Source organism: Streptomyces sp. PTY087I2, assembly GCF_001687325.1.
GTDB lineage: Bacteria > Actinomycetota > Actinomycetes > Streptomycetales > Streptomycetaceae > Streptomyces.
In genome coordinates this window covers 1-57,671 of sequence record NZ_LZRD01000018.1, presented here as the reverse complement: position 1 = coordinate 57,671, position 57,671 = coordinate 1, and the positions used below count along the sequence as shown (strand labels likewise).

The 57,671-nt window shown below is 70.9% G+C and carries 49 protein-coding genes, 1 rRNA gene and 2 pseudogenes (1 of these 52 running past the window's edge); 34 read left to right on the top strand and 18 right to left on the bottom strand.

The genetic code is table 11. The features are described 5' to 3' along the window. Positions 1-48, top strand: the final stretch of a protein-coding gene (locus A3Q37_RS20380) for an ATP-binding protein (RefSeq protein ID WP_065486714.1). The gene continues 1,218 nt to the left of window position 1, outside the view; only the last 48 of its 1,266 coding nucleotides appear in the window; the start codon falls outside the window, past its left edge; its stop codon occupies positions 46-48. A 50-nt stretch (positions 49-98) separates the two neighbouring features. Here A3Q37_RS20380 and A3Q37_RS20375 read toward each other — a convergent pair whose 3' ends face one another. Beyond that, complete coding sequence (locus A3Q37_RS20375) at positions 99-647, bottom strand: GtrA family protein (RefSeq protein ID WP_065486712.1); 549 nt, start codon at positions 645-647, stop codon at positions 99-101. Between the two features lie 165 nt (positions 648-812). Here A3Q37_RS20375 and A3Q37_RS20370 point away from each other — a divergent pair, with 165 nt between their 5' ends. From A3Q37_RS20370 to A3Q37_RS20360, 3 genes are read left to right on the top strand one after another with little or no spacing between them, the layout of a single operon-like run. After that, positions 813-1,952, top strand: a complete 1,140-nt coding sequence (locus tag A3Q37_RS20370; RefSeq protein WP_079137893.1) for a 5-(carboxyamino)imidazole ribonucleotide synthase — start codon at positions 813-815, stop codon at positions 1,950-1,952. Beyond that, a complete protein-coding gene (gene purE / locus A3Q37_RS20365) occupies positions 1,949-2,485 on the top strand; it encodes a 5-(carboxyamino)imidazole ribonucleotide mutase (protein ID WP_065486708.1) in 537 nt (178 codons plus the stop codon). Before A3Q37_RS20370 ends, purE begins: the two co-directional genes overlap by 4 nt. A 12-nt stretch (positions 2,486-2,497) precedes the next feature. Beyond that, positions 2,498-3,691, top strand: coding sequence for a dipeptidase (locus A3Q37_RS20360; protein WP_065486706.1), 1,194 nt, complete (start codon positions 2,498-2,500; stop codon positions 3,689-3,691). Positions 3,692-3,694: 3 nt separating this feature from the next. Here A3Q37_RS20360 and A3Q37_RS20355 read toward each other — a convergent pair. Continuing rightward, positions 3,695-4,878: pseudogene (locus A3Q37_RS20355) on the bottom strand (GDSL-type esterase/lipase family protein). 54 nt (positions 4,879-4,932) lie between these two features. Then, on the bottom strand, positions 4,933-6,276 hold the full coding sequence (locus tag A3Q37_RS20350) for a UDP-glucose/GDP-mannose dehydrogenase family protein (RefSeq protein ID WP_065486704.1): 1,344 nt from the start codon (positions 6,274-6,276) through the stop codon (positions 4,933-4,935). A 207-nt stretch (positions 6,277-6,483) separates the two neighbouring features. Between A3Q37_RS20350 and A3Q37_RS20345 the strand changes: the two genes are divergently transcribed. Continuing rightward, the gene (locus A3Q37_RS20345; protein ID WP_065486702.1) at positions 6,484-7,641 is read left to right on the top strand and encodes an acyl-CoA dehydrogenase; all 1,158 of its coding nucleotides are present in this window, start codon (positions 6,484-6,486) and stop codon (positions 7,639-7,641) included. 72 nt (positions 7,642-7,713) lie between these two features. Here the strand turns inward: A3Q37_RS20345 and A3Q37_RS20340 are convergent, their stop codons facing one another. After that, positions 7,714-8,292: a maltokinase N-terminal cap-like domain-containing protein gene (locus A3Q37_RS20340; RefSeq protein ID WP_065486700.1), complete on the bottom strand. Its 579-nt coding sequence runs from the start codon at positions 8,290-8,292 to the stop codon at positions 7,714-7,716. Between the two features lie 105 nt (positions 8,293-8,397). Between A3Q37_RS20340 and A3Q37_RS35830 the strand changes: the two are divergent. Continuing rightward, positions 8,398-9,042, top strand: a pseudogene (locus A3Q37_RS35830) (class I SAM-dependent methyltransferase); the annotation flags it as partial. Positions 9,043-9,079: 37 nt separating this feature from the next. Further along, positions 9,080-9,604: an AAA family ATPase gene (locus A3Q37_RS20335; RefSeq protein WP_065486698.1), complete on the top strand. Its 525-nt coding sequence runs from the start codon at positions 9,080-9,082 to the stop codon at positions 9,602-9,604. A 13-nt stretch (positions 9,605-9,617) separates the two neighbouring features. On the opposite strand, the gene A3Q37_RS20330 is transcribed toward A3Q37_RS20335, so the two are convergent. Then, complete coding sequence (locus A3Q37_RS20330) at positions 9,618-10,190, bottom strand: dihydrofolate reductase family protein (protein ID WP_065486696.1); 573 nt, start codon at positions 10,188-10,190, stop codon at positions 9,618-9,620. Positions 10,191-10,393: 203 nt separating this feature from the next. On the opposite strand from A3Q37_RS20330, the gene A3Q37_RS20325 reads away from it, so the two are divergent. The 6 genes from A3Q37_RS20325 (at position 10,394) to A3Q37_RS37885 (ending at position 15,755) form a co-directional block, all read left to right on the top strand. After that, positions 10,394-10,873 (top strand): hypothetical protein, encoded by a 480-nt coding sequence (locus tag A3Q37_RS20325; RefSeq protein ID WP_065486694.1) that lies wholly within the window; start codon positions 10,394-10,396, stop codon positions 10,871-10,873. Next, complete coding sequence (locus A3Q37_RS20320) at positions 10,870-11,718, top strand: class I SAM-dependent methyltransferase (protein ID WP_065486692.1); 849 nt, start codon at positions 10,870-10,872, stop codon at positions 11,716-11,718. The genes A3Q37_RS20325 and A3Q37_RS20320 overlap by 4 nt, the downstream gene beginning before the upstream one ends. A gap of 107 nt (positions 11,719-11,825) precedes the next feature. Beyond that, complete coding sequence (locus A3Q37_RS20315) at positions 11,826-12,284, top strand: hypothetical protein (protein ID WP_065486690.1); 459 nt, start codon at positions 11,826-11,828, stop codon at positions 12,282-12,284. Positions 12,285-12,298: 14 nt separating this feature from the next. After that, complete coding sequence (locus A3Q37_RS20310; protein WP_065486685.1) at positions 12,299-14,542, top strand: DUF6571 family protein; 2,244 nt, start codon at positions 12,299-12,301, stop codon at positions 14,540-14,542. A gap of 2 nt (positions 14,543-14,544) precedes the next feature. Then, on the top strand, positions 14,545-15,138 hold the full coding sequence (locus A3Q37_RS20305) for a hypothetical protein (RefSeq protein ID WP_065486683.1): 594 nt from the start codon (positions 14,545-14,547) through the stop codon (positions 15,136-15,138). A gap of 260 nt (positions 15,139-15,398) precedes the next feature. Continuing rightward, a complete protein-coding gene (locus A3Q37_RS37885; RefSeq protein WP_255311877.1) occupies positions 15,399-15,755 on the top strand; it encodes a hypothetical protein in 357 nt (118 codons plus the stop codon). A 3-nt stretch (positions 15,756-15,758) separates the two neighbouring features. On the opposite strand, the gene A3Q37_RS20295 is transcribed toward A3Q37_RS37885, so the two are convergent. Then, positions 15,759-16,346 (bottom strand): Uma2 family endonuclease, encoded by a 588-nt coding sequence (locus tag A3Q37_RS20295; RefSeq protein WP_065486681.1) that lies wholly within the window; start codon positions 16,344-16,346, stop codon positions 15,759-15,761. Between the two features lie 55 nt (positions 16,347-16,401). Beyond that, positions 16,402-17,388, bottom strand: coding sequence for a hypothetical protein (locus A3Q37_RS20290; RefSeq protein WP_065486679.1), 987 nt, complete (start codon positions 17,386-17,388; stop codon positions 16,402-16,404). 392 nt (positions 17,389-17,780) lie between these two features. On the opposite strand from A3Q37_RS20290, the gene A3Q37_RS20285 reads away from it, so the two are divergent. The 3 genes from A3Q37_RS20285 to A3Q37_RS20275 all read left to right on the top strand — a co-directional run bounded on the left by A3Q37_RS20285 (position 17,781) and on the right by A3Q37_RS20275 (position 19,957). Then, complete coding sequence (locus A3Q37_RS20285) at positions 17,781-18,638, top strand: helix-turn-helix transcriptional regulator (protein WP_065486906.1); 858 nt, start codon at positions 17,781-17,783, stop codon at positions 18,636-18,638. Then, entirely contained in the window at positions 18,635-18,841 is a 207-nt protein-coding gene (locus tag A3Q37_RS20280) for a DUF397 domain-containing protein (RefSeq protein ID WP_225679959.1), read from the top strand. The genes A3Q37_RS20285 and A3Q37_RS20280 overlap by 4 nt, the downstream gene beginning before the upstream one ends. A gap of 69 nt (positions 18,842-18,910) precedes the next feature. Further along, entirely contained in the window at positions 18,911-19,957 is a 1,047-nt protein-coding gene (locus A3Q37_RS20275; protein ID WP_065486678.1) for a DUF5954 family protein, read from the top strand. A gap of 50 nt (positions 19,958-20,007) precedes the next feature. Here A3Q37_RS20275 and A3Q37_RS20270 read toward each other — a convergent pair whose 3' ends face one another. Beyond that, a complete protein-coding gene (locus A3Q37_RS20270) occupies positions 20,008-21,321 on the bottom strand; it encodes an LCP family protein (protein ID WP_079137892.1) in 1,314 nt (437 codons plus the stop codon). Positions 21,322-21,438: 117 nt separating this feature from the next. On the opposite strand from A3Q37_RS20270, the gene A3Q37_RS20265 reads away from it, so the two are divergent. Beyond that, entirely contained in the window at positions 21,439-22,008 is a 570-nt protein-coding gene (locus A3Q37_RS20265) for an acyl-CoA thioesterase (protein ID WP_065486673.1), read from the top strand. 39 nt (positions 22,009-22,047) lie between these two features. Here the strand turns inward: A3Q37_RS20265 and A3Q37_RS20260 are convergent, their stop codons facing one another. Beyond that, positions 22,048-23,436, bottom strand: coding sequence for an LCP family protein (locus tag A3Q37_RS20260; RefSeq protein ID WP_065486671.1), 1,389 nt, complete (start codon positions 23,434-23,436; stop codon positions 22,048-22,050). A gap of 341 nt (positions 23,437-23,777) precedes the next feature. Here A3Q37_RS20260 and A3Q37_RS20255 point away from each other — a divergent pair, with 341 nt between their 5' ends. Further along, complete coding sequence (locus A3Q37_RS20255) at positions 23,778-24,806, top strand: glycosyltransferase family 2 protein (protein WP_065486668.1); 1,029 nt, start codon at positions 23,778-23,780, stop codon at positions 24,804-24,806. 67 nt (positions 24,807-24,873) lie between these two features. Here the strand turns inward: A3Q37_RS20255 and A3Q37_RS20250 are convergent, their stop codons facing one another. From A3Q37_RS20250 to A3Q37_RS20235, 4 genes are all read right to left on the bottom strand, one after another. Continuing rightward, positions 24,874-26,592, bottom strand: coding sequence for an LCP family protein (locus A3Q37_RS20250; RefSeq protein WP_176711470.1), 1,719 nt, complete (start codon positions 26,590-26,592; stop codon positions 24,874-24,876). A gap of 37 nt (positions 26,593-26,629) precedes the next feature. Next, positions 26,630-28,159, bottom strand: coding sequence for an LCP family protein (locus tag A3Q37_RS20245; protein ID WP_065486664.1), 1,530 nt, complete (start codon positions 28,157-28,159; stop codon positions 26,630-26,632). Positions 28,160-28,650: 491 nt separating this feature from the next. Beyond that, the gene (locus A3Q37_RS20240; RefSeq protein ID WP_065486660.1) at positions 28,651-30,219 is read right to left on the bottom strand and encodes an LCP family protein; all 1,569 of its coding nucleotides are present in this window, start codon (positions 30,217-30,219) and stop codon (positions 28,651-28,653) included. Between the two features lie 177 nt (positions 30,220-30,396). Next, positions 30,397-31,149: a TIGR03089 family protein gene (locus A3Q37_RS20235; protein ID WP_065486657.1), complete on the bottom strand. Its 753-nt coding sequence runs from the start codon at positions 31,147-31,149 to the stop codon at positions 30,397-30,399. A 137-nt stretch (positions 31,150-31,286) separates the two neighbouring features. Here A3Q37_RS20235 and A3Q37_RS20230 point away from each other — a divergent pair, with 137 nt between their 5' ends. From A3Q37_RS20230 to A3Q37_RS20220, 3 genes are all read left to right on the top strand, one after another. Continuing rightward, positions 31,287-32,816: a peptidoglycan recognition protein gene (locus A3Q37_RS20230; protein WP_065486655.1), complete on the top strand. Its 1,530-nt coding sequence runs from the start codon at positions 31,287-31,289 to the stop codon at positions 32,814-32,816. Between the two features lie 80 nt (positions 32,817-32,896). Further along, positions 32,897-33,988, top strand: a complete 1,092-nt coding sequence (locus tag A3Q37_RS20225) for an NDP-sugar synthase (protein ID WP_065486653.1) — start codon at positions 32,897-32,899, stop codon at positions 33,986-33,988. An 85-nt stretch (positions 33,989-34,073) separates the two neighbouring features. Further along, complete coding sequence (locus A3Q37_RS20220) at positions 34,074-35,066, top strand: DNA-3-methyladenine glycosylase (RefSeq protein WP_065486651.1); 993 nt, start codon at positions 34,074-34,076, stop codon at positions 35,064-35,066. 356 nt (positions 35,067-35,422) lie between these two features. Here A3Q37_RS20220 and A3Q37_RS20215 read toward each other — a convergent pair whose 3' ends face one another. Genes A3Q37_RS20215 through A3Q37_RS20205 form a run of 3 tightly spaced genes read right to left on the bottom strand, consistent with a single transcriptional unit; the run spans position 35,423 to position 38,215 of the window. Continuing rightward, entirely contained in the window at positions 35,423-36,748 is a 1,326-nt protein-coding gene (locus A3Q37_RS20215) for a coenzyme F420-0:L-glutamate ligase (RefSeq protein WP_369691462.1), read from the bottom strand. Beyond that, positions 36,745-37,701 (bottom strand): 2-phospho-L-lactate transferase, encoded by a 957-nt coding sequence (cofD, locus tag A3Q37_RS20210; protein WP_065486649.1) that lies wholly within the window; start codon positions 37,699-37,701, stop codon positions 36,745-36,747. Before cofD ends, A3Q37_RS20215 begins: the two co-directional genes overlap by 4 nt. Positions 37,702-37,714: 13 nt before the next feature. Continuing rightward, on the bottom strand, positions 37,715-38,215 hold the full coding sequence (locus A3Q37_RS20205; RefSeq protein WP_065486647.1) for a cysteine dioxygenase family protein: 501 nt from the start codon (positions 38,213-38,215) through the stop codon (positions 37,715-37,717). A 675-nt stretch (positions 38,216-38,890) separates the two neighbouring features. On the opposite strand from A3Q37_RS20205, the gene A3Q37_RS20200 reads away from it, so the two are divergent. From A3Q37_RS20200 to A3Q37_RS20190, 3 genes are all read left to right on the top strand, one after another. Continuing rightward, positions 38,891-39,154, top strand: a complete 264-nt coding sequence (locus tag A3Q37_RS20200) for a WhiB family transcriptional regulator (protein WP_003968728.1) — start codon at positions 38,891-38,893, stop codon at positions 39,152-39,154. Between the two features lie 457 nt (positions 39,155-39,611). Next, entirely contained in the window at positions 39,612-43,424 is a 3,813-nt protein-coding gene (locus A3Q37_RS20195; protein ID WP_065486645.1) for a glycosyltransferase family 2 protein, read from the top strand. Next, complete coding sequence (locus tag A3Q37_RS20190) at positions 43,421-44,959, top strand: DUF5719 family protein (RefSeq protein ID WP_065486643.1); 1,539 nt, start codon at positions 43,421-43,423, stop codon at positions 44,957-44,959. Before A3Q37_RS20195 ends, A3Q37_RS20190 begins: the two co-directional genes overlap by 4 nt. 27 nt (positions 44,960-44,986) lie before the next feature. Here the strand turns inward: A3Q37_RS20190 and A3Q37_RS20185 are convergent, their stop codons facing one another. Continuing rightward, the gene (locus A3Q37_RS20185; protein ID WP_075265990.1) at positions 44,987-45,415 is read right to left on the bottom strand and encodes a metallopeptidase family protein; all 429 of its coding nucleotides are present in this window, start codon (positions 45,413-45,415) and stop codon (positions 44,987-44,989) included. Positions 45,416-45,802: 387 nt separating this feature from the next. Between A3Q37_RS20185 and A3Q37_RS20180 the strand changes: the two genes are divergently transcribed. The 8 genes from A3Q37_RS20180 to A3Q37_RS20145 all read left to right on the top strand — a co-directional run bounded on the left by A3Q37_RS20180 (position 45,803) and on the right by A3Q37_RS20145 (position 54,741). Next, on the top strand, positions 45,803-46,180 hold the full coding sequence (locus A3Q37_RS20180; protein ID WP_006125017.1) for a DUF3499 domain-containing protein: 378 nt from the start codon (positions 45,803-45,805) through the stop codon (positions 46,178-46,180). Between the two features lie 69 nt (positions 46,181-46,249). Further along, positions 46,250-47,617 carry a phosphomannomutase/phosphoglucomutase gene (locus tag A3Q37_RS20175; RefSeq protein WP_065486641.1) on the top strand — a complete coding sequence of 456 codons (1,368 nt, stop codon included), beginning with the start codon at positions 46,250-46,252 and terminating at the stop codon, positions 47,615-47,617. Positions 47,618-48,174: 557 nt separating this feature from the next. Continuing rightward, entirely contained in the window at positions 48,175-48,357 is a 183-nt protein-coding gene (locus A3Q37_RS20170; RefSeq protein WP_065486639.1) for a Trm112 family protein, read from the top strand. A gap of 243 nt (positions 48,358-48,600) precedes the next feature. Continuing rightward, a complete protein-coding gene (locus A3Q37_RS20165; RefSeq protein ID WP_065486637.1) occupies positions 48,601-49,737 on the top strand; it encodes an SIS domain-containing protein in 1,137 nt (378 codons plus the stop codon). Between the two features lie 133 nt (positions 49,738-49,870). Beyond that, the gene (gene manA / locus A3Q37_RS20160; protein ID WP_065486635.1) at positions 49,871-51,046 is read left to right on the top strand and encodes a mannose-6-phosphate isomerase, class I; all 1,176 of its coding nucleotides are present in this window, start codon (positions 49,871-49,873) and stop codon (positions 51,044-51,046) included. Positions 51,047-51,133: 87 nt separating this feature from the next. Beyond that, entirely contained in the window at positions 51,134-52,132 is a 999-nt protein-coding gene (locus A3Q37_RS20155; RefSeq protein ID WP_065486633.1) for a cation diffusion facilitator family transporter, read from the top strand. A gap of 279 nt (positions 52,133-52,411) precedes the next feature. Next, positions 52,412-53,869 carry an adenosylhomocysteinase gene (gene ahcY, locus A3Q37_RS20150; RefSeq protein WP_065486631.1) on the top strand — a complete coding sequence of 486 codons (1,458 nt, stop codon included), beginning with the start codon at positions 52,412-52,414 and terminating at the stop codon, positions 53,867-53,869. Between the two features lie 194 nt (positions 53,870-54,063). After that, positions 54,064-54,741, top strand: a complete 678-nt coding sequence (locus tag A3Q37_RS20145) for a hypothetical protein (RefSeq protein ID WP_065486629.1) — start codon at positions 54,064-54,066, stop codon at positions 54,739-54,741. Here the strand turns inward: A3Q37_RS20145 and A3Q37_RS20140 are convergent. Then, positions 54,738-55,709 carry an RDD family protein gene (locus A3Q37_RS20140; RefSeq protein ID WP_065486627.1) on the bottom strand — a complete coding sequence of 324 codons (972 nt, stop codon included), beginning with the start codon at positions 55,707-55,709 and terminating at the stop codon, positions 54,738-54,740. The two genes, A3Q37_RS20145 and A3Q37_RS20140, sit on opposite strands and share 4 nt — an antisense overlap. 119 nt (positions 55,710-55,828) lie before the next feature. Here A3Q37_RS20140 and A3Q37_RS20135 point away from each other — a divergent pair, with 119 nt between their 5' ends. Beyond that, entirely contained in the window at positions 55,829-56,836 is a 1,008-nt protein-coding gene (locus A3Q37_RS20135; RefSeq protein ID WP_065486625.1) for a stage II sporulation protein M, read from the top strand. 698 nt (positions 56,837-57,534) lie between these two features. Continuing rightward, positions 57,535-57,671 (top strand): 16S ribosomal RNA (locus A3Q37_RS20130); the annotation flags it as partial.

Here is a 57,671-nt window from a genome sequence, read left to right as displayed (position 1 = left end):
AGCCGCGTCCCGGTCGACCGCGCGACCCCTGAGCGCCCCGTGCGCTGACGTAAAACCCCTGAGCGCCCGGTGCGCTGAACAACGACGGGCGCGGCGGATCAGTTCCGTACGGGGTCGGGCTCTACGGCCTCCGACGGCCGCCGCTGCTCCAGAAACCGCTCCGCGGAGCGTGCGGCCTCCTCGGCGTGAGAGGGCTCGACGGGACGGGTCTCGGCGGGGAGGGCCTTGAAGACCCACGTCCGGTAGGACCAGAACCGGAAGAGGGTCGCGATCCCGATGCCCAGGATCTTGAAGAAGTTGCTCTGGACCGGGCTGTTCCAGTCGAAGCCGTACGTCGCCAGGTACAGCACACCGTTCTCGATCACCGCGCCCGCCGCGCTGAACAGCAGGAAGAGCGTCAGCTCGCGGGTCCGGCCGGTCTTGTCGCGGTCCCGGTAGGTCCAGTAGCGGAAGCCCACGTAGTTGCAGAGGATGGCGACGAAGGTCGCCAGCACACTCGCCCGGACGACCTGGAGGTCGGTGGTGTGCCGGAGCAGGTTGAAGACCGCGATGTTGACCAGCAGCCCCACCGCACCGACCGCGCCGAACTTGGCGACCTCCCGGGCCAGCAGATCAAGCCGGGCCCGCAGTGCGCCCCGTTCGCTCATGGTGATCGCTCAGTCCGTCCGTTCGATGGCGTCGACGCAACCACGTCAACCCCGCCATGCTAACCAGCCCACCCGTGTGACGCCCGTGAGTCCACGGGGGCGGGGGCCGTGCGGCCATCCGTACGGCCGTCCGGGGACCACCGGCGTGGCGGATACCCTGGAGGCGTGACGTTCCCGGTAGTCGGCATGGTCGGCGGCGGTCAGCTCGCCCGCATGACCCACGAGGCGGGTATCCCCCTCGGCCTGAAATTCAAGCTGCTCAGTGACACCCCCCAGGACTCGGCGGCCCAGGTGGTGAGCGAGGTCGTCATCGGCGACTATCGCGACCTGGACACCCTGCGCGCCTTCGCGCGCGGCTGCGACGTGATCACCTTCGATCACGAGCATGTGCCGACCGAGCATCTGCGCGCCCTGGAGGCGGACGGCATCCCCGTGCGCCCCGGCCCCGACGCCCTGGTGCACGCCCAGGACAAGGGGGTGATGCGCGCCCGGCTCGCGGAGATCGGCGCCCCCTGCCCCCGTAACCGCATCGTGAGCGACCCGGCGGACGCCGCCGCGTTCGCCGAGGAGACCGGGGGCTTCCCCGTCATCCTCAAGACCGTGCGCGGCGGGTACGACGGCAAGGGCGTGTGGGTGGTGCGCTCCGAGGCGGACGCCGCCGACCCGTTCCGCGCCGGGGTCCCGGTCCTCGCGGAGGAGAAGGTCGACTTCGTACGGGAGCTGGCGGCCAACATCGTCCGCTCGCCGCACGGCCAGGCCGTCGCCTACCCGGTCGTCGAGTCCATCCAGGTCGACGGCGTCTGCGACACGGTGATCGCCCCGGCGCCGGAGCTGGACGAGACCCTGGCGGGCGAGGCCCAGCAGCTCGCGCTGCGGATCGCCGCCGAGCTGGACGTCGTCGGCCACCTCGCCGTCGAGCTGTTCGAGACGCGCGACGGGCGCATCCTGGTCAACGAGCTGGCGATGCGCCCGCACAACTCCGGCCACTGGACCCAGGACGGCGCGATCACCTCGCAGTTCGCCAACCACGTCCGGGCGGTCCTCGACCTCCCGCTCGGCGACCCGCGCCCGCGCGCGCCCTGGACGGTCATGTGCAACGTCCTGGGCGGCGACTACCCGGACATGTACCAGGGCTACCTGCACTGCATGGCCCGCGACCCGCAGCTCAAGATCCACATGTACGGCAAGGACGTGAAGCCCGGCCGCAAGGTCGGACACGTCAACACCTACGGCGACGATCTGGCGGACGTGCGGGAGCGCGCCCGGCACGCGGCCGACTACCTGCGAGGAACGATCACCGAATGACTTCCCCCTCCGCCGCTCCTCTCGTCGGCATCGTGATGGGCTCCGACTCCGACTGGCCCGTCATGGAGGCGGCGGCCAAGGCGCTCGACGAGTTCGAGATCCCGTACGAGGTCGACGTCGTCTCCGCCCACCGCATGCCGCGCGAGATGATCGCGTACGGCGAGGAGGCCGCGGGCCGTGGCCTGAAGGCGATCATCGCGGGCGCGGGCGGAGCCGCCCATCTGCCCGGGATGCTGGCCTCGGTCACCCCGCTGCCGGTCATCGGCGTCCCGGTGCCGCTGAAGTACCTGGACGGCATGGACAGCCTGCTCTCCATCGTCCAGATGCCCGCGGGTGTCCCCGTCGCCACCGTCTCCGTCGGCGGAGCGCGCAACGCGGGTCTGCTCGCCGCCCGGATCCTCGCCACGCAGGACCCCGCGCTCCAGGAGCGGATGCGGGAGTTCCAGCAGGAGCTGAACGACCAGGCCACGGAGAAGGGCAAGCGGCTGCGCTCCAAGGTCCAGGGTTCGGACTCCTTCGGCTTCGGAAAGTAAGGGGCGGCCCTCATGGACCACCTCGCCCGCGCCCGCGAGCTGCTCGCCGTCCACCCCGTCGTGGACGGCCACAACGACCTCCCCTGGGCCCTGCGCGAACAGGTCGGCTACGACCTCGACGCCCGGGACATCGCCGCCGACCAGCGCGGTCTGCTCCACACCGACCTGAACCGGCTGCGGGCCGGCGGGGTCGGCGGCCAGTTCTGGTCGGTGTACGTCCGCACCGACCTCACCGGGGACGCGGCGGTCAGCGCCACCCTGGAACAGATCGACATCGTCGCCGAGCTGATCGCCCGCTACCCGACCCACCTGCGCCGGGCGCTCACCGCCGACGACCTGGAGAAGGCCCGCGCCGAGGGCCGGATCGCCTCCCTGATGGGGGCCGAGGGCGGCCACTCCATCAACAACTCGCTGGGCACCCTGCGCGCCCTGTACGACCTGGGCGTCCGCTACATGACGCTCACCCACAACGACAACATCGACTGGGCCGACAGCGCGACCGACCTGCCGCGCCTCGGCGGGCTCTCCGCCTTCGGCCACGAGGTCGTCCGCGAGATGAACCGCATCGGCATGCTGGTCGACCTCAGCCACGTGGCGGACGGCGTCATGCGGGACGCGCTCGCCACCAGCACCGCGCCGGTGATCTTCTCGCACTCCTCGGCCCGCGCCGTCTGCGACCACCCGCGCAACATCCCCGACGACGTGCTGGCGGCCCTCCCGGCCAACGGGGGCGTCGCGATGGCGACCTTCGTCCCGAAGTTCGTGCTGCCCGAGGCGGTCGCCTGGACCCTGGCCGCCGACCGCAACATGCGCGAGCACGGCCTGCACCACCTCGACACCACCCCGGTCGCGATGCGCATCCACGAGGACTTCGAGGCGGCCCACCCGCGCCCCGAGGCCACCGTCGCCACCATCGCGGACCACCTCGACCACATGCGCGCGGTCGCGGGCATCGACCACATCGGCATCGGCGGCGACTACGACGGCACGGCGTTCACCCCGCGCGGCCTGGAGGACGTCTCCGGCTATCCGAACCTGATCGCCGAGCTCCTGCGACGTAACTGGTCCGAGGGCGACCTCGCCAAGCTGACCTGGCAGAACGCCGTACGGGTGCTGCGCGACGCGGAGGCCGTGGCGCGCGACGAGCAGAGCGGGCGGGGCCCGTCCCACGCGACGATCACCGAGCTGGACGGCGAGAGGCGCTAGGGCCTACCGGTTGTCCACCGCCGCGAACGGTCTTCCCGGACCGAAGGCGAACGCCCCGAAGCGCTCGCCCATGCGGCGGTGGGCGGCGGCGTCCGGGTGCAGCCGGTCCGGCAGCGGCAGCTCGTCGTGGTCGGCCTCGCCGTACAGCGCGCGCCCGTCCAGGTGGAAGAGGTACGGGTCCGACGCCGCCCGCTCCGCCACGATCCGGGCCAGCTCCTCCCGTACGACGCGCAGCGCCAGCTTGCCGGAGGCGGACTCCGCCGGGTCGCCCAGCGCGGTGAACTCCACCTTCCCGTCCCGGAAGTCCGGTGCCGCGGGCCCCGGAGTCTCCTCGTGGGCCGGGCAGAGCACGGGCGAGACGACGAGCAGCGGGGTGGCGGGCCGCCCCTCGCGGATGGTGTCGAGGAACCCGTGCACGGCCGGGCCGAAGGCGCGCAGCCGCATCAGTCGCGGTTGACGAGGTTGATGCCGATCTTGACGCTGATCAGATCGGCGGGGGTGTCCCGCAGGGCGCGCGCGGTGAACGGGTCGAGCAGGGCGTTGCCGGCCAGCGACAGATTGACCAGCTCCACGTCCGCCGCCGCGGCGGCCAGGGCGGGCCAGGCGGTGGCCGAGCTGGCGGCCGCCGAACCGTGGCTGATCGAACTGCCGTGGTGCAGCCACACCCGCCGCCCGCTCGGCGCCACGGCCGTGACGGGGGCGTCGGTGCGCAGATCGATCAGCTCGGCGGTCTCGGTGTACGGCAGCCAGATCTCGACGTCCTTCTCCCGCCCGGGCAGCCCGTCGAACCGGACGCGGCCGATCCGCCCGGGAAACCTCTTTTGCGAACCGTCCGCCAGGTCGACGAGCACGACATCGCCGCCGCTCGCCGTGGTCCGCCCGGCCGGCTCCCCGTCGATGTGCAGGTCGTACGCGCCGTCCGGGGCGGGCGGGACGCCCCGGTAGCCGACGACCGTACGCAGGAGGTCCAGCTCGACGACGGTGGCGCGGGTGCGGAACACCACCCGCACACCGGAGGGCTGGGACTCCGCCCGGGTCACCTCCTCGTCACCGTCGAACCGGGCCCGTGCGGCGGCGGGCAGCCGGTGCGGAAGCAGACCGCCGCGCGCGGTGCGCTCCAGGTCGAGCGCGCCGCGCAGGAGGTCGGCGGTGAGCGGGGTGGTGATCCAGTCGCGGGAGTCGTCCATGGCCTCAGCCTGTCCACGGGAGGCGGGGCGAAGCCAGTGGGCCGGCGAGAGGCCCTAGGCCTTCGGACGCCCCATCGCCCGGTACGTCCACCCCGCCTCGCGCCACACCGCGCTGTCCAGGGCGTTGCGCCCGTCCAGGATGATCCGGCGGGAGACGGCTTCACCCAGCTCGGCCGGGTCCAGCTCGCGGAACTCGCGCCACTCCGTCAGGTGCAGCACGACATCCGCGCCGCGCACGGCCTCCAGCGCCGAGTCCGCGTAACCGAGGGTCGGGAACAGCCGCCGGGCGTTGTCCATCCCCTTCGGGTCGAACACGGTCACCTGGCCGCCCTGGAGGTGGATCTGCCCGGCGACGTTGAGGGCGGGGGAGTCGCGTACGTCGTCGGAGTCGGGCTTGAAGGTGGCGCCGAGCACCGCAACGCGCGTACCGAGGAACGAGCCGCCGCCGACGGCCTCCCGGGCCAGCTCGACCATGTGGCCGCGGCGGCGCATGTTGATGGAGTCGACCTCGCGGAGGAAGGTGAGCGCCTGGTCGGCGCCCAGCTCACCGGCGCGGGCCATGAAGGCGCGGATGTCCTTGGGCAGACAGCCGCCGCCGAAGCCGATCCCGGCGCGCAGGAACTTCTTCCCGATGCGGTCGTCGTGACCGATGGCCTCGGCGAGCTTCACGACGTCGCCGTCGGCGGCCTCGCAGACCTCGGCCATGGCGTTGATGAAGGAGATCTTGGTGGCGAGGAAGGAGTTGGCGGAGGTCTTCACCAGCTCGGCGGTGGGGAAGTCGGTGACGACGAAAGGCGAGCCCTCGGCGACCGGCACGGCGTACACCTCGCGGAGCAGCTTCTCGGCGTTCTCGCTGGTGACCCCGACGACGATCCGGTCGGGGTGGAGGGTGTCCTGGACGGCGAAGCCCTCGCGGAGGAACTCCGGGTTCCAGGCCAGCTCGGCCCCGGCGCCGACCGGAGCCAGCTCGGCGAGCCGGTCCGCGAGACGGGAGGCGGAGCCCACGGGGACGGTCGACTTGCCGACGACCAGGGCGGGCCGGGTCAGAAGCGGGGCGAGCGCGTCGAAGGCGCTGTCCACGTAGCTCATGTCGCAGGCGTACTCGCCGTGCTTCTGCGGAGTGTTCACGCAGACGAAGTGGACGTCGCCGAACTCCGCGACCTCCTCCCAGGAGGTGGTGAAGCGCAGCCGCCCGCTGGACCCCTCGATCCCGGCGACGTGCCGCTGGAGCATCTCTTCGAGCCCCGGCTCGTACATGGGCACGCGGCCGGTCGAGAGCAGCTCGACCTTCTCCGGCACGATGTCGAGCCCCAGGACCTCGAAGCCCAGCTCGGCCATGGCCGCGGCATGGGTGGCGCCGAGGTAGCCGGTGCCGATCACAGTGATCCTGAGGGCCATGGAGTGCTCCTGGGAGGTACGGACGGAGGTGCGGACCGAGCATAGTCCGGGACCCGGAGGCGGGAATTCACCGCTCGATATGCCCGGTACTTCCCTCATGCCCCACCCCTGTCGGCAAGCTCACGTACGCGGCACGTATGCCGTCGGGCGGTCGGCGCACTAAAATTGAGTTACTTAACGGTAGTTAGCATCTGGGGAGTGAGCGTCTTGGCGGGTTCGACCGATTTCGACCTGTACCGTCCGGCCGAGGAGCACGACATGCTCCGCGAGACGATCCGCGCGCTCGCCGAGTCGAAGATCGCCCCCTTCGCCGCCGCGGTCGACGAGGAGAGCCGCTTCCCGCAGGAGGCGCTGGACGCCCTGGTCTCGTCGGACCTGCACGCCGTCCACGTCCCGGAGGTGTACGGCGGGGCCGGCGCGGACGCGCTCGCCACGGTCATCGTGATCGAGGAGGTGGCCCGCGTCTGTGCCTCCTCCTCCCTGATCCCGGCCGTGAACAAGCTCGGCTCGCTCCCGGTGATCCTTTCCGGCTCCGAGGAGCTGAAGGCCAAGTACCTGGGCCCGCTCGCCAAGGGCGACGCGATGTTCTCGTACGCGCTGTCCGAGCCGGACGCCGGCTCCGACGCGGCGGGCATGAAGACGAAGGCCGTGCGCGACGGCGACTTCTGGGTGCTCAACGGCGTGAAGCGCTGGATCACCAACGCGGGCGTCTCCGAGTACTACACGGTCATGGCGGTCACCGACCCGACCAAACGCTCCAAGGGCATCTCGGCGTTCGTCGTCGAGAAGTCCGACGAGGGCGTCTCCTTCGGCGCCCCGGAGAAGAAGCTCGGCATCAAGGGCTCCCCGACCCGCGAGGTCTACCTCGACAACGTGCGTATCCCCGCGGACCGCATGATCGGCGAGGAGGGCACGGGCTTCGCCACCGCGATGAAGACCCTGGACCACACCCGCATCACGATCGCGGCCCAGGCCCTCGGCATCGCCCAGGGCGCGCTGGACTACGCCAAGGGGTACGTCCAGGAGCGCAAGCAGTTCGGCAAGCCGATCGCGGACTTCCAGGGCATCCAGTTCATGCTCGCGGACATGGCGATGAAGATCGAGGCGGCCCGCCAGCTCACGTACGCGGCCGCCGCCAAGTCGGAGCGCGGCGACGCCGACCTGACCTTCCAGGGCGCGGCGGCCAAGTGCTTCGCCTCGGACGTCGCGATGGAGGTCACCACGGACGCCGTCCAGCTGCTCGGCGGCTACGGCTACACGCGGGACTACCCGGTCGAGCGCATGATGCGCGACGCCAAGATCACCCAGATCTACGAGGGCACGAACCAGGTCCAGCGCATCGTGATGGCCCGCAACCTGCCGTAACGGCCTTCCGCACAGCGCCTCTTGCACGACGGCCCCCGGCGAACCCCGCCGGGGGCCGTTCGCGTACGCCCCCTACCGCGCAGCGGCGACCGCGAACACGCCCCGCGCGGGCGTTCCGTCGGGCCAGGTCCAGCCAGCGACGAGGTGTGGTGTCGACGGCTGTTCGTCCTCCCCGGCCCGCAGGACGCGGTTGATCCGGACGTCGGACTCCTGGTCGGCAGCGGCTCCGTGGACGATGACGGTCGGGTCGGGGGTGTCGCTCAGGCTCTGATGCTGCGGGTTCGCCTCGCCCCGCAGCAGGGCGCTCAACTGGGCCGCCACCACCGGGTCGTGGGCGCCGTCGTAGACCCATCGGGTGCCGAGCACGCCGTGCTCGGAGGTGCCGAGGAGCGCCGCGTCGGGTGCGCCCTCCAGCGCCGCGTCGCGGTAGCTCAGCGGCACCAGATACGCCACCGGCTCCGGCCCGGCGGAGTCCACCACGACCATGAACTCGATCCCGACCGCGCCTTCCGGATCGTCCAGCCGGAACCCGCCGGCGTTGACCAGGTCCGGCGTTCCGCCGGTGCCCGCGTACCAACTCTGCTTCGGCAGCCAGCCGGTGATGAGCTCCAGCTTGCCGGGCGACATGGTGGTGCGGTGGATGAATGCCATGCGAGCTCCCTGTGGTCGGGTGTGGTCGGTCTTCGGCCGTGGACTTGGGCCGGGGGCCCTCTGGCCGTCACGTTCGCAGGATGATGGACTCGTGCCGTGGTGACCATGACGACCCGTGCCCTCCGGGCCATCGACCGATTCCACAGCGTCCACCCGTGGGACCATAACGCCCACTACCACCCCTGGATCATGCGGCAGGTCCCCCGGCGCTTCGCCAGGGCCCTGGACGTCGGATCGGGCAGCGGAGACCTCGCCAGGCTCCTCGCCACGCGAGCCACGGCCGTGCGAGGCCTGGACGCCGACCCTGCCATCGTCGCGAAGGCCCGGGAACTCACGGGCCCGGCCGTCCCTGTGACGTTCACCGCCGGAGACGCGCCGGCGGAGATACCGCCCGGGCCCTACGACGTCATCACGTGCGTCGCCGCCCTCCACCACATGCCGTTCTCCGAAGCTCTCACCCACTTCCGCCGGCACCTGGCGCCGGGCGGGACCCTGGTCGTCGTCGGCGTCGCCCGGGCGGAGTCTCCCGGCGATCACCTTCTCGGCGCCGTCGCGATCCCGCTGAACATCGCCATGGCATGGATCAAGAACAAGGGGCGCCGGGTGCCACGGCCGGACTCCATGACGGCCCCGACCCGTCCGGCGGCCATGAGCTTCGCCGAGATCGCCCGTGAGGCGCGCCGCGTTCTGCCCGGCGCCCGGCTGCGCCGACGTCTGTTCTGGCGCTACACATTGGTCTGGCATCAGCGTCCTGCCGAGGGCCGTACGCGTCCCCTAGGGTGGACCGATGATCATCTGGCTGAACGGAACCTTCGGCGCGGGCAAGACCACCACCGCGAAGGAGGTGACCTCGCTCCTTCCGGACTCCCGGCTCTTCGACACCGAGACGGTCGGCTGGATGCTCCGGCACGTCCTCGGCGTCCCGGAGAAGGACTTCCAGGACTTCCCGCCCTGGCGGGGCCTGGTCGTGGAGACCGCGCGGCAGGTGCTCGACCACGTCGGCGGCACGCTGGTGGTGACCCAGACCGTGCTGGTCGAGGCGTACTGGCGGGAGATCCACGACGGTCTGGCGAAGGCCGGTATCCCCGTGCACCACTTCCTGCTCCACACCGACCGGGACACCCTCGTCGAACGCATCGAGACCGACACCAAGCCCGAGAGCGCCGGTGCCGAGCAGTGGCGCCTGGACCACCTGACCGACTACGAGCGGGCCCTGCCGTGGCTCCGCCGGGAGGCGCAGGTGGTGGACACGACCGGTGTCCTGCCCACCGAGGTGGCGGAGACCGTCCTGCGCGGGGTACGCACCGGCTGACCTGCCCGGCTCGTCAGCGGACGACCTCGAAGACGTTCTTCTGGATGCCGTTCGCGTACGCCTCGTGCTCGACCAGCTTCAGCTTCTGCTGGTCCTTGTCCGTCGTGCTGAACAGGCGCTTGCCCGCGCCGAGCAAGACCGGGAAGACCAGCAGGTGGTACCGGTCGATCAGGTCGGCGTCCGCGAGGTTCCGGTTCAGCTCGGTGCTGCCGTGCACGATGATCGGGCCGCCCTCGGTCTCCTTCAGCGCGGCGACCTCGTCGAGCGACCGCAGGATGGTGGTCTCACCCCAGTCGGACACCAGGTCGCCGTCGGTCAGCTTGGTGGAGACGACGTACTTCGGCATCGCCTTGTACCCGGTGAACTCCTCCATGCCCGGCCACACCGGGCTGAACGCCTCGTAACTGGCCCGGCCCATCATCAGGGCCGCGGCCTCGTCCTGTTCCCGGGCCTTCAGCTCGTACGCCTCCGGCAGGAACTCGATGTCCTTGAACGTCCACCCCGAGTTCCGGTAGCCGGGCTCGCCGCCCGGGGCCTCCATGACACCGTCGAGCGAAATGAAGGCGGTGCTGATCAGGGTGCGCATCAGGTCTCCTGGCTGTGTCGTCGCGGGCCCCGTTCGGCGCCCTGTATCGCTTCTCACTCTTACGGATGTACTGACCGCGTGCCGGACGGAAACTCATCGCTCCTACGCCTCCGAGCCGCGTCGGCCGGCCCGGTCGGAAGGGGCCGACCGCGTCCCGCCCACGGCCGACCGCCTCCCGCCCCCGGCCGGTAGCCTCCCTCCCCATGACCGAAGCGACCGAACTCGACAGGCTGACCGCCCTCTTCAGCGCCCTGGGCGCGGATGCCGACGCCCGGGACTGGGCGGAGTCCGAGGCCGAGGAGGGGCTGCCGCAGCTCGCCCGCTACCGGCTGCTGCGGACGGTGTGGCAGGACGTCGACGCCTGGGGCACGGCCGCCCGGCAGTGGGTGGACGCCTACCGCGCCGACGGGGCTGCGGCCGACGCCGTCGATCGCGCCCTCGCGGCCGGCCTCACCCCCGAGGACCTCGGCGCGCTGGCCCGCGAGGTCGCCAGGGAGACCGCGTTCGGGGTGCTGTACGCCCTGGCGGACCCGGCGGACGGCTCGCTTCCCGCCGAGATCGAGGCGCAACTGCCGAGCTGGCGGCTCGCGGAGCTGAACGCGGCGGGCGCACCGACCGGCCGCCATCTCGACGCCCTGCACGAGGACTTCGCCGAACTCGAACCGAAGGGAATCGCCCCGTGATCGACGTGATCGACGTGACCGATGGCACCGCCTCCGCGACCACCCCCTTCGACGACGCCGAGCGCCGCATCTGGTCCGGCCGGGCCGAGGCCTACGCCCGTACCTACGCCCGCCTCTGCGCCTACCCCGCGCCGGCCCTCCTCGACGCCGCCGAGGCGGGGCCCGGCACCCGCGTCCTCGATGTGGGCTGCGGCACCGGAACCGTGAGCGCGGCGGCCGTCGCGCGCGGAGCGTCCGTGTACGCGGCCGACGCCGACCCCGGCATGGTGGCCGCGACCCGCCGAGCCGTACCGGGCGTCACCCCACACATCGCCCGACTCCCCGAACTGCCCTACGCCAACGACACGTTCGACGCCGCAGTCGGCAACTTCGTGCTCAACCACGTGGGCCGTCCCCTGACCGCCCTCACCGAACTCCGCCGGATCACCCGCCCCGGCGGCCGGATCGCGGTCACCATCTGGCGCTCGCCCGGAGCCCCCGGCCAGACCCTGATCGGCCGAGCCGCCCAAGCCGTCGGCCTGACCCGCCCCGCCTGGCTCCCCGCGCTCGCGCCGGAGGACGACTTCCCCCGTACGAAGGAGGGGCTGGCGGCCCTGCTCGACGCGGCCGGACTCCTGGGCGCGGAGTGCTCCGAGGTGGCCTGGGAGCACCGCTGCGACCCGGGCACCTGGTGGGCGGGGGCCGAGCAGGGGATCGGCGCGATCGGGCAGGTCCTCAACAGCGGCGGCGCGGAGGGGCTGGCGGCGGCCCGGCGCGCGTACGACGGCCTCAGCGCCGAATTCCGCACGCGGGACGGCCTGTTGGCGCTGCCGCACGTGGCCCTGCTGGCGCACGGGAGGGCGTAGGAGAGCGGGCGGAGAGCGGGCGGAGATCGACGATGGAGATCGTTTCATCACACAGGTAGGGTGACGCGCGCGAAACGATTCTCTAGGTAGTACACGGGGTGTGGAGCATGTCGTTCGAACAGGAGTGGGGCGAGCTCAAGGCCGCCGCCGCGATGAGGCTGAACCAGGTCGGGGGCAACGGTGGCTCCGGGACCAAGGGATCGGCCGACTACGTGGTCAAGGACGACGAGCTGGGGGGCATCGGTCACGCCGCGTTCGGCCTGTTCAACAACCTGGAGCCGACAGGCAAGCACGCGAAGACGGCGAGCGAGACGGCGTCCAAGGGCCTCACGGGCGACGGGTTCACGACCGGTGCGGCGTTCACCGAAGTGATCGGGACCTGGGAGAAGCAGGTCAAGAGCCTCCTCCAGGCATGCGCCCACATCTCCAACCACCTCGACTACACGAAGAAGGCGAGAAAGTCCGACGACGAGTGGCTCGAGACGCAGCTGCGCATCGTCGGCCCCCTCCCGCCGGGTGCGGAGGGCGCTGTCCCCGCCTCCCAGCTCAACAAGTACTTCCGGTAAGGAGAGCCGCCACCGTGCCCACCTTCGAGCAGCTCCTCACCGCCCGCCTCGGCCCGATGGAGACCGCGGTCACCCAGTGGACCGAGATGATCGGCAAGCTGAAAACCCCTCTCCAGAACGACGCCAAGGCGATGAAGTCCAAGGCCGACAAGTCCACGTGGAAGGGTGAGAACGCCACCGTCACCAAGGAGTTCGTCACCAAGACCGCCAAGGAATTCGACGACGCGGTCATCGAGGCGGAGTCCGTACGTGACCTCCTCAAGGACGCCCACGGCCTCTTCAAGTCGGCCCAGGACGACCTCAAGCACGCGTACGAGAACCCCCCGCCGGGCATCATCATCCACCCCAACGGCGTTCTCAGCCATCGGGTGCACCCCGACCGGCGCTCGAAGGACAGCACCGACCCCATCGCCACCGAGGCCCAGTTCGAGGCGCTGCGGAGCAAGCTCGAAGGCATTCTGAAGCGTGCCGACGAAGCCGACGAGCTGTGCGCCTGGGGCCTGCGCGCACTGATACGCAACCACCCCAACGACTTCGGCAGCACCGAGTTCAACGGCATAGCCGACGCCAAGAGGGCGCGTGCCGAGGAGAAGCAGCAGGGGGAGAACGGGCGCGAGTCCGCCAAGCTCTACGCTCGCTGGGAGCACCTCAACGACGAGGAGCGCGAGAAGCTCCTCGACTTCGTCGAGAAGGGCAAGGACTCACCGGCCTTCGCCGAGCAGCTGATGCTGAACCTCAGCTACCGGGGCCGCGACCAGCAGGAAGCTGTCCTGCTCCTCGCCAGCAGCCTGGAGTCGGGCGGCCGCGACGGCCAGCTCTCCAGCACCGACGCCCGCCTCTACAAGGCCCTGTCCGGCTCCCTGGCCACCGCCACCGGACCCGACTCCTCGATCGGTACGCCCGGTGGGGTCACCTCCGCCTGGACCGACAAGCTCATCACCACGGCCCGCGACGGCAACGGCCTGCCCCGCCAGCACCCCGGGGCCATCGGTGGCGGCGCCGCGTCCCTGAAGAACCTCACGGACCTGATGGCGGCGGACGCCGGTGACAAGCCGTACGACCCGAAGGACGAGAAGGCCTCCCCGTACGACAAGGACAAGGGCGACCCGGTCTACAGCGAGGCCTTCCTGACCGAGGTCGGCGACACCATCCGCGACTGGGAGACGGACAACGACGACGCCTACGACGGCGTCATGAAGAACTGGCAGGGCACACAGGAGGACCCGATGAAGGGTCTGCTGAACGCCATGAGCCGCAACCCGTCCGCCTCCACCCACTACTTCGACCCGAACACCACCGACAACCTCAAGTACTTCCTGGAGGACCGGGATTGGCCCGGCGGCGCCGTCGAGGACAAGATGCCCGACGAGCTGAAGCAGACCTCGGCCCGCACCGAGCTGGGCGCCGCTCTGGAGGCCGGGGCCACCGGTCGCGAGCCGGGCAGTCCGCTGCACGCTCCGCCCGCCCACCACGACAAGGCGGAGACCGCGATCTTCGAGCGGGTTCTCAAGGAGTACAGCGGCAAGGACGCGTCGGAGAACCAGAGTTCAGTGCCGTTGTCCATGCGCACGAGCGTGGGCGGCATGATCGGGGACTACGCCTCGGACGTCCACCAGATACTCGGCAAGAAGATGGACGGGCCCACCGAATTCAACAACCTGGAAGTCGAGCGGGGTGACCTCCTCCGCATCATGCGCGGTGCCGCGGAGGACCCCAAGGCCTTCGGTGTCATGCACCAGTCGCAGACGGTGGTGATCGCCGAGGGGATGAAGGACTACCCGGCGAGTTCGTACCGCCAGGAGGACGCGGAGCTCCGCGCGTGGGTCAAGCAGTCCGCGTCGGTGCTCGGCCACCTCGACGGCGTGCGCGGCGATGTCATCTACGACCTGGGCCAGGCGGAGAAGGACGCCAACGGCTGGAACAAGATGATGAACTACCACGCCATCGGCGCACCCCTGACGGGCATCCCTGTCGTCGGCGATGCGGTCCAGCGCGCGGTCGACGTCGGTACCGCCGCGTACATGAACGATCTGAACGCGAAGGTCGACGCCGAGACCCGCCGCAACATGGTCGACCACTTCGAGAACGGCGAGCAGCAGATGGACGCCATGATGCGCAAGATGGCGATGAGCAAGGGCCTCACGGAGGACGAGCTGGACGCCAGCCCGGGCGAGTACGAGGACCATCTCCAGGCGGCTGCCGAGAACTGGTACCAGTACGGCATCGAGGACGCCCAGAAGAAGATGGGACAGCCGTAGCCATGAACAAGAAGCACCTGGTCCTGCCCGCCGTGCTCGTCGTCGCGGCGGCGGTCGTCGCGACGGTTCACTTCTGGCCGACGGAGCTCAAGGAGCTGCGCGAGCAGAATCTGTGCCTCGGAATGCTGACCGAGCAGACCGCGGGCCTGATCCAGGACGGCAAGGGCGGGGCCGTCGTGGTCGAGGAGTCTGTTCCGGACAGCTCCGGATCCGCGGCCAAGCCGGCGGACCCGATCTTCTCCACCATCTGCTTCGTCAATCGGAAGAACGCCGACGACAAGAGCAGCGCGCGGCTCCAGTACACCCTGGACGTGCGGCCCACCGACACACTGAACGACCGACCGAAGGGCGCCACCCCCGTCAAGGGCGGACTCACGGGCTGGGTGGGCCAGCGGCAGAGCGAGATCCAGCTGCCGGACAGCTGCGCGAAGGAGATGAAGCGGCCCGACGCGCGATACATCACCGTCACCCTCAAGATCTCACCGGTCACCCTCGTCGGACGGGACTGGGACTACACGTCCCTGATGAAGGATTCGCGCACAGTGATCCTTGAGGCCGGGGAGAACCTGACCAAGCAGTACGACTGCGCCGACTGACGGTCACCCGGAAGGACCGATGGACAGGAAGTGGCTGCCGTTGACCATCACGCTCGGCGTCGCCGGGGTGGCGGTGGTGGTGGCGAGTGTCTGGCCCGACGACGTGGAGAAGCCGCCGCTACCGCAGAGCCTGTGTCATGGTGCGCTCAGCCGGGAGACGGCGGAGCTGATCGACGACGGCCAGGGCGGCGGTGAGGTCAGCGCGGGCGCGTGGGAGAGCAAGGGCAGCACCACTGACTCCGGTGCTCAAGGAGTGTCACGTGCTGCGCGCCGGCCAGGACGGTGCCAAGCGGCGCGGCGTCTACAAGCTGGTCGTCGAGGAAACGCGGAGCGCCCCCGGGACGAAGAAGGGCTCCGTCCCTCTCGGTTCCGGGTTCACCGGCTGGGCGCTCCCCGACCGGGCCGAGGTCACGTTGCCCACCGGCTGCGCCGCCCGCATGGGCTCGGCCGCCCCGCATGTCAAGGCATCGCTCGACGTGCCCTCGCAGGACGAGGAACGCCTGTACAGGCGGGGAGAGGAGCCGCCCGTCGACCCGGACACCGCGACGCGCAACAACGCGACCGTGATGCGGGAAGTGGCCACCAGGCTCGCCAAGCGGTACGACTGCGCCGACTGACGGTCAGGCGTACCGCGGCAGACCGTCGGTCGAGATCGTCCACTCGGCGATCGTGACGTCCTCGCCGTACTGGAAGTCCTTACGGGTCGCGTAACGCGGCCCGTCCGGGGTCCGGTGGATGTCGGACAGGACGGCGCCCGAGCCGGTGCGCGGGTCGAAGATCGCGTAGACGGGGACGCCCAGAAGCGGGTAGTCGCGTACCTTGCTCACCCAGTCGTTGTCCGGGTTGGACCGTGAGACCACTTCGATCGCCGCGATGAGGGCTTGAGGATCGACGGATCCGGCGACCTCCATGTCCGCCTCCGCGATCACTATCACGTCGGGGTGGCGCATGATGCCGTGCTCGACACTCTCCACGTCGGGGGTTCCGGTGTGGGCGACCAGTTCTTCCGGCATGACTCGTTCCATGCGCTTCCGGATACGCAGCGTCGTGAGCTCGTGAGGGCCGACAGGCGCCATCATGTCGTGAACGATCCCTTCCCGGGTGATCTCGAATTTGCCGGGAAGCGCGCCGTCCGTATGCGCGACGAAATCCCTCATGGCCTGGTAGAGGTGGGCGTCACGCCGTGCGTCGTCCGGGGCGATGGTCATCGTGCCCACTCCTCGTCGTCGGTGCCCGGGGGCGGCCAGGATCGTCCCCCTCATGCTAGGCCGCCTCCCAGTACTGGGCCCGGCAGTCGCGGCAGTGGCCCGGCTCGTGGGAGCGGAAGGCCCGTTCGCAGCCGTCGCAGGTCTGGAACGGGGTGACCTGCGTACGGCGTGGTGGAGCCAGGTCGTGGATGCCGGGGAGCGGGGGCGGCAGGAGGGCCGTGAGGCGGTGCCTGAGGAGCCTCGCCGGGTGCTTCAGCGGCTTCGGGAGGTCGGCCGTGAGGGCGTGCCGGAGCGCCTCGGTGGTCGCGTCCCGTTCGAGCCAGGCGGCCACCCCGGGCACCAGCTCCTCGACGGCCTCCTCCGAGAGCACCAGCTCCTCCGCGTGACGCCGCAGATCGGCGAGGAACGCGGCGGCGGTCTGCCGCAGCTCCGGGGTGAGCGCGCGGGGGTGGGGGAGCGGCTTACGCGGGGGCTTGGGGGCGGTCCGGGCCGGTAAGCGGACCGGGGCGGGCAGCGCTTCCGGTACGGGGACGGGCTCCGGCACGGGTCGGGGCTCCTCCGGTACGGCGACGGGCTCCGGCTCCGGTACGCGGATGTGTTCCCGTACGGGAGTGGGCGCGAGCCCAGCGCCACGTACCGCGGGTCCCACCACGGGCACCACCCCGCCCCGCAGCACCGCCCCCGGCTGGTTGCAGAACACCGTGCGGGTGGCGACCCGGCCCCTCGCGAGTCTCACGCGGGTGCGGTGCAGATAGCCGTGGGCCTCCAACTCACGCAGGGCGCAGGCGATCTTCACCTCGCCCTCCGGGAAGCGGGCCGCAAGCGTCTTGATGCTGACCTCCGCTCCGGCGGGCAGCGACTGGATATAGACGGCGATCCCGATCGCGACGAGGGACAGCTCGGCGTGCTGGGCGAGGTGGTTGCCGACGACCGTGAACCGGCTCGTGTGCGGGATCACGACGTGAATGACGCCGGAGGGCGGGACAGGCGCGGGAATTCCGGCCAGGGCATGGGCCAGGGCGTTATCGTGCTGGGTATCCATCGGGAAGATGCTGCTTCCTTGTTGGTTAGGCCCTCGGTTCGGGATTGCCGTCCCGGCCGGGGGCTGTCTGACGTCTGAAGGTGGATCGAAGGTCGATCAGCGCGAGCATATGCCTGCCAACCGGGCCGAAATCCAGCTCAGTCGGCAAACCTCACCCGCGCGAGTGACGAGCCCTCCCGCAGCTGACCACCGGCATCAGGTGGGGTGGGGTTGGGTTTTTTTCTCTTGGTTCTTTAAGTAGTTACGTCGTGGGCCACCAGGTCGCGGCCGGCCACGATCCGGTGGGCCACGACCGGGTCGTGAGGCAGCACGACCCGGTGTGAGCAGCGAATTCGGGTGGATTTCCGGTGATCCGCCCCTCGGCCCGCCCCACCGTCCTTACGCTGCCCACCATGGCTGCTGACGAAGGCGTACCCGAGCCCGATCTCGACCTCGACATCGATCCGGCCGACGATTCCAGCGCGGTGATGGCCGCCGTGGGGCGGCAGATCAGACTCTGGCGGGAGGCCGCCGGGCTGCGCGCCGCCGAACTGGGCGCGATCATCGGGTACGGCGAGGATCTCGTCTACAAGGTCGAGGGCGGACGACGCATCCCCAAACCGGAGTTCCTGGACGCGACGGACGTGGCCGTGGGGGCGGGCGGCAAGATCTCCGCGATGAAGCAGGACGTGGCGGAGGCCCGGTACCCGAAGAAGGTGAAGGATCTCGCCAAGCTGGAGCGGGAAGCGGTCGAGCTCGGCGCGTACGGAAATCACAACGTCCACGGGCTGCTCCAGACCGCCGAATACGCCCGCGCGCTCTACGAGATGCGGCGGCCGGCCTTCGGTGCCGACGAGATCGAACGGTACGTCGCCGCGCGCATGGCACGTCAGGAGATCTTCCAGCGGAAGCCCCTGACCATGCTCACCTTCGTCCAGGAGGAGGTGACGATCCGGCGGCCCCTAGGCGGGCGTGCCGTCCTACGACGTCAGCTCGAACACCTACTGGAGATCGGGCAGTTACGGAATGTCGAGATCCAGGTGATGCCGACCGACCGCGAGGACCATGCGGGCATGGGCGGTCAGCTCCAGCTCCTCAAGTTCAAGAACGGTACTGCGGTGGGACACTGGGAGGGGCAGTTGTTCAACCGCCTGACGTTCGACCCCAAGGAGATTCGGATCCTGGAGCAACGGCTCGGACTCGTCCGGGCTCAGGGTCTCAGCCCACGGGAATCGACGGCCTTCATCGAGAAAGTGCTGGGAGAGACATGACGCGCATGACCCCGAGCGGTGACACCTCCGCTCTGGAGTGGTTCAAGAGCAGCTACAGCAGCAACGACGGCCCCGAATGCGTCGAGGTCGCCGCCGCCCGTGGCAGCGTGCACGTCCGCGACTCCAAGGACCTCGCCCAACCGCCGCTCGGCTTCACCCCCGCCGCCTGGGCCGACTTCCTCCCGTACGCCTCCGGCAGCTGAGACACCCGCCTTCGCGGGGGAAACCGCGGAAACCCTGACACCGGCAGCCCACTTCGGCACACTGAGTGCATGGACGATCACCCGGGGAAGTCGCCGGACCACCTCACGATCAGAGTCACCCACCACGACGACCCGGTCTTCGAGGTCACCGAGGCGGATGCGTTCGCCTCGGTCCGCAAGTATCCGAACATCGTCGTCCGCGGGCCGCTGTTCGGGCTCGCCGAGCAGCGGCGCGGGGACCGGCCGCGCTGGCGGCTGATGGGCGAACTCGACAGCGGATTCCCGCAGATGGTCCGGGACGAGCTGAATTCGCACCTCTGGTTCAAGGCGAAGGACGAGACCGACGACCCCGCCGAGCGGCGGTCGCTGCTGGCGGCCGTGGCGCGGCTGGAGACCGAGAAGGTCAACGAGGTGTCCGCGTGCGGCGTGCGCTACCGGGTCGTGCGCGCCGACGAGTTCGCCCGGATCGGCGACGGGAGCCTGGAGCCGCCCCGGGCCACCGACCCGGACGACGACGGCTGGGACCTGGACGCCCCCGAAACCTGCCGCACCAAGGGCTTCGTGGTCGACCACGCGGCCGCCGTCGGGCTGAGCGAGGGGATCGGCCGGGCCGGGCTGCTCCACCTCACCTACACCGCGGAGCGCTTCCCCGCCGACGTACGGGCCGATTCCCAAAGGGCGTTGACCACCCACCCGGGCGTCGTGCTCCTCCCGACGACGTTCCGGGTGGTGCAGCGCAAAGAGGTGTCCTGGTCGATGGTGACCGGGCAGCACTCGACCCCGCAGGGCGCCCGGCGCGCCCTCGTCGACCACCTCGTCCGGCCCTTCCCCAAGCTGCCGGACCTCCCGGACATGCCGGAGCTGCCCGCCTGGATGAAGGTGGACGAGAAGGAGGCGGCCGTCAACGAACGGGCCGCGAAGAAGTTCATGGCACGCCGTCGCCCCAACGAACTCTTCGTGCGCGGAAAGCGGTTCGAGGTCGTCCGGGTCGAGCGCATGATGCGCATCGGGCCCGACGGACCGGAGACGCCGCGCCCGTCCGACGTCGACGAGTACGGCCCCTCCCAGATGCATCCCCCCATGGACGAGCACGGGAACATCACCTACAGCTCGTAGCCCCGCGGGTGATGTTCCCCAAGCCCCTCGCAACAACCTTGTGAGGGGCCTCAGTTGCCCTTGACCGTGACCTTCTCGTCGTTGTTCAGCTGCTGTACCAACTGCTTCACCTTCGCCTTGTCCCAGACCAGGTTCCCGCCGACGCTGCCCGAGATCGGCATGTTCAGCGACGTACCGTCGCCGCCCGTGACGCCCTTCATCGCGAAGAACATGTTGCCCAGCGACCAGAGCGACATGTCCTTGTCCACGATCAGCGTGTCCAGGCCCGCGCCCATCGTCGGGTACAGCTTGAACGGGTTGATGATCGTCGACGGGGTCGCCGTCTGGCTCGCCAGCGCCGCCAGGAACTTCTGCTGGTTCTTCGTACGGTCCAGGTCGCTGTTCGGGAACGCGTAGCGCGTACGGACGAAGGCGAGGGACTGCTCGCCGTTCAGCGTCTGCTTCCCGGCCTGGAAGTCGGCACCGGACTTCTTGTCCTTGAACGCCTTCGGGATGTCCAGCTCGACCCCGCCGATCGCGTCCACGATCTTCGCGAAGCCGCCGAAGCCGATCTCCACGTAGTGGTCGATGCGCAGGCCCGTGTTGAACTCGACCGTACGGACGAGGAGTTCGGGGCCGTCCTCGGCGTACGCGGCGTTCAGCTTCACCTGTCGGCCGGTGCCCTGGAACGTCTTCCCGGACTCCGAGCCCTTGAACGTCGGAATCTCGACGTTCGAGTCGCGCGGCAGCGAGATCAGCGTCGGGCCGCTGGAGCCGTCGTGCAGGATCATCATCGAGTCGGTGCGCTTGCCCTCGGCGGAACCGGTGCGCAGCCGCTTCTTCTCCTCGTCCGACATGCCCTCGCGGCTGTCGGACCCGACGATCAGATAGTTCGTGCCGTCGCCGGACTCCGGCCGGTCGATGACCTTGGCGAGGTCCACCTCGCGCTTCAGCTTCGAGTCGGCCCAGAAGTACGTCGAGATCGACACCACGAGCAGCACGACCACCAGGGTCAGCGCGCCGAGCTTGATCCGGCGGCGCCAGTCCGGAGCCGGGCGGCCCTGGACGTAACCTCCGTCACCGCCGCCGCGACGGCCACCGCCGCCCCGGCCGTCGGAGCCGCCGCTGCCCGATCCGTAGACCTGGCCCGTGTTGTAGCCGCTGTCGTACCCGGGCTCGGGGCCGTTGCCGTAGCCGCCGTCCTGGTAGCGGTCGTCGTACCCCTGGCTCTGCGGCGGTACCTGCGGCCGCTGGGGTGTACGGGGCTGGGCCGGGCGGCGCTGGATGTGCGGCATCGCCCGCGCGCTCTCGGGCTGGGCGCTGGCGCTGCCCCGCCCGTAGCGTTCGCTGCGGTCGCCGGTCCGTCGATCGGGCCAATCGTTCATCCGAACAGTGTGCCGTCCCGGCCCGGGGCTATTACAGGGTGTAAGGGAAATCGCACCAGGGCTGTTGCGAACCTGATGCATTCTGCGGGATCGCGGACCCCGCATAAGGTGGACGGTATGACAGATCAGGCCACTGGCGTAACAGATCCGGCCAACCGCTCGGAGGGCGAGATTCCGGGCAAGCCGACCGCGGCGTCCCGGACCACTCTCAGCCACATCATGACCGGCAGCGACACCAACCTCCTCGGCACGGTGCACGGTGGCGTGATCATGAAACTGGTCGACGACGCCGCCGGCGCGGTGGCCGGCCGGCACTCCGGTGGGCCCGCCGTGACCGCGTCGATGGACGAGATGGTCTTCCTGGAGCCCGTCCGCGTCGGTGACCTCGTCCATGTGAAGGCCCAGGTCAACTGGACCGGCCGGTCCTCCATGGAGGTCGGCGTCCGCGTCATGGCCGAACGCTGGAACGAGTCCACCCCCGCCCAGCAGGTCGGCAGCGCCTATCTGGTCTTCGCCGCCGTCGACGGGGACGGCAAGCCGCGCCGCGTACCGCCGGTGATCCCCGAGACCGAGCGCGACAACCGGCGCTACCAGGAGGCACAGATCCGGCGCACCCACCGGCTCGCCCGCCGCCGCGCGATCAAGGACCTGCGCGAGAAGCGCGCCGCCGAGGGATTCGACGACTGAGGCCGGGGGCGGGCCTGACAACAGGCCCGGCAACCGCCCCTACGGGCACACCACCTCGTCGCCCGTCACCGTCGCGAACTCGCCCGTCTGCCGGGTCTCCGCCTTCACCCGCTGCACCTTCGTGAAGTCCGCGCCCACCGTCACCCTCATCTGCGGCCCCTGGCCCTTCACCGCCTTCAGCTCGCTGCCGGGCAGCGCCGTGGCCAGGGACTTCGCCGACCGGTCCCAGCGCGGGTCGTACTCCACGAGCGTCCGCTTCAGCTCCCGTACCTCCCCGTTGAGCGGGGCCTCCGTCGTGGTGAACCCGGTCGCGCGCAGCGCCTCGTCGACGGTCCGGCCCAGGCCGTCCTTCGGGGTCCCGTTGTAGACCTGCACCCGCACGTCCTTCGGCGCCACGTCGACCAGCTTCGCGGGCTGCTGCTGCGGTCCCGCCGCGGGCTTCGGCTTCGGCTTCGCCGGGGCCAGCGGCTTGTCCTCGCGCAGGGCCTGGAACAGCTTCTTCGCCTTCTCCGCGTCCCACTGCACCGTCGAGCCGATGCCCTTGACCGGGAAGCTGGGGTTGCCGATCGGCACGGACGCGAACTCCGACGACGCCGGCCCGAAGTCCTTCATCGCCTTGCCGAGCGCCAGCATCTCCTCCGTACCGAAGCCCTTGTCGGCCCGGACCGAACCGAGCACCGAGGTGGAGACCTGCTGGAACTTCACCGGGTTCAGCAGCACCCCGCTGCTCGTCGCCTGCTTGATCAGCGCCGCCATGAACTTCTGCTGGCGCTCCATCCGGCCCAGGTCGGCGGCCACGTCCACATGGCGTGACCGTACGTACTGGAGCGCCTGGCCGCCGTCCAGCTCATGTGTGCCCGCGGGCAGGTTCAGACCGGTGTACGAGTCCTTCATCGGGCGGGCCGTGCAGATCTTCACCCCGCCCACCGCGTCCACCGTCTTCATGAAGCTGGTGAAGTCGACCTCCAGATAGTGGTCGACCTTGATCCCGGTCATGTTCTCGACGGTCCGCACGGTCAGCGTCGGCCCGCCCTCCGCGTACGCGGCGTTCAGCTTCACCGGGTGGCTCCCGTGGTGCTTGCCCGTGGTGCGGTCGGTGTGCGCGGGCATCTCGGCGTAACTGTCCCGGGGGAGGCTGACCACGCTCGCCCGCTGCCGGTCGGCCGACAGATGGACCAGCATGATCGTGTCGGTGCAGTGGCAGGGCGCGCCGCCCAGCCGGTACTTCTTCTTCTCGGCCTTGGTGATCGTGTCCCGGCCGTCCGTGCCGACGAGCAGCAGATTCGTGCCGTGGCCCCCCGAGGGGCGGTTCTTCATGTCCCGGAACGGATCGACCCGGCCGATCCCGCCCTCCAGGCTGCTCACCACGGCGTGACCGATCCCACCCGCCCCCAGCACCAGCACCGAGAGCCCGGTGGCCACCCGCATGCCCCAGCGCGGCCGCTCGTCCTGCTTCCGGGACCGGACCGGCCGGGTGCCCTGCGGCGGACGGCGTCGCGGGGGAGTGGTGCGGGCGTGCGGCGGGCGCTGCGCGGGGCGTTGCGGTCGTTGCGGTACGGGCACGGGGGGAGACACCTCCGGGGTGCAAGGGAGACACCTCTGCGGTGCAAGGGGACCATCGCACGGTAGGCCCATACGACCACCGCCCCCGCCCGCGACCCGGCGGCGCGCACCGGTGTCCCCCATTCGCGGTAACGTGGCGGCCGAAAACCGAGCCGCCTCCTGGGGTACGCAACCCCCGGCGCCCCCGAGGACCCCCCGAGGACCACATGTCTGCCGCGCAGTACCCCGCCGTCTCCGTGATCATGCCGGTGCTCAACGAGGAACGCCATCTCAGGAACTCGGTCCGGCACATCCTGGAGCAGGAGTACCCCGGTGAGATGGAGGTCGTGATCGCGCTCGGCCCCTCCGCCGACCGGACGGACGAGATCGCCGCCGAGCTGGTCGCCGAGGACCCCCGCGTCCACACCGTGCCCAACCCCACCGGCCGCACCCCCGCCGCCCTCAACGCGGCGATCAAGGCCTCCCGCCACCCGATCGTCGTCCGGGTCGACGGCCACGGCATGCTCTCCCCGAACTACATCGCGACCGCCGTCCGCCTCCTGGAGGAGACCGGCGCGCAGAACGTCGGCGGCATCATGCACGCCGAGGGCGAGAACGCCTGGGAGGACGCCGTCGCCGCCGCGATGACCTCGAAGATCGGCGTCGGCAACGCGGCCTTCCACACCGGCGGCCAGGCGGGCCCGGCCGAGACCGTCTACCTGGGCGTCTTCCGCCGCGAGGCCCTGGAGCGGGCCGAGGGCTACAACGTCGAGTTCATCCGCGCCCAGGACTGGGAGCTGAACTTCCGCATCCGCGAGGCCGGCGGGCTGATCTGGTTCTCGCCCGAGCTGAAGGTCCAGTACCGCCCGCGCCCCACCGTGAAGGCGCTCGCCAAGCAGTACAAGGACTACGGCCGCTGGCGCCACGTCGTCGCCCGCTACCACGCCGGCTCGATCAACCTGCGCTACCTGGCCCCGCCGACCGCCGTCGTCGCCATCGCGGCGGGCCTGGTGCTCGGCGCGGCCGTCACCCCGTGGGCGCTGCTCGTCCCCGGCGGTTACGTCGCCGCGATCGTCGCCGGCTCGCTGCCCGCGGGCAAGGGCCTCTCGCTCAAGGCCCGCGTCCAGATCCCGGTGGCCCTGGCGACCATGCACATGAGCTGGGGCTTCGGCTTCCTCACCAGCCCCCGGTCCCTGGCCAAGCGGGTCATCGCGAGCCGCCGCCCGGCGATGACGGGCAGCAGCGAGACCGTCTGAGCCGACGACGTACGAAGGGCCCCGACGCTCGGGGCCCTTCGTACGTCTCGAACATGCCGCTACGGCGTCACCAGGTGTAGTTCGGGTTGACCTTCATGCAGGCCTCTTCCTCGCCGTTGAGGGCGCCCGCCGACTCCGGGGTCTTCTCCGTGCCCTTGGACACCGGATAGGCCCCGTCCTCGCGCCAGTCCGCGCCCACCGCGAGCGAGATCCCCGACACGTCCGTGGACCGCTTCACCTGCGACAGCGGAACCCCGAGCGCCTTGGCGACCGCCTGCGCGTCGCCCTCCAGGTCCGCGCTCGGATACAGGATCCCGGTCCGCGCCGCCCCGGTCACATCGGCCGAGTTGACGGTGGTCCGCCCGAAGCCCGCGTTCTTCAGCTGGTCCGCCACCTGACCGGCACGCCCCGACGCCGGTCCGAGCGCGTCGGTGGCGGTTCCGTTCCGTACCGACACGGCGATCTCGCCGACCGGCGCGGACGGGTCCTTGGGCTCCGCCGGCTTCTTCCGCTTGGAGGCCTTGCCGTCCAGCGGTACGTCGTCCCGCACCATCCGGAACAGCTGCTCGGCGTCGCCCGCCTTCGGGTACACGCGGCCGCTGTTGACGCCGGTGCCGTACACGTTCGGCATGGTCGACATCGTGATGCGCTTCGTCGGGACCTTCTTGAACTCCTCGGCCAGGTCGTAGAGCTTCTTGACCGTGTCCAGGCCCTTGTCGACCGTCAGCGCCTTCGTGGCCGCCTCGGCGAGGTTCATCAGCTTCGCAGGGTCGGTGAGCTTGGTGCCCTTGCGCAGCTGACGCACCATCGCGTTCATGTACTGGTGCTGGGCCTTGGCCCGCCCCAGGTCGGTGTTGTCCTCGAAGCCGTACCGGGTGCGCAGCCACTGGAGGGCCTGCTCGCCCTGGACGTACGTGGTGCCCTTCTCCAGCTTCAGCCCGGAGCCCTTGCCGTCGGCGCTGCGCGAGTGGATGTTGGCGTCGACACAGACCGGGACGCCGCCGATGGCGTCGGCCATCGACACCACACCCGCGAAGTCGATCATCATGAAGTGGTCGATCCGGATGCCGGTCAGTTCGTACCAGGTGGCGACCGTGCACCCCGGGCCGCCGCGCCCCAGGCTCTCGTTGGTCTGTACGTCGCGGGTGCTGGCCGGGTAGACCGTGCCGTCCGGGGCCGTGCACTTGGGCATCTTCAGCATGGTGTCGCGCGGCATGCTGACGACGGACAGATTGCTGCGGTCCGCGGAGAGGTGGAGCAGCATCTGCACATCGGCGAGCGGGGGTGCGCCGAAGGTCTCCTTCGCACCGCCCAGCTTCTGGTTGGCCTCGGAGTCCCGGGCGTCGGAACCGATGAGCAGGATGTTGAGCGGGGTCTGCCCGGCGGCGTTGGCCTTGTGATCGGCCATCTGCTTGTCGCCGAGGGTCAGATCCTCTTTCTTGATGTTGCTGTTGAGGTACTCGTAGTAGAGGTAACCGGCGCCGCCGGTGCCGAGTATGAGCACCGCGAGCACGGAGGCGCTCCAGCGCAGGACGCGCCGCTTGCCGCTCTTGGGCGCGCGGCGGCTGCTGCGCCCCCGGGTGCCGCCCGCGGGACCGCGCCGGTGGCCCTCGGCCCGACGGCCGCGCTCACCGCTCGCGGCCGCGTCGCCGCTTCCGGGCCCGCCGCCGCTCTTCGCGTCTCGGCTGTCTCCCCGAGCCTCGTCCCCGCCGCGACGATCGGCGCGGCGGACGCGTGATCGCGTCTCCTCCCCGGGCATGCTGCTCCGTCCCACCGGACCCCCCATGCTGTTCAGATTTCCGCTGTGGCGCGGTGACCCGATGTCACTTGGCGCATACCGCCTTGTCGGCGCTCGCTTGCTCGACGCCTTCCGGAGCCTTCGCCGGACCGGTGATGAGCTGGCCCGCGCCCTTGAAGTCCGCCCCCAGTGTCAGCACCATCGCCTCAAGCCCTTCGGCGTCGGCGGTGCCCTTCTTCATGGCCGTCGCGGGAAGCCCCATCATCTCGGCGAGAGCCCGGGCCTGATCGGCCTGGTTGGGGGCGTACTCCAGCGTCGTCTTCTTGATCTTCTCGGGTGCGTTGGCCTTGTTGGTGGACTTCAGCACCCCCTGCTCGTTCTGGAGCCAGGTGACGGTCGCGCCCGCCGCGCCGGAGATCTCGCCGCCGTTGAGGACGTCCACGCGTACGTCGGCGGGATCGGCCTTCGGGCCCTTGAGCAGGGCCGCCTGCTTGCTCTTGGCGGCCTTCTCCTGCTGCTTCACCTCGGTCAGCGAGGTGTCGGAGCGCATCATCGCGAAGAGCTGTTCACCCTTGGTCGGGTCCACGACCACGGTGACGGGCTTCGGCTCGGCCGGGTTGTCGATGACCGGCATCGTGAGGAAGGTGATGTTCTTCGTGTCGACCTTGGAGATCTCCTGGGCGAGCGTCATCAGCTTCTTCGCGTCGGCGATGGCCGAGTCGACGGTCAGGGCGTTGGTGGCGGCGTCGGCCAGCTTGTACAGCTTCTTCGGGTTGGTCAGGGTGTCGCTCGACTTCATCTCGCGGATCATCGAGCCGAGGAACTGCTGCTGCACCTTGATCCGGTCGAGGTCGCTCCGGTTGCCGAAGCTGTCGCGCGTACGCAGCAGGGCCAGCGCCTTCTCGCCCTGCACCGTCGACTTGCCCTGCGGCAGCACCAGATGCGACTTCGGGTCGTCGACCGGCTTGGCCATGCAGACCTCGACGCCGCCGACCGCGGTGGTCAGCTCCTTGACCGCGTTGAAGTCGACCATCATGAAGTGGTCCGGCTTGAGGCCGGTGATGTTCTCGACCGTCTTCATGGTGCAGCCGGGGTCGCGGCCGTGCTGGCCGAGGCTGGTGTTGAAGCGTTCGTTCGGGGTGCCGGGGATGGTGGTGGAGGTGCCGTCCGACTGCTTCGTCTCGCACTCGGGGATGTCGGTCACCAGGTCGCGCGGGATGCTCATCGCCGTCGCGTTGGTCCGGTCCTCGGAGACGTGGAAGAGGATGTTGGTGTCGGCGTGGCCCTCGCTGCCCTTGTCGCCGTAGCCCTCGTTGCCCTTGCCGGTGCGCTTGTCGGTGCCGATGATCAGGATGTTCATCGGGCCGTCGCTGACGACGTTCTTGCTGCCCGCGTCGCCCACGTCGATGGAGTCGATGTTCCCGTTGAGCTTCTGGTACAGGGCGTACGCGCCGATCGAGGTGCCCACCACGACGAACGCCATCACGCCGCCCGTCCACAATAGGGCCTTCTTCTTGCGTGACTTCTGGGGCTTGCGCTTCCGGCGTCCGGAGGCGGGGGGCTCGGCGGCGCCACGGCCCCCCTGGGAGCCGCGGTGGCTGCGCTGGCCCGGCACCTCGCGGCGCGACGTGTCCGTGGCGCCCCCGCGCGAACCGGCCGCGCGGCGACCCGAACTTTCGCGGGAACCGGTCCGGGACTCCCCGCGGCGACCGGTTTCCTCGGCCGTCGCCGTAAGCGCGGAACTGCTCGCCGTATGCGCGGAGCCGGTCGACTCCCCAGCGGAGTGGTCCAGTCGCAATTCGTAATTACCGGTGTGCGGGTTCAGTACCCACTGGTCGGCGGGGTCGATATCGTCCGCCCGTCCACGACTGTGCGCGTCCACGGTTGCCTGCGTCCTCCGTCGGTGCCACGCGAGGCGCCCTCCCCCGGCAAGGCGCTCGTTCCTTCGCTCCAGCAGTGCACGACCTGACGGCCGGAAGCACCGGATCGCGTCACACTATCCGGCCGATTCCAGGTCGAGCGACGTGCGTGACACATTCCACCCCCCTTACAACCGGGCATACTTCCCATTACGCGCCGATTATGTTCTGTGTCTTGGCAATTGCTTTACTGCTTGCACAGGTCGTCCGCCGCGCTCGAACCCGAATAGGTGGGTGTGGGCGTCGGGCTTTCGGATCCGGCGTCGTCCGGCTTTCCGTCCCGTCCACTTTCCCGGTCCCGTTCCGCCTCTTCGAGTTCATCGGCCGGGACCACGGCGACGGGCTTGTCCTCGCGGAGCTGCTTGAACAGGTCCCCTGCGTCCGGTTCGACGAGTTCGTCCCGGTTGGGGTCGTTACGGTACGGCTGCCGGGGCACGGTCAGGAACTGCACCTGCTCGGTCGGTACGTCGCGCATCCCGCGCACCAGGTCGTACAGGTCGCGCAGCGAGTCAAGCCCCGGGTCGGTGGTCAGCGACTTGGTCGCCGCGTCCAGCACCGGGTAGAGCCGCGTCGGGTTGAGCAGGACGCCGTTGCTCTGCATCTTGTTGACGAGAGCCCCGAGGAACTGCTGCTGGCGCTCCATACGTTCGGTGTCGCTGCCGTTGCCGAGGGACTTGCGCGCCCGTACGTAACCGAGGGCCTGCTCACCGTTCAGCTTCTGCCGGCCCGCCGGGAGCTCCAGGTGCGCGTCCTTGTCGTCGATCGGCTCCTTGAGGCAGATCTCGACCCCGTCGACGGCGTCGACCATGTCCTTGAAGCCGTTGAAGTCGACGACCATGTGGTGATCGATACGGATGCCGGTCATCCGCTCCACGGTCCGGATCGTGCAGGCGGTGCCGCCGAGCTCGAACGCCGCGTTGAACTGGGTGAACTGCTCCCGCGTCTTCTTGTCGTCCGCGGTGCGGCAGCCGGGGACCTCCACCATCAGGTCGCGGGGGATCGACACGGCCGTCGCGCTCTTCCGGTCCGCCGCGAGGTGCAGCAGGATCGTGGTGTCGGAACGCTGGCTGCCGCCGTCGTCCCGCCCGTACTTGCGATTGTCCCCGGCCCGGCTGTCGGACCCGATGAGCAGGATGTTCTGGGCGTCCATGACGACCGGGGTCGGCCGCTCCTTCTCGTACGCCTTGAGTTCGGCGGCGGCGCTGGTGTCGGTGGTGATGTTCCCGTCGAGCTTCTTGTACATCCACCAGCCGACCCCGGCGGCGACCAGCACGAGGAACGAGGCGGCGAGCGCGGTCCAGCGCAGCCAGTGGCTCTTGCGGGCGAGGAGGATGCCGTCCTTGGGCTGATCGGCCCAGGTCTGCACACCGGGGGTGCCGGCCGGGGGCTTGGGGGAGGGCTGCGGGGCCCCGTCCTCGGGCTCGGCCGGTTCGCTGTCGGCCTTGCCGGGAGCGGCGCCGCCGGTTCCCTCAGGCTCACCATGCTCACCGGGCTTACCGGGCTTACCGGGCTTTTCGGCCTCGGCCTCGGCAGGGCTGCCCTCGGCGCCGCCGGACTTACCGGCTTTACCGGTCTCCGTGGCCTCGCCGGCCGAACCGGCCCCCTCGGCCGTACCGGACTTACCGGCCCCGTCGGTCTCCGCGGTGACCGGGCCCTCCTCCTGCGGGGTCCCGTCCTCGGGCTCGGAGGCTGCGTCCTCGGCCGGGCGGTCCGGGTCGGACGGCGGGCCAGCGCTGTCGGTCACGTCTGCGTCCATCCTTCACGTTCGGCGGCGCGAGGGGCCGCCGGTCGCAGGAGTAGACGGCTGAAACTCGCGCTTGGTTGTGCACGGCCAGGAGAGTGGTCTGTACCGCCCGATCATCTACCCGCTCCGGTGCCGATCACCGAGGACTCGGCCCGCTGTGGGCCGGACGAGTGGACCTCAGCGCGCTTGTCATACCGCGGTGTTGGTGACCCGCTCGCTCTCGACCCGCTTGGCAAGACCGTCCGCGTCGAGCTGCCCGAGATGGCGGCACAGCACCACGGACCCGCCCGCCGCCAGGGGCGCGAAGAGCCCGGCGCTCAGCCCTTCCCAGGTGTCGTACGTACGCCCGGTGAGCAGCCGGGACCCCGGTACGAGGCCGAGGGTGCCGGCGTCCTCGCGGGCCCGGGCGACGAGCTGCGCACCCGTCAGCTCGACCCCGCCCACGGCCAGCGCGGGGGCGTCGGCGTCCACGGGAGCGAAGGGCGCGAAGCGGTCGCCCTGGCTCGGCACCTCCACCGCGTAGTCCGCGAACCCCTCCGGCGCCTGCGGGAACCGGCCACCCAGCGGACGCAGAGCCAGCGCGACGCGCTCGCCCCGGCAGGCCCGTGCCCGCTCCAGGGTGTCCGGGCCGGTCACGACGAGGTCGGCGGCGGCCGGGTCGCCCTGGACGTCGGCGACGACCCCGACGGAGGAACAGGCGAGCAGCCAGACCGCGGACTGCCAGTGCGCGGGCAGCAGCAGGGCGAGCCGGTCGCCGGGCTCCGCGGCCAGGTCGCCCTGGAGCAGATTGGCGGTCTTGGCCACCCAATTGGCGAAGGTGGCCACCGACAGTTCGACGCGTTCTCCGGTGGCGTCGTCGTAGAAGGTGACCAGGGGGCGGGCCGGGTCCGCGGAGAGGGCGGATCGCAGCAGGTCGGCGGGGGTGCGGTCGCTGGAGTTCATCCGCGCAAGCGTACGCGGGGACGCGGTGCCGGGCGGGCTGAACGGGTGTCACGTACACCGGTTCGGCAGACGGTGCGTCATGAAGGGGTCGATGTCCGGGTAGCCGGAGTCGTCGCCGTATGTTCAGGATCTTTCGTATGCGTGCACTATTGGTCATCTCAGTCGGCGTCACCTGCGCGGCGGCCCTCACTCTGCCGCTCGCCGCCCCCGCCCTGTCCGCCCCGCTCCCGCACTCCGCCTCGGCCGGGCCGCCTTCCCTGTCCCCCGAATCGTCCCCCCGATCACCGGGGGCGGGCCCGCCGTCGGTGCGGGCCGCCGGACTCCCCGAGGCCGAATCCCGTGCGGCCGGCGAGGCCGCGGGCTCGACGCAGTCCCTGCCCCTGGAACCGCTCCCCGCCCCGTCCGACCGGGTCGCGGACGCGGGCGCTGCGGCGGGCCAGGGCCTGGCCCAGCGGGACGCCCGCCCGTTCTCGTTGGTGGGGGTGGTCTGGGAGGACGCGGAGGCCGAACTGCACGGCACGGTCCAGGTCCGTACCCGGGCGACCGGCGGCGAGAGCTGGTCGGGCTGGCAGGACGTCGAGACCCACAACGCCGAACACGCCGCCGACCTCGGCAGTGACGAGCGGTCGTCCGGCCCCGTGCGCGGCGCGACCGCCCCGCTCTGGGTCGGCGACTCGGACGGCGTGGAGGTACGCGTACGGCCGGAGGCGGCCGATCCGCAGGGCCGGTCCAAGGCCGCGCCGCTCCCCGAAGGGCTGCGCCTCGAACTCGTCGACCCCGGCGAGGACCCCGCCCCCGCAGCGGAACCGGCCCCCGAAACGGCCCCCGAGCCCGCCCGGGCCGCCCCCGTCAGCCGGACCGCGCCCACGGCGACGTTCGCCGTCAACCCGCCCCCGCCCACCACGACCCCGGCGGTCGTGCCGGAGGCGCTCACCGCCGAGTCCGCCGCCACCTCGGCCGTCAACGCGGACCTCGCGCCGCTCGGCGCGACCGTCATCCCCGCGCTGACCAAGGCGGAGACGGAGGAGGAGGCGGCGATCGTCGCGGCCGGAGCGAAGCCGTACATCGGACCCCGGCCGAAGATCATCACCCGTAAGGGCTGGGGCGCGGACGAGTCGCTCCGCGAGCGGAACTTCGCGTACACGAAGACCGTCAAGGCGGCCTTCGTGCACCACAGCGCGACCGGGAACAACTACACGTGCAGCCAGGCGCCCTCGGTGCTCCGCAGCATCTACCGCTACCACGTCAAGAGCAGCGGCTGGCGCGACTTCGGCTACAACTTCGCCGTCGACAAGTGCGGAAACATCTACGAGGGCCGGGCCGGAGGCGTCGCGAAGGCGGTCCTCGGAGCGCACACCCTGGGCTTCAACACCAACACCATGGGCGTCGCGGTCCTCGGCACCTACTCCTCCACCAACCCGCCCGCCGCCGCGGTGACCGCCGTCTCCAAGCTCACCGCCTGGAAGCTGGGCCTGTTCGGCGCCAACCCCAAGGGGAAGGTGACCCTCGTCTCCGGCGGGAGCAACAAGTACAAGGCGGGCACACAGGTCAAAATGAACGTCATCTCGGGCCATCGGGACGGCTTCGCAACCGAATGCCCCGGAGCGCGTCTCTACAAGAAGCTCGGCACGGCCCGGACCAGCTCCGCCAAATTGCAGGGCCGCTGACCGGAACGGGGCTCGACCGGTCTGCTTAACTGACCAGTCACCAACCAGGCCAAGCCCCAGCAGGAAGCAGAGACGGTGCTGTGACAGAGGCAAAAGAAGCGATCCTCCTGGTCGGGGGCAAGGGCACCCGGCTGCGTCCGCTCACGGTGCACACCCCGAAGCCGATGGTCCCGGCGGCGGGGGTCCCCTTCCTCACCCACCAGCTGGCGCGGGCCAGGGCGGCCGGGGTGGAGCACATCGTGCTCGCCACGTCCTACCTGGCCGAGGTCTTCGAGCCGTACTTCGGCGACGGCTCCTCGCTCGGTCTGCACATCGAGTACGTCACCGAGGAGGAGCCGCTCGGCACCGGCGGAGCCATCCGCAACGTCGCGCCGAAGCTGTCCTCGGGGCCGGACGAACCGGTCCTGATCTTCAACGGCGACATCCTGACCGGGCTCGACATCCGGGCCCTGGTCACCTCGCACACCGTCTCCGGGGCGGATGTCTCGCTCCATCTGACCCGGGTGGAGGACCCGCGCGCGTTCGGTCTCGTACCGACGGACGGAACGGGCCGCGTCACGGCCTTCCTGGAGAAGCCGCAGACGCCCGAGGAGATCGTCACCGACCAGATCAACGCCGGGGCGTACATCTTCCGGCGCTCGGTCATGGACACGATCCCGTCCGGCCGCCCGGTCTCCGTCGAACGCGAGACCTTCCCCGGACTGCTCGCCTCCGGCGCCCACCTCCAGGGCATGGTCGACTCCACGTACTGGCTGGACCTCGGCACCCCCGGCGCCTTCGTCCGCGGCTCCGCCGACCTCGTCCTCGGCCGCGCCCCGTCCCCGGCCGTCCCCGGCCGCTGCGGCGACCGCCTGATCCTGCCGACCGCCTCCGTGGCCCCGGACGCCAAGCTCACCGGCGGTACGGTGGTCGGCGCAGGCGTGATGATCGGCGCGGGCGCCAGGGTGGACGGCTCCACGATCCTGGAGAACGCGATCGTCGAGCCGAACGCGGTCATCACGGACTCCCTGGTCGGCGCGGGCGCGCGGATCGGCAGCCGTACGGTCCTGGCGGGCGCGGTGATCGGCGACGGGGCCCAGGTGGGCGCGGACAACGAACTGCGCGACGGCATCAGGATCTGGTGCGGCTCGACGCTGCCGGACGCCTCGGTCCGCTTCTCCTCGGACCAGTAGCCCCCGCCTGCCCGTACCCTCGAAGAGCCGCGGGAGGAGCAGCAGCCCTCCCGGATCGACGAACACCCAGGGACACCGAGACTTCGTGGCAGGACGATTCGCCCCCCGCACGACGCGGGCAGCGCTGCCGCACCGGACCGCTGTCCCCCGCCCGGCCGACGGCTCACCACCCCTCACCCGGGAGTGGACCCCACCGGGCCCCCTGGACCTCCGCCTGGTGCTGGGCCCGCTGCGCCGGGGCCCGGCGGACCCCACGTTCCGGATGGTGGGGGACGGCACGTTCTGGCGGGCGACGCGCACACCCGTGGGTCCCGGCACGTTGCGCATCGCGCGGCACGGCGACCGGATCGCGGCCGCGGCGTGGGGCCCCGGCGCGGACTGGCTGCTGGAAGGCCTGCCGGCGCTGCTGGGCGCGGAGGACGACCCGGAGGCGTTCGTCCCGCGCCACCGCCTGCTGGCCGTGACCCGCCACCGCCGCCCGGGCCTGCGCCTGCTGCGTACGGGCCTGGTGCTGGAGTCGCTGATCCCGTCGATCCTGGAGCAGAAGGTCACGACGGACGAGGCGTACGGCGCCTGGCGCCACCTGGTCCGCCGCTTCGGCACCCCCGCCCCCGGCCCCACGGCCGACCTGGGCCTGCACGTCATGCCGGACCCGCGCGGCTGGGCGATGATCCCGTCCTGGGAGTGGCACAAGGCGAACGTGGACGCCAAACGCTCGTCGACGATCCTGCGCGCGGTACGGGTGGCCCGCCGCCTGGAGGAGGCGGCGACGATGCCGCTGCCCGAGGCACAGACCCGCCTCCAGCTGATCCCCGGAATCGGCCCCTGGACGGCGGCGGAAACCCTCCAGCGCTCGAACGGCGCCCCCGACGCGGTCACGGTCGGCGACCTGCACCTCCCCGGCATCGTGGGCCACGCCCTGGCGGACAACCGAGACGCGGACGACGAGGAGATGCTGTCCCTCCTGACCCCGTACGAGGGCCAACGCCACCGAGCAACCCGCCTGATCCTGCTCTCGGGCCGAGTCCCGGCGCGCAGGGCACCGAGGATGCAGCCGGGCAACATCGCGAACCTGTAGAGCCTGCTCTCAGAGCCTTCGGGCCGCGTCCAGCGTTCCGGCCAATCTCAGCCCCTCCGGCACTTCTCCGGAGTCTCCGGCACTTCTCCGGAGTCTCCGGCCGATCTCAGCCCCTCCGGCCACCCCAGCCCCTCCGGCTACTCCCGGCCCCGCCGTTTCCCAGCGTCTCCGGGCAATCTCAGTCCCTCCGGCGATTGAGGAGCGGGGTCCGGGGCAGAGCCCCGAAACTCCAGCCCGTCCGGCGCTTGAGGACAAACCGGGTCCGGGGCGGAGCCCCGGTTTCGGGAAGGGGCGGGTAGGGGGCAAGCCCCGCGCAGCGGCACCCCCGCCCACCAACGCCCGCCCCCCCCCAAACCTCACCGCACGGTGAGAAACTCCTCCGCCCCCCGAACCCCCCGCTCCCGCGGCACCCCCACCCCATGCCCCACAGCCACCGCCCCCAACGGATCCCACGACGACGGCAGCGAAAGCACCTCCCGCACCACATCCCGGCAGAACATCGTCGAGGACACCCACGCCGACCCCAGCCGCTCACCCGCCAACGCCACCAGGAAGTTCTGCACCCCGGCCCCCGCCGCGACCACGAACATCTCGCGCTCCGCGGTGTCCCGCCGCTCGTCCCCGTACGTATGGGAGCCGTCCATCAGCAGGCACGGCACCACCAGATACGGCGCGTTGCGCAGCACATCCCCGCGCCGCACCCGCTTGGCGATCGACTCCTCGCTCTTCCCGTCGCGCCGCAGATCCTCGATCCACGCCTCCCGCATCGCGTCGAGCAACCGGGTCCGCGACTCGGCGGACTCCAGCAGCACGAACCGCCACGGCGTCGTGTGATGAGGCGCGGGTGCGGTGACGGCAGCCGCGACGGCGCGCCGCACCGCCCCCGGATCCACCGGCTCGTCGCTGAACTCGCGCACCGTACGCCGCAGCGTCACCGCTTCCCGCACGGCCTCGGACGTCCCGAGCCGGAACATGTCATCGGCGGCGCTGCGCACGAGCGCCCGAGCACCGGGCTCGTCGCCCAGGCCATCCGGGGCGACAACATGCGACAGCCCCCGGACCACCGCCACCGGCAGCCCCTCCGCCTTGCCCTTGACCAGATCCCCGGCCGAGGCCAGCTCGTCGGCCGTGGCCACGACCGTGGCGCTGAGCGGATTGCCGTACGCGTCCGAGCCGCCGCGCAGATCGTCCAGCACCCGCACCCCCGCCGCCCCGATGGCGACATCGGTGAGCCCGTTGCGCCAGGGCCGCCCGAAGGTGTCCGTGACGAGGACGCCGACCTCCACGCCGAGGATGTCCCGCAGCCCGTCCCGGATGGCCCGGGCGGAGGCGTCGGGGTCCTCGGGCAGCAGGAGCACGGTCCCGGCGGGAGTGTTGGACGCGTCGACCCCGGCGGCGGCCATGACCAGCCCCTGCCGGTTCTCCACGATCCGCAGCGTCCCGCGCCGGGCGACGACCCGTACGGTCTCGGCGTCGATGGCGGCCTCGCGGTCGGCGGCCTCGACGATCCGGCCCTCCGCCTTGGAGACGATCTTCGAGGTGACGAGCAGGACGTCACCGTCGACGAGCCCGGGCTCGGCGGCGGCGATCAGCTTGGCGAGATCGTCCCCGTCGCGTACCTCGGGCATCCCGCCCACGGCCCACACACGAAAAGAAGGCACGGAATCCGGCGAACCGCTCACGCCCGAACCTCCTCAGCCAGCGCCAGCGCCTGCCGCGCCATCTCCGCGGTCGCGTCCACGTCCGTCATCATCAGCGGCACCGCCCGGCAGCGGATCCCCGCCGCCTCCACCTCCTCGACCGCCCCGGCGTCCACCGTGTCCACCAGCCACCCGTCCAGCAGCCCCGACCCGTAGTGCCGGGCCACCGCCGAGGCCGTCGACTCGACGCCCACCGCGGCGAGCACCTTGTCCGCCATCCCGCGCACGGGCGCGTCCCCGACGATGGGGGAGAGGCCGACGACCGGCACCCCCGCCTCGGCGATGGCCTCGCGGATCCCGGGCACGGCGAGGATCGTGCCGACGGACACCACCGGGTTCGACGGCGGGAAGACGATGACATCGGCGGCGCCGATCGCCTCCAGCACCCCCGGCGCCGGCTTGGCCTGCTCCGCCCCGACCGGCACGATCGCCCGCGCCTCGACGGAGGCGCGCAGCTTCACCCAGTACTCCTGGAAGTGGATCGCCTTGCTCTCGCCGTCCATCTCGACGGCGACATGCGTCTCGACCCGGTCGTCGGACATGGGAAGCAGCCGCACACCCGGCTGCCAGCGGGCGCAGAGCGCCTCGGTGACCGCGCTCAGCGGGTAGCCCGCGCCGAGCATCTGCGTACGGACGATGTGGGTCGCGAAGTCGCGGTCGCCGAGCCCGAACCACTCGGGGCCCACGCCGTACGCCGCGAGCTCCTCCTTGACCCGGAAGGTCTCGTCGGTACGCCCCCAGCCCTGCTCCTCGTTGATGCCACCGCCGAGGGTGTACATCACGGTGTCGAGGTCGGGACAGACCTTCAGCCCGAACAGATGGATGTCATCACCCGTGTTGCCGATCACCGTGATGTCCGCGTCGGGCGCGGCCTGCTTGAGGCCGCGAAGGAAGCGGGCACCGCCGATACCACCGGCCAGAACAACAATGCGCATGCACAGCAGTTTGTCAGGCGGGTACGGCGTCCACGGCCGTCGGGGCGCTTTGGCTCGGGTGCATCGGCATCTCGGTCAGGCCCGGGTAGTAGATGTGCAGACTCACGGCCGGTTCGAGCGAATCGTTGACCACTTCGTGGACGTACCCCGGGGCGAAGGACCGCTGCGCGCCCGCGCCGAGGGACCGCGTCCCGCGCTCGGTGTGCTCGGTCAACTCGCCTTCCAGGACCGTCAGGACGCCGGCGGAGAGACCGTGGTCGTGGCGTCCGCTGCCCTGCCCGGGCACCCAGCTGAGCAGCCACACCTCGTAGCCGGGGCCCTGGTGCAGGCGGTGGTACCAGCGGGAGGCGGAGTCGTACTGGACGATGCCCGCCCACCGTGCGCGGTCGGCCGCGATGGAGCGTGCGAGGCCGACGAACTCGGAGACGGTGGAGGGGTGCTCGCGGGCGGGCCGGAGGAGGTGCTGGACCTCAAGGATGTCGCCGGCGATCTGAAGGTCGCTGTCGCTGTTCATTGCTGCGGTGGTTCCTCGGCATGGGGGGCGCACGTGCGGGGAGTCACGATGACTGCGGGGAGGAGCGAAAACGAAGAAAAACGCTCGACCGGAGAGTCGGAGAGGCTGGATCAGAGCTGGAGCACTACGGCATCAACAGCTGTGACAGCTGGAACAGCAACAGCGGGCCTGGACAGCGCTACGGAACCCACGGGCGTGGGTGACGTGCAGGGCTGCGGTCGCTGGCATGGAAACAAGGAGACCGGCTCGGCCGTCCGCTGTCAACCCAATGCCCGATATGGGGGCAATGTTTCACCCCTTCCGGTTGTCGGATTGGGAGAAAGGTTTATGCACCCAGGGGCAGGGACATGTGGCGCATCATCCGCGCCCTCAAACGCGGCTGACGCTCCGTGACCTGACTGTGATCTTGGTCGCTTCGGTGATCGAATCGCAACACAAGGCCCACCCCGGTCGTCTTCATCGAGAGAGGGTGCGGGGCCGTGGGGCCCGTGGCATATGTCAGATTTTTGCTGATTTGAGCACTTACCGCATACGCTTGGTTCCGCAGAGTGAATCCCTGGGCCAATAGCAGATCCTCGCTTGACTGCCCCAGAGCTACAGATTTGTAATTTCACTCGTGTCGTTCAGCCGCAAAAGGCTGCATCACGGGACGCAAGAGACAGACGAGGGGCGCACATGACCGAGCTGTTCCAGCAACTGCTGGTCGAGGACGCGGATGAGGAACTCGGCTGGCAGGAGCGCGCACTGTGCGCCCAGACCGACCCCGAGTCCTTCTTTCCCGAGAAGGGCGGATCCACCCGCGAGGCCAAGAAGGTCTGCCTCGCCTGTGAGGTGCGCTCGGAGTGCCTTGAGTACGCCCTCTCCAACGACGAACGCTTCGGCATCTGGGGCGGACTCTCCGAGCGGGAACGACGACGCCTCAAGAAGGCCGCGATCTAAAGAGGGCGGCGACCCAAGGCCACGATCCAAGGCCGCGCCCGCCCCTCTCATCGGCGCGAGGCGCTAGCCGGCCAGACGCGAGACACCAGGCGCGAGACACCAGGCACCAGGCACCGCCCCCCCCCGGCCCCCCGCAGGCCCCGAGCCCCGGACCGGCCGCGCAGAGCCGGTGGTCTCCCGACAGCTCATCCCCGATCATCCCCGACGGTTCCGATCACCTCTGATCACTCCGATCACCTCCGACGGCCCGTCCGCCACCCCCTTCTCCACGGGGCGGCGGACGGGCCGTCGGCAGGTCCGGGCCCGTCCCCTTCACCGGCTCGGACCCCCGCCACCTGTCCGTACCGTTAGTGTGGGGCCCCGTCCGAGACGCGCCAACGCCCCGCCGGCGCGCGCGTGTACACCGATGCAGCCCCCGGGGACGCCCCCCGGACCCGGCCGGAGGGCCCGTACCTCGATGTCCGTGCACAGCCACTCGGCGGCGCCGAACGCGGCCGCCGCCGCCCCAGAGTTCCCCCGGCACGTCGTCACCGCCGTGCTCGTCTCCCACGACGGCGCCCGCTGGCTGCCCGACGTGCTGGCCGGGCTGCTCGGGCAGGAACGCCCCGTACAGAACGTCATCGCCGCCGACACCGGCAGCGCCGACGACTCGGCCCGGCTGGTCACCGAGGCGCTCGGCGACGAACGCGTCCTGCACCTGGCACGCCGTACGAGCTTCGGCACGGCCGTCGACGAGGCGGCCCGCACCGCCGGCGTCCTGACCCCGGACGACCTGCCGTACCTCAAGCGCCCCAGCGGCTGGGACCCCGAGACCCGGACCTGGGTCGACGAGAACTACGACCTTCCCGAGCTGCCCCACGGCGAACCGGTCCAGTGGCTCTGGCTGCTGCACGACGACTGCGCGCCCGAGCCGGACGCGCTCGCCGAGATGCTGCGCGTCGTCGACACCGACAAGTACGCCACGATCGTCGGCCCCAAGCTGCGCGGCTGGTACGACCGCAAGCAGCTCCTCGAAGTCGGCGTCTCCATCGCCAACAGCGGCCGCCGCTGGACCGGCCTGGACCGCCGCGAGCAGGACCAGGGCCAGCACGACCAGGTCCGTACCGTCCTGTCCGTCTCCTCCGCCGGCATGCTCATCCGCCGCGACGTCTACGAGGAGCTCGGCGGCTTCGACCGCAGGCTCCCCCTGATGCGCGACGACGTCGACCTCTGCTGGCGCGCCCACCTCGCAGGCCACCGGGTCCTCGTCGCCCCGGACGCCGTCCTGCGGCACGCCGAGGCCTCCGCCCGCGAACGCCGCCCCATCGACTGCGCCGGCCGCTCCGTCGCCAGCCCGCACCGCGTCGACAAGGCGGGCGCGGTCTACACGATGCTCGTCAACGCGCGCGGCAAGGCCCTGCCCTGGGTCCTGCTCCGGCTCGTCGTCGGCACCCTGCTCCGTACCCTCGCCTACCTCGTCGGCAAGGTGCCCGGCCAGGCACTCGACGAGGTCACCGGCCTGCTCGGCACCCTGCTGCGCCCCGGCCGCATCTTCGCCGCCCGCCGCAACCGCGGAAAGGGCGTCGTCGACGCCGCCGAACTGCGCGCCCTGTTCCCGCCGCCCGGCGCCACCGTCCGGGCCACCGTCGACCAGGTCGCGGGCAACTTCGGCGGCCGTACGGACTCCGACTCGGGCGGCTCGCGCCACGGAGCCGTCGAATCCGGTCCCGGCGGCGACGACGCCGACTTCCTCGAAGTCGACCAGTTCGCCCGCCTCAAGCGCATCGGCCGCAAGCCCGGCCCCGTTCTCTTCGCCCTGCTCCTCGTCGTCTCGCTCATCGCCTGCCGCAACCTGCTCAGCGGCGGCGCACTCGCGGGCGGCGCGCTGCTGCCCGTCCCCGCCGAGCTCGGCTCGCTCTGGGGACGGTACGCGGACGCCTGGCACACGGTCGGCACCGGCGGCACCCAGACCGCGCCGCCCTACCTCGCCCTGCTCGCCGCCCTGTCGGCCCTGATGCTCGGCTCGACCGGGCTCGCCGTCAGCGTGCTGCTGGTCTGCTCGATCCCGCTGGCCGGGGCCACCGCCTACTTCGCCTCCCGCCCGCTGCTCCCCTCCCGGCTGCTGCGGGCCTGGGCGAGCGTCGCGTACGCCTTCCTGCCCGCCGCGACCGGCGCGCTGGCCACCGGCCGCCTGGGCACCGCCGTCCTTCTCGTCCTGCTCCCGCTGATCGCCCGCGCGGGCGTCGCCGCCCACGGGCTGCGCGCCGACAGCGCGGCGGGGGAGCGCGGCAGCTGGCGCGCCACCTGGGCGTACACGCTGCTGCTGACCGTCACCATGGCGTTCACCCCGATCGTCTGGCCGCTCGCCGTGGTCCTCGGCCTCGGCGTGCTGGTGCTGCGGCGCGGCGACATCACGGCGTACGCGCTCCGCTTCGTCGCCGCCGTCGGCACCCCGGTCCTGGTCCTCGCCCCCTGGTCGCTGAGCCTCCTGACGAACCCGTCCGCGCTCCTGACCGAAGCGGGCCTGGACACCGGTACGGGATCGGCCTCGGGCCTCGACCTGCTCGGCATCAGCCCCGGCGGCCCGGGCGCGGCGGGCGGCATCCTGCTGCTCGGCATCGTGCTGGCCGCGCTCGCCGCCCTGCTGCGCGAGGAGCGCCAGTTCGCCGTCCGCACCGCCTGGGCCGTCGCGCTCGTCGGCTTCCTCTTCGCCGCCGTCGCCAACGGATCCACCTGGGCCGGACCGGCCACCCTCGTCTACGGCACCGCCCTGATCGCCGCCGCTCTGGTCGGCGCGGACGGGGCCCGCATCCGGGTCGCCGAGCAGAGCTTCGGCTGGCGCCAGCCCGTGGCGGCGCTGATCGCGCTGGCCGCCGGACTGGCCCCGGTCCTGGCCGCGGCCGGCTGGATGATCGGCGGCGCCGACGGCCCGCTGGAGCGCCGCGACCCCGTGCAGGTGCCCGCCTTCGTCGCGGAGGAGAGCACCACCCGCGACCAGCCCCGCACCCTCATCCTCGGCGGCACCTCGCCCGACACCGTCTCGTACAGCCTGGTCCGCGGCTCGGGCGCTCGGCTCGGCGACGGCGAACTGACCGAGGCGGTCGGCAGCAACAGCCACCTCGACAAGGTCGTCGCCAACCTCGTCGCCGGCTCCGGCGCCGACCAGGGCGGCCAGCTCAGCGGCTTCGCGATCCGTTACGTCCTCGTCCGCGACGGAGCACCGCGCGAGATGAGCCGGGTCCTCGACGCCACCCCGGGCCTCAGCCGCCTCAGCCAGCTCGACGGCAGCGCTCTGTGGCGGGTGGACCGCCAGGTCGCCCGCGTCATGATCACCCCGGCCTCCGGCGAGGGCGAGCACATCGCGGTCGGCTCGGCCGCCGTCGAGGCCCATTCCAGGATCCCGGCGGGTGAGGCGGGCCGCGTCCTGCGGATCGCGGACGCCGCCGACCCGGGCTGGACGGCCACGCTGGACGGCAAGCCGCTGACCCGCAAGACCGTCGACGGCTGGGCCCAGGGCTTCGAGCTGCCCGCCAACGGCGGCCGTCTGGACCTCACCCACGACGCCCCGATCACCCACACCGCGTGGATCTGGGCCCAGGTCGGGCTGCTGGTGGTCCTGGTGGTCATGGCCCTGCCGGGCCGCCGCCGGGAGATCGACGACGACCTGCCCGACGAGGCGCTCGCCGTCGCCGCCGAGCCGGTCGATGGCGAGGGCCGCCGCGCCCGCAGGCTGCGCGCCGCGGCCCAGGCCGAGGCGGCGGCGGGCGAGGAGGCCGTGAACCCGGGGGAGTACATCCCGGCGCAGCAGTCCACCGACCCGTACGCCGAGAACGCTCCGGCGCACGACCCGCAGGCCCCGCACGACCCGCAGGAGGCCACCGGCGGCTACGCGGCGGTCCCGGTCCCGCAGCAGTACGACGAGTACGCGCAGTGGGACGGGCAGCAGCAGCCGACGGCCGACTACTACGCGACGTACCAGCAGCCGGACCCGTACGCCCAGCAGCACCAGCACCAGCACCAGCACCAACAGCAGGGACATCAGAGCGCCGACTACCAGGGCGGCTACGCAGTCCAGGACCCGTACGCGCAGCAGTACGACGACCAGGGCGCGTACAACGACCAGGGCGTCACGTACAGCAACCAGGGCGCGTACGACGAGTACGGCCAGTACACCGGCGGGCAGCAGCACCAGCAGCACCCGTACGGCGAGAACGGCGAACAGACCGACCCCCCGGCCCCGGGTCAGGCCCCGTGGCAGACCGGTAACGCATCGCGAGGCGAGTCCGAGTGAAGTCCACCCACCTGTCCCTGATCGCGGGCGCCGCCGTCCTGGCCGCCGTCACCGGCTTCGCCACGGTCACCGCGCCCGGCGCCCCGGCCGAGTCCGCCGCGAAGTCCGCCGCCCTGCTGCCGGTCGAGCGGGCCGGCCTGGTCTGCCCGGCGCCCAGCAACTCCGACCTCGCCGAGACGCAGTACACCGCGTTCACCCCGGCGGGCAAGGGCGGCGACGCCAAGGGCACCGCCGAGCTGAAGCCGGCGCTGCCGATCGTGGACGACGAGGACCTGACCGACCCGAAGAAGGCCAAGAAGGCCGAGGAAGCGGCGAAGAAGGCGAAGGAGAAGGCCGAGAAGCCGGTCCTCGCCGTGAAGGAGCCCGGAAAGCCGGTCGTCGCGGAGGCGAACGGCTCCGGCGCCCCGGCCCTCGTCGGCACGGCCACCGGCAGGCTGGCCCCCGGCTGGACCGCACAGCAGACCACCGAGGTCACCGCGGGCGGCTCCCGCGGACTCCTCGGGGTCACCTGCACCGCCCCCGACACGGACTTCTGGTTCCCGGGCGCGAGCACCGCCAAGTCCCGCCAGGACTACATCCACCTCACCAACCCCGACGACACCGGCGCCGTGGTCGACATCGAGCTGTACGGCCCCGAGGGCGCGCTGAAGTCCGACGTCGGCGACGGCATCACCGTGCCGGCCCGCTCCAGCGTCGCCGTCCTGCTGTCCACCCTCACCACCGAGGCCGTCGACCGGCTGACCGCCCACGTCACCACCCGCTCGGGACGGATCGGGGCGGTCGTCATGAGCGCCGACGACAGCGCGGGCAGCGACTGGATCACCGCGTCCGACGACCCGTCCGGCACGCTCGTGATGCCGGGCATCCCGGCCGACGCCACCTCCGTACAGCTGGTGGCGTTCGCGCCCGGCGACGACGACGCGGACGTGAAGGTCCAGCTCATGGGGAAGAACGCGACGTTCTCCCCGGCCGGGAACGCCACCCTGCACATCAAGTCCTCGATGACGGCCGCCGTCGACCTCAAGGACCTCACCCGCGGCGAACCGGGCTCCCTGCGCCTGACCCCCGTCCGGAAGGACCGGGCGACCCCGATCGTGGCCGCGCTGCGCGTGGTCCGGGGCAAGGGCGACAAGCAGGAGATCGCCTACATCCCCGCCACCGGGCCCGTCGGCGCCCGGGCGACCGTCGCGGACAACCGGGCCAAGGGCTCGACGCTGTCCCTGACCGCGCCGGGCGCCACGGCCAAGGTGAAGGTCACGGCGTCGGCGGGCAGCGGCGGCGGCGAACCGGCCGTCGAGACGTACACGGTCAAGGCCGGTACGACGCTCGCCGTCACCCCGAAGGCCCCGGAAGGCCTCAAGGGCTCCTACGCCCTGACCGTCGAGACGACGTCGGGCGGCCCGGTCCACGCGTCGCGCTCGCTGGCGATCGCCTCGGACGGCATCCAGATGTTCACGGTGCAGACGCTCCCCGACGACCGGGGCATGGTCGAGGTCCCGTCGGCGCGCCAGGACCTGTCGGTGCTGGACGACTGAGGGCGGGCCGCAGCCGGCCCCCGGAGGTCAGTCCTGCCCGTACCGGGGGTCGACCGACTCGGGGGCGAGCCCCAGCAGCTCGGCGACCTGCTCGACGACGACCTCGTGCACGAGCAGGGCGCGCTCGTCACGGCTCTTGGTGCGGATCTCGACGGGCCGCCGGTAGACGACGATCTGCGCGGGCCGCCCCTTCTCCGCGGAGACCGCGCTGCCGAGCGGAACGACCTCCTCCGGGGTGCCGGGCACATCGAGGACGACGAAGTCGACCTCGGCCAGCTGGGGCCAGCGCCGCTCCAGCCGCTCCACCGAGTCCTGGACCAGATCGCGGAAGGTCTCGCCCCGGCTGGCCGACAGCGGCACCTGCGGCGGGGCGACCGGCCCGCGCATACCGCGGCCATGACGGTCACGGCGCCGGGGCCGCGGCTCGAACGGGTGGGGAGGTACGGAGCTGTCCATCACCGACGCAGCGTAACGCTCCGGAGACCGGGACGACCGGAGAGACGATCGGAGAGGCGACGCGGCAGGGCGGACCCTTGCAGCTCCAACGGAAAGGGTCCGGACGTCCCCGGGAGGGGAGACCTCCGGATGTCCACAGTTGAACATTTCGGCCAAGGTTGAGCCCATTTCAGGCCCGTCATCCGATCATTGACCCTGCTGCTGGGACCGCGATGCACTCCGCCCGCGACCGACGCGACCGGCCGACGATCGCGCGCCCCTTGCGGCGGCGCAGGTCAGGGTAGCCCCCGGAAGCCCCGCTGTGCCGCAGGTCACAGGGCGACACGGTGGGGTGACCCGAGGGGGAGTCGTCGCGGCCCGCTCAAGAGTGCGGTACCGTCCAACATCGTGAGCCCTGTACGTCGCTGTTCGCGCACCGCGTGCGGCCGCCCTGCCGTCGCGACACTGACGTACGTCTATGCCGACTCGACTGCGGTCCTCGGCCCGCTCGCCACCTACGCCGAGCCCCACTGCTACGACCTGTGCGCCGAACACAGTGAGCGGCTCACCGCGCCGCGGGGCTGGGAAGTGGTGCGGCTCTCCGACGGCTCCGCCCCGGCGCACCCGAGCGGTGACGACCTCGAAGCACTGGCCAACGCGGTCCGCGAGGCGGCACGCCCGCACGACCGGGGCCCGGACGGCGAAGGCCGGGGCCGGCGCTCGGCCGACCCGGTGGAGGTGGCCCGCCGGGGCCACCTGAGGGTGCTGCGCTCCCCGGACTCCTGAGGCCGCCTCCTGAGGCACTGCCCGGCCGGGTAGTTTGGGCGGTCCGCAAAGACCCCAGGAGGACCGGCCGTGGTTGCTGATCTGTCGCAGCTCGTGAAGGCGTACGACGTGCGCGGAGTGGTGCCCGACCAGTGGGACGAATCGCTGGCCGAACTCTTCGGGTCCGCGTTCGTCCAGGTCACGGCGGCCGACGCGATCGTGATCGGCCACGACATGCGCCCGACCTCACCCGCCCTGTCCGCCGCCTTCGCGCGCGGCGCGGCGGCCCGGGGCGCGGACGTCACGCTCATCGGCCTCTGCTCGACGGACCAGCTGTACTACGCGTCGGGGGCGCTGGACCTCCCCGGGGCGATGTTCACGGCCTCGCACAACCCGGCGCAGTACAACGGCATCAAGATGTGCCAGGCGGGAGCGGCCCCGGTCGGCCAGGACACGGGCCTCGCGGAGATCCGCACCCTGGTCGAGCAGTGGTCGGAAGGAGCGCCCCGGCCCGGCGCGGCCACGACCCCCGGCACGATCACGGAACGCGACACCCTCACCGACTACGCGTCCCACCTGCTCGGCCTGGTCGACCTGACCGCGATCCGCCCGCTGAAGGTGGTGGTGGACGCGGGCAACGGCATGGGCGGCCACACGGTCCCCACGGTCTTCGACGGCCTCCCGCTCGACCTCGTACCGATGTACTTCGAGCTGGACGGCACCTTCCCCCACCACGAGGCCAACCCCCTCGACCCGAAGAACATCGTCGACCTCCAGGCCCGCGTCCTCGCCGAGGGCGCCGACCTGGGGCTCGCCTTCGACGGCGACGCGGACCGCTGCTTCGTGGTCGACGAGCGGGGCGCGGGCGTGTCGCCGTCCGCGATCACGGCCCTGGTGGCCGCCCGCGAACTGGCCCGCAACGGCGGCGAGGGCATCGTCATCCACAACCTGATCACCTCCTCGTCCGTCCCCGAGGTGGTCCGCGAGAACGGCGGCACCCCGGTCCGCACCCGGGTCGGCCACTCGTTCATCAAGGCGGAGATGGCCGAGCACGGCGCGATCTTCGGCGGTGAGCACTCGGCGCACTACTACTTCCGCGACTTCTGGAACGCCGATACGGGCATGCTCGCCGCCCTCCACGTACTCGCCGCCCTAGGCAACCAGCAGAAGCCGCTGTCCGAGCTGGTCGCGGAGTACGACCGCTACACCGGCTCCGGCGAGATCAACTCCACCGTCGCCGACCAGACAGCGAGCCTGACCAAGGTCAGAACGGTCTACGGCACCCGCGACAACATCACCTTCGACGACCTGGACGGCCTCACGGTCACGGCCCCCGACTGGTGGTTCAACCTCCGAGCCTCCAACACGGAACCGCTGCTGCGCCTGAACGTGGAGGCGAAGAACGAGAAGACGATGACGGAGGTACGGGACGAGGTTTTGACCTTGATCCGGGGCTGACCCGGCCCTTTCCGGGGGTCCTTTCCAGCGGTCCGGACTTCTCCCAGCCCGCCCGGGTCACTTCCAGCGGTCCGGGCTTCTTCCAGCCCGCCCCAGGTCGCTTCCAGCCGGTCCGAGTTTCTTCCAGCCCGTCCCGGGTCATTTCCAGCCGGTCCGGGTTTCTTCCAGCCCGCCCCGGGTCATTTCCAGCCGGTCCGGGTTTCTTCCAGCCTCTCCAGGGCTACTTCCAGCTTCTCCCGGGTTACTTCCAGCCTCTCCGGCGTTTGAGGAGCGGGGTCCGGGGCGGAGCCCCGAAATCCAGCCCGTCCGGCGCTTGAGGACCGTAACCGGGGCCCGGGGCGGAGCCCCGATTACGGGAAGGGGCGGGTAGGGGAGAAGCCCGCCGCAGGCGCCCACCCACCCCCACCCGCTCACCCACCCACCCCAGCCCACCCCCACCCCCACGCCATCCCCCGTTTCATCCCCCCGGCCAGGCCGCGCCCCCTCCACCCCAGCGGTAGGCTGACGACGCCTGATCCACGCGGATCGGAACTCGCATGCTCGAAGGGACTCACCCCATGCCGCTCGAAGCCGGCCTCCTGGAGATCCTGGCCTGCCCGGCCTGCCACTCCCCGCTCGACGACCGTTCGGCGTCCGACACCCCCGAACTGGTCTGCACGGGCGACGCCTGCGGCCTGGCCTACCCGGTCCGGGACGGCATCCCGGTCCTTCTCGTCGACGAGGCCCGCCGCCCCGCCTGACCGCGAGCGACACCCGTACGGGACTGGACGGGCAGCAGACCGCAGGCGGGGCGGACCGCCTAGGTCTCCTGTCCCAGCAAGGCCAAGCCAGGCAAGGCGGGCCAAGCCAAGCAAGGTCGGGCAAGGCCAAGCAGGCAAAGGCGCAAGCCAAGCCAGGCAAGGCCAAGCACGGCGAGGCCAGGCAAGCCCCCCGCCCCCGTACCCGCAGCCCGCACCCCACCCGGTGATCGGAGGCCCACTGCCATGCTCGACGAGTCCCTGCTCGACGCCCCGGAAGCCCTGGCCCGAGCCGACCGCCGCGATCTGCTGCGCGGCGCAGCCGAGGCCGGCGCCCGGGTCCGCACCGCCGCCCGGCACGCCGCCGAGGCGGGCATCGACGGCCTGACCCCCGAGGGCCGCCCCCGCGCCGTCCTCGTGGCGGGCCCCGGCACTGCCGCCTCCGGGGTCGCCGACCTCATCGGCGCACTGGCGGGCGCGGCCGCCCCCGTCACCCGCATCCCCCCCACGGGCGTCGCCCCCGCCCCCGGCGCCCTGCGCTGGGCCCTGCCCGGCTGGGCGGGCTCCGTGGACCTGCTCCTGATCGCGACCGCCGACGGCTCGGAACCGGGCCTCGCCCTGCTCGCCGAGCAGGCCTACCGCCGCGGCTGCACCGTCGTCGCCGTCGCCCCCACCCGCTCACCGCTACGCGAGGCGGTCGACGGGGTGCACGGCCTGGTCGTCCCGATGGCGGCCGCCCCGCACGGCGAGTACGACGCGGAGACCTCGGCCGCCGGCCCCGGCACGCTGTGGGCGCTGCTCACACCTCTGCTGGCGCTCCTGGACCGGGTGGGCCTGGTGACCGCGTCCCCCGAAGACCTGCAAAAGGTGGCGGACCGCCTGGACCGCACCGCGGAACGCTGCGGTCCGGCCATCGCCACGTACAGCAACCCGGCCAAGACGCTCGCCGCCGAACTCGCCGACAGCCTGCCGCTGCTGTGGACGGAGGGCGAAGCCGCGGGCCCGGTCGGCCGCCGCTTCGCCGCCGTACTGTCCGAGCTGGCGGGCCGCCCCGCCCTCACCGCACAGCTCCCCGAAGCGCTGCCCTCGCACGGCACGCTGCTCGCCGGGGACTTCGCGGCCGGCGCGGACCCCGACGACTTCTTCCGGGACCGGGTCGAGGAGGGCGAGACGCTACGAGCCAGGGTCGTTCTGCTCCGGGACCGCCCGACGGGAGGCCTCAGCGCCTACCCGGCGGCCAGGGAACTGGCGCTCGGCCACGACACACCGGTCAGCGAGCTGGAGCCGGAGGAGAGCAGCGAACTGGAAGCAGTCGCCGAACTGCTCGCGATCACCGACTTCGCGGCGGTCTACCTGGCACTGGCGTCGGCACCGCAGCCCTGAGAACTCGCCCCGGGCTCGCTCCGACCGACCCCACACCCCCCGGACACCCCCACGACGCCAGGACCTCACACAACCCTGGTATCCCTGGTGACGCAGAGAATCACGCCCACCCGCCCCACCCGAGGACGACTCCATGGACCGCCTGTCCAACACCGTGCGCCCCTACGCCTGGGGGTCCACGACGGCCATCCCCGCCCTGCTCGGCATCGCGCCCACCGGCGAACCGCAGGCCGAGATGTGGATGGGAGCCCACCCCGGAGCGCCCTCACGTATCACCCGTACCACCGCGTCCGGCGAGATCGAGCTGGCCCTCACCGAGGCCATCGACGCCGACCCGGAAGGCGAGCTCGGCGCCCCGACCGTCGCCCGGTTCGGCCCCCGCCTCCCCTTCCTCCTGAAGCTCCTCGCCGCCGGCGCCCCCCTCTCCGTACAGGTCCACCCCGACCTGGACCAGGCCCGTGAGGGTTACGCCGACGAGGAGGCCCGGGGCGTCCCCGTGGACGCCCCCCACCGCACGTACAAGGACGCGAACCACAAGCCCGAACTGATCTGCGCCCTCACCCCCTTCGCCGGACTGTGCGGCTTCCGCCCGCCCGCCGAGGCGGCGGACGCGATGGAGGCGCTGGGAGTCGACTCCCTCAAGCCGTACGTGGACCTCCTCCGCGCCCACCCCGAGGAGGCGGCCCTCCGCGAGGTGCTGACGGCGATCCTCGGCGCGGACCCGGCGGTGATGACCGAGACCGTGACGGAGGCGGCGGCCGCCGCCGAACGCCTCGGCGGCACCCACGCCCCGTACGCCCGCATCGCCCACCACTTCCCCGGCGACCCCGGCGTACTCGCCGCGATGCTGCTGAACTACGTGCAACTCCAGCCCGGGGAAGCCCTGTTCCTCGGTGCGGGCGTCCCGCACGCCTATCTCGACGGCCTCGGCGTCGAGATCATGGCCAACTCGGACAACGTGCTGCGCTGCGGTCTGACCCCCAAGCACATCGACGTCCCCGAACTCCTCCGTATCGTCCGGTTCGAAGCCACCGAGCCCGGCGTGCTGCGCCCGGAGGCGGCCCCGTCGGGCGAGGAACGCTACGAAACCCCGGTCGACGAGTTCGCCCTGTCCCGCTACACCCTCGCCTCCGGGGCGGCCCCCGCCGACCTGACCGCCCCCACCCCCCAGATCCTGCTCTGCACGGCGGGCACCGTCACGGTCGGCGAAATCGCCCTCGGACCGGGGGAGTCGGCCTACGTCCCGGCCGGCGAGCGTGTCGAGGCGGCGGGTCCGGGCACACTCTTCCGGGCCACCGTGGCGGCCTGACCCACGGGCCGCCCGGACGGCTGCAACAATGTGCCGCCTCACCGCGACGGCACGTGCCGCGCACCGACGAAGGGACACCACGCACCCATGAGCGCGTCAGGCGGAACCAAGGCGATCGTGGCGGCACTCGCCGCCAACCTCTCGATCGCCGTGGCCAAATTCGTAGCGTTCCTCTTCAGTGGGTCTTCGTCGATGCTCGCGGAGAGCGTCCACTCGCTCGCCGACTCCGGCAACCAGGGACTCCTGCTGCTCGGCGGCAAGAGGGCGAAGCGCGAAGCCACCCCCGAGCACCCCTTCGGCTACGGACGCGAGCGCTACATCTACGCGTTCCTCGTCTCCATCGTCCTCTTCTCGGTCGGTGGCATGTTCGCGGTCTACGAGGGCTACGAGAAGATCAAGCACCCGCACGCGATCGAGGCCTGGTACTGGCCCGTCGGGGTCCTGGTCTTCGCGATCATCGCCGAGCTCTTCTCCTTCCGTACGGCGATCAAGGAGTCCAACCTCACCCGGGGCAACCGCTCCTGGACCGAGTTCGTCCGCCGTTCCAAGGCCCCCGAGCTGCCGGTCGTCCTGCTGGAGGACCTCGGCGCCCTCGTCGGCCTGATCCTGGCGCTCGGCGGCGTCGGCCTCGCCCTCGCCACCGGCAACGGCGTCTGGGACGGCATCGGCACCCTCTGCATCGGCATCCTGCTGATCCTCATCGCGATCGTCCTGGCCGTCGAGACGAAGTCCCTCCTGCTCGGCGAGTCCGCGGGCATCGAGGACGTCGAGAAGATCAAGGCGGCCGTGGTGGACGGCGACACCGTCACTCGCATCATCCACATGCGCACCCTGCACCTCGGCCCCGAGGAACTGCTGGTCGCCGCCAAGATCGCGGTCCGGCACGACGAGACCGCCGCCGAGGTCGCCGAAGCCATCAACGCCGCCGAGAACCGCATCCGCGCGGCGGTCCCGATCGCCCGGGTCATCTACCTGGAGCCGGACATCTACAACGCGGAGGCCGCCGCGACCGGAACCAACCCGGGCAAGACACTCGACGGCCCGACCGAGGCCCCGACCGACGCCCCGAGCGATTCCGGCCACTGACCCACCGCACACCAGCCCCGATCGGCCCGGTGACCCCGCACACACGCCCCTCTCCCCGAACGGGCTGGGGCTCACTGGGCCGTTCGGTGTAGATTCGGATACGGAAAACAGACGTCGCTGCTGATGGCGGTCGACCGGCTGGCACGAGCGAGCCGGGCGAGGGACAGAGGGCCTCCGACGGACTGCACTGCGGATCCGCCCCGGGCACTCCTGTGCCCGCCGCGCCGCAGAGTCAGCCCAGACAGCCCACCCTCGACCCATCACGAGGAGCAGCCCGTTATGACGACGGCCACCAACCGCCAGGACTTCAAGGTCGCCGACCTCTCCCTCGCCCCGTTCGGGCGCAAGGAGATCACGCTCGCCGAGCACGAGATGCCCGGCCTGATGTCGATCCGCAAGGAGTTCGCCGCCGCCCAGCCGCTGGCCGGTGCCCGGATCACCGGCTCGCTGCACATGACGGTGCAGACCGCCGTGCTCATCGAGACCCTCGTCGCCCTGGGCGCCGAGGTCCGCTGGGCCTCCTGCAACATCTTCTCCACCCAGGACCACGCCGCCGCCGCCATCGCGGTCGGCCCGAACGGCACCCCGGAAGCACCCGCGGGCGTCCCGGTCTTCGCCTGGAAGGGCGAGACCCTGGAGGAGTACTGGTGGTGCACGGAGCAGGCGCTGACCTGGCCGAACACCCCCACCGGCGGCCCGAACATGATCCTGGACGACGGTGGTGACGCCACCCTCCTCGTCCACAAGGGCGTCGAGTTCGAGAAGGCCGGCGCCGCCCCGGACCCGTCGACCGCGGACAGCGAGGAGTACGCCCACATCCTCACCCTGCTGAACCGCACCCTCGGCGAGGCCCCGCAGAAGTGGACCCAGCTCGCGTCCGAGATCCGCGGTGTCACCGAGGAGACGACGACGGGTGTCCACCGCCTGTACGAGATGCACCGTGATGGCTCCCTCCTGTTCCCCGCGATCAACGTGAACGACGCGGTGACCAAGTCCAAGTTCGACAACAAGTACGGCTGCCGCCACTCCCTCATCGACGGCATCAACCGCGCCACCGACGTCCTCATCGGCGGCAAGACCGCCGTCGTCTTCGGCTACGGCGACGTGGGCAAGGGCTGCGCGGAGTCCCTGCGCGGCCAGGGCGCCCGCGTGATCATCACGGAGATCGACCCGATCTGCGCGCTCCAGGCGGCGATGGACGGCTACCAGGTCGCCACGCTGGACGACGTCGTGGAGACGGCCGACATCTTCATCACCACGACGGGCAACAAGGACATCATCATGGCCAAGGACATGGCCCGGATGAAGCACCAGGCCATCGTCGGGAACATCGGCCACTTCGACAACGAGATCGACATGGCCGGTCTCGCCCGGATCGACGGCATCGTCAAGGACGAGGTCAAGCCCCAGGTCCACACCTGGACGTTCCCCGACGGCAAGGTCCTCATCGTCCTGTCCGAGGGCCGCCTGCTGAACCTGGGCAACGCGACCGGACACCCGTCCTTCGTGATGTCCAACAGCTTCGCCGACCAGACCCTCGCGCAGATCGAGCTGTTCACGAAGCCCGAGGAGTACCCGACCGACGTGTACGTGCTGCCGAAGCACCTGGACGAGAAGGTCGCCCGCCTCCACCTCGACGCGCTGGGCGTCAAGCTCACGACGCTGCGCCCCGAGCAGGCGGCGTACATCGGTGTCGAGGTGGAGGGCCCGTACAAGCCCGACCACTACCGCTACTGATCCACCCCCGGCGTTCGGAAGGCCGGCCTTCCGAACGCCGAGCGGCGTCACAGCATCCAGCGGCAGCTCCGCGGCAGATGCGTCGCCGTCCGCGGCAGATACGTAGCAGGTCCGAGTGCAGGCCCCCGCACCCCCGTGCCGGGGGCCTGCTCCCGTTACCGCCCCCGCACAGCCCGAGGAACCCGAAGGACCCCATGCCCCGCGGCAGGTATTCGCTCCACGACCTTCACGATCACACCCCCCTCGGCGAAGAACACTTCCACTGCGCCCCCGGCCCCTCCGGCTGGCGCTACGTCTCCCAGACCACATCCCCCTCCGGAGACCACCTCGGCTCCGTCGACCTCGCCCTGGACGAGCTGGGCCGGCCCATCCGCCTCGAACTCCATGCCGCGAGCTGGCAGGTACGAGGAGCGGCCCTGGAAGGGGTCACCTGGGTCCGGACCGATCCCACCGGCAGCCACGCCACCGAAGGCAACGTCCGCGCCCACGCCTTCGCCGGCACGTCCCCCGCGTTCCTCATCGCGATGACCCGTCTCCTGCGCCTCACCCCTGCTTCGCCCACGACCCGCGTCCGCGTGGTCACCTTCACGGACCCGGTCCTCGCGCCCAGAACCGTCGACCAGTCCTGGGCCCTGATGAACAGTGAAGCGCACGCCACTGACAACGGCCCCTTGATCGTGGACGAATACCAGGTCAGCGCCCTGGACACCGGCGAGCAGCACACCGTCCACATCGCCGGTGACGTGGTCCTCGCGGCCCCCGGCATCGAGCTCGAACACCTGGAGACACCCCCGTCCCCGCGCACCTACGGCCCGGACCTCAGCGAGCTGGAAACGAGCAATCCGGACACGGGTGGCCCGGGCGCCGACTAACCGGGCGGAGCGAACCCGGTCGAGGAAACACCCCCGCGCCGCTGCCGGTCATCACCGACGCCACCGCCCCCACCACCGGCAGCAGCACCAGCACCAGCACCCCCACTCCCACCAAGCCCACCGGCCTCAGCGACAACAGGGGGCCCAGGGGACACAGGGGACACAAGGGTTACGGGGGCAATCGGAGCCTCGACGTACCCCCCGGCCCCGGCCCGAGGCCCGGCGAACACGCGCCGCGCATCCCGGGACTGCCGCTCATGCACCACCGCCGCCAGAAACGCGGCCGCGGGAACACCCTGGGGCGCGGCGGCCCCCGTCCGCGCGACCAGCTCACCGGCCAGCCGTTCCGCGATCGACCGCCCCACCCCGGGATCCAGCTGCTGCATCCGCGTCAGGTACTGCCGTACCGCGGACCAGAGCTCGTCCGGTACGCCCGACAAATCCAGCTCCGCGAACCGGCCCACCAGCCAGGGCGGGGGAGGCGGCACGGCGACGGACCGGCCCGTCGCGGCGACGCGCTCCCGGATCACCAGCGTTCCGGCGAACACATCACCGATCCGGCGGCCCCGCGCCGACACCAGCGACGCGATGGAGGCCACGGCACCGAAGGTCAGGAGGATCTCGACGAGCCCCATGGCCCCACGTACGAGCGCGTGACGGAAACGGATCGGCCCACCGTCGTCCCGCACCACCCGCAGCCCGCACGCCAGCTTCCCCAGCGAGCGGCCGTGGCTCAGCGTCTCGACCGCGACGGGCCCACCGATCAGGACCAGCAGGAACGAGGCGACCCCGATCGCGGCGAGGGCGGCCTCGTCGAGGGCGGCGGAAGCGATACCCAGCAGCACCGAGACGAGGATGAAGACGGCGAACGTCACCGCCAGATCGATGGCGGAGGCCAGGGCCCGGCTGGGCAGCCGGGCGGGCCTCAAGCCCAGAACGACCGCGTCACCGGTCACCAGCTCACTCATCGGTCCCCACCCTTCGCCGACCTTCCCTGCCCCAGCCGGGCCCAGTCTGCCAAGCTGACCGCGAGCGCGCCGCAGCAGTACGGACCCGTACGCCCCTTTGCCAGGAGCAACAGACGCCCATGGACCTCGACGTCTTCGTCACCGCCCACCGCACGGAGTGGGACCGCCTGGAACACCTCCTGCGCCGAGGGCGCCGCCTCACGGGTGCGGAAGCGGACGAACTGGTCGTTCTCTACCAACGCACGGCGACGCACCTCTCGCTGATCCAGTCGAGCAGCTCCGACCCGCTCCTCACCGGACGCCTCACCCAGCTCGTGGCCCGCGCCCGGTCGACCGTGACGGGCACCCGCAAGGCCTCCTGGCGGGACGCGGCCCGGTTCCTCACCACGGGATTCCCCGCCGCGGTCTACCGCTCGCGCCACTGGTGGGTTCCCACGGCGGTGCTCTCGACCGCGGTGGCAGCACTGCTGGGATGGTGGATAGGTACGCACCCGGAGGTGCAGGCCGCGATCGCGGCACCGGAAGACCTCCGCGCGATGACCCGGCCGGGCGGGGAGTACGAGACCTACTACTCCAGCCATCCGGCGGCGTCGTTCGCGGCACAGGTATGGACGAACAACGCGCAGGCCGCGGCCATGTGCCTGGTCCTGGGGGCGTTCCTCTGCATACCGGTGATCTGGATCCTCTTCCTCAACATGCTGAACCTCGGCGTCGGCATGGGCCTCATGTCCTCCGCGGGCCGGCTCGACGTCTTCCTCGGCCTGGTACTGCCTCACGGTCTGCTCGAACTGACTGCGGTGTTCGTCGCCGCAGGCACGGGGCTGCGCCTCGGCTGGACGGTGATCGACCCGGGCCCCCTGTCACGCCGGACCGCCCTGGCCCAGCAGGGCCGCGCCGCACTGGGCATGGCGATCGGCCTGGCCCTGGTCCTGTTCGTCTCCGGGATCATCGAGGGCTTCGTGACCCCGTCCGGTCTCCCCACCTGGGCCCGGATCACCATCGGCATCGCCGCTGAGCTGGCCTTTCTCGCGTACGTCTACATCCTCGGCGGCCGCGCGGCCCGCGCCGGTGACACGGGCGACCTCGCAGCGGTCGAACGCAGCGCCGAACTTCCCACCGCAGCCTGACCGCCGATGTGCTTTCACCCCGGCTGAGCTGCTAGTGTCCTCCTCGCCCACAAAACCCGTTGACACGGTTGATGTGGGGAGGTAGATTTGAACGGTTGCCTCGGACTGGACAAGTTCGGGATGAGCGCATAATGTCTACTCCGCTCGTGCAGGGGTTCTCGTTAACTCCGCCGGGCCACAATGATTCTCCTTTCTCGAATCGCTCGGGTCGTTCGTTTGCCCCGTGAGTTTCTGATAAAGTCGGATCCGCCGAAAGGCAAGGCCACTCCACAGGCCACCGGAAATCGAATTCGGACCGGAAACGGAACGAAAAAGAGTCTGGTAAAGTGGGAACCGCCGGAAAGGGAAACCGCGAAAGCGGAGAACCTGGAAAGCGAAACTGCATGGCCCGCTTCGACCGGGAATCGGACACGAAAGAGTCTGATAGAGTCGGAAACGCAAGACAGCAGGACAAAGAAGTAAAACGAAGGGAAGCGCCCGGAGGGCCCCGGTGATACGGGACCGAAGGAAGCGTCCGTTCCTTGAGAACTCAACAGCGTGCCAAAAGTCAACGCCAGATATGTTGATACCCCGTCTCCGGCCGTCATGGTCGGGACGTGGTTCCTTTTGAAATACACAGCGAGGACGCTGTGAACAACGGGTCTTATTCCGACCGGTTGTTCCGCTCTCGTGTGTGTGCACCCGATTACGGGTAAACATTCACGGAGAGTTTGATCCTGGCTCAGGACGAACGCTGGCGGCGTGCTTAACACATGCAAGTCGAACGATGAAGCCGCTTCGGTGGTGGATTAGTGGCGAACGGGTGAGTAACACGTGGGCAATCTGCCCTTCACTC

Coding starts and splice junctions, on each gene's coding strand:
- A3Q37_RS20375 (WP_065486712.1), bottom strand. CDS start 647: ATGAGCGAACGGGGCGCACTGCGGGCCCGGCTTGATCTGCTGGCCCGG.
- purE (WP_065486708.1), top strand. CDS start 1,949: ATGACTTCCCCCTCCGCCGCTCCTCTCGTCGGCATCGTGATGGGCTCC.
- A3Q37_RS20360 (WP_065486706.1), top strand. CDS start 2,498: ATGGACCACCTCGCCCGCGCCCGCGAGCTGCTCGCCGTCCACCCCGTC.
- A3Q37_RS20350 (WP_065486704.1), bottom strand. CDS start 6,276: ATGGCCCTCAGGATCACTGTGATCGGCACCGGCTACCTCGGCGCCACC.
- A3Q37_RS20340 (WP_065486700.1), bottom strand. CDS start 8,292: ATGGCATTCATCCACCGCACCACCATGTCGCCCGGCAAGCTGGAGCTC.
- A3Q37_RS20335 (WP_065486698.1), top strand. CDS start 9,080: ATGATCATCTGGCTGAACGGAACCTTCGGCGCGGGCAAGACCACCACC.
- A3Q37_RS20330 (WP_065486696.1), bottom strand. CDS start 10,190: ATGCGCACCCTGATCAGCACCGCCTTCATTTCGCTCGACGGTGTCATG.
- A3Q37_RS20325 (WP_065486694.1), top strand. CDS start 10,394: ATGACCGAAGCGACCGAACTCGACAGGCTGACCGCCCTCTTCAGCGCC.
- A3Q37_RS20315 (WP_065486690.1), top strand. CDS start 11,826: ATGTCGTTCGAACAGGAGTGGGGCGAGCTCAAGGCCGCCGCCGCGATG.
- A3Q37_RS20305 (WP_065486683.1), top strand. CDS start 14,545: ATGAACAAGAAGCACCTGGTCCTGCCCGCCGTGCTCGTCGTCGCGGCG.
- A3Q37_RS20295 (WP_065486681.1), bottom strand. CDS start 16,346: ATGACCATCGCCCCGGACGACGCACGGCGTGACGCCCACCTCTACCAG.
- A3Q37_RS20290 (WP_065486679.1), bottom strand. CDS start 17,388: ATGGATACCCAGCACGATAACGCCCTGGCCCATGCCCTGGCCGGAATT.
- A3Q37_RS20285 (WP_065486906.1), top strand. CDS start 17,781: ATGGCTGCTGACGAAGGCGTACCCGAGCCCGATCTCGACCTCGACATC.
- A3Q37_RS20280 (WP_225679959.1), top strand. CDS start 18,635: ATGACGCGCATGACCCCGAGCGGTGACACCTCCGCTCTGGAGTGGTTC.
- A3Q37_RS20275 (WP_065486678.1), top strand. CDS start 18,911: ATGGACGATCACCCGGGGAAGTCGCCGGACCACCTCACGATCAGAGTC.
- A3Q37_RS20270 (WP_079137892.1), bottom strand. CDS start 21,321: ATGAACGATTGGCCCGATCGACGGACCGGCGACCGCAGCGAACGCTAC.
- A3Q37_RS20265 (WP_065486673.1), top strand. CDS start 21,439: ATGACAGATCAGGCCACTGGCGTAACAGATCCGGCCAACCGCTCGGAG.
- A3Q37_RS20260 (WP_065486671.1), bottom strand. CDS start 23,436: ATGCGGGTGGCCACCGGGCTCTCGGTGCTGGTGCTGGGGGCGGGTGGG.
- A3Q37_RS20255 (WP_065486668.1), top strand. CDS start 23,778: ATGTCTGCCGCGCAGTACCCCGCCGTCTCCGTGATCATGCCGGTGCTC.
- A3Q37_RS20250 (WP_176711470.1), bottom strand. CDS start 26,592: ATGGGGGGTCCGGTGGGACGGAGCAGCATGCCCGGGGAGGAGACGCGA.
- A3Q37_RS20240 (WP_065486660.1), bottom strand. CDS start 30,219: ATGGACGCAGACGTGACCGACAGCGCTGGCCCGCCGTCCGACCCGGAC.
- A3Q37_RS20235 (WP_065486657.1), bottom strand. CDS start 31,149: ATGAACTCCAGCGACCGCACCCCCGCCGACCTGCTGCGATCCGCCCTC.
- A3Q37_RS20230 (WP_065486655.1), top strand. CDS start 31,287: ATGCGTGCACTATTGGTCATCTCAGTCGGCGTCACCTGCGCGGCGGCC.
- cofD (WP_065486649.1), bottom strand. CDS start 37,701: ATGCGCATTGTTGTTCTGGCCGGTGGTATCGGCGGTGCCCGCTTCCTT.
- A3Q37_RS20205 (WP_065486647.1), bottom strand. CDS start 38,215: ATGAACAGCGACAGCGACCTTCAGATCGCCGGCGACATCCTTGAGGTC.
- A3Q37_RS20200 (WP_003968728.1), top strand. CDS start 38,891: ATGACCGAGCTGTTCCAGCAACTGCTGGTCGAGGACGCGGATGAGGAA.
- A3Q37_RS20195 (WP_065486645.1), top strand. CDS start 39,612: ATGTCCGTGCACAGCCACTCGGCGGCGCCGAACGCGGCCGCCGCCGCC.
- A3Q37_RS20185 (WP_075265990.1), bottom strand. CDS start 45,415: ATGGACAGCTCCGTACCTCCCCACCCGTTCGAGCCGCGGCCCCGGCGC.
- A3Q37_RS20170 (WP_065486639.1), top strand. CDS start 48,175: ATGCCGCTCGAAGCCGGCCTCCTGGAGATCCTGGCCTGCCCGGCCTGC.
- A3Q37_RS20165 (WP_065486637.1), top strand. CDS start 48,601: ATGCTCGACGAGTCCCTGCTCGACGCCCCGGAAGCCCTGGCCCGAGCC.
- manA (WP_065486635.1), top strand. CDS start 49,871: ATGGACCGCCTGTCCAACACCGTGCGCCCCTACGCCTGGGGGTCCACG.
- A3Q37_RS20155 (WP_065486633.1), top strand. CDS start 51,134: ATGAGCGCGTCAGGCGGAACCAAGGCGATCGTGGCGGCACTCGCCGCC.
- ahcY (WP_065486631.1), top strand. CDS start 52,412: ATGACGACGGCCACCAACCGCCAGGACTTCAAGGTCGCCGACCTCTCC.
- A3Q37_RS20145 (WP_065486629.1), top strand. CDS start 54,064: ATGCCCCGCGGCAGGTATTCGCTCCACGACCTTCACGATCACACCCCC.
- A3Q37_RS20140 (WP_065486627.1), bottom strand. CDS start 55,709: ATGAGTGAGCTGGTGACCGGTGACGCGGTCGTTCTGGGCTTGAGGCCC.
- A3Q37_RS20135 (WP_065486625.1), top strand. CDS start 55,829: ATGGACCTCGACGTCTTCGTCACCGCCCACCGCACGGAGTGGGACCGC.